The 56,734-nt window shown below is 36.9% G+C and carries 57 protein-coding genes; 19 read left to right on the top strand and 38 right to left on the bottom strand.

Going from position 1 to position 56,734, the window contains the following annotated elements:
• Positions 1-696: 696 nt before the first annotated feature.
• The 9 genes from VB118_12845 to VB118_12805 all read right to left on the bottom strand — a co-directional run bounded on the left by VB118_12845 (position 697) and on the right by VB118_12805 (position 9,441).
• Entirely contained in the window at positions 697-852 is a 156-nt protein-coding gene (locus VB118_12845; GenBank protein ID MEA4833490.1) for a hypothetical protein, read from the bottom strand.
• A gap of 67 nt (positions 853-919) precedes the next feature.
• A complete protein-coding gene (locus tag VB118_12840) occupies positions 920-1,117 on the bottom strand; it encodes a hypothetical protein (GenBank protein MEA4833489.1) in 198 nt (65 codons plus the stop codon).
• Positions 1,118-1,137: 20 nt separating this feature from the next.
• Positions 1,138-2,427: a GGDEF domain-containing protein gene (locus tag VB118_12835; GenBank protein ID MEA4833488.1), complete on the bottom strand. Its 1,290-nt coding sequence runs from the start codon at positions 2,425-2,427 to the stop codon at positions 1,138-1,140.
• Positions 2,428-2,533: 106 nt separating this feature from the next.
• A complete protein-coding gene (locus VB118_12830) occupies positions 2,534-2,782 on the bottom strand; it encodes a hypothetical protein (protein ID MEA4833487.1) in 249 nt (82 codons plus the stop codon).
• Positions 2,748-3,026, bottom strand: coding sequence for a hypothetical protein (locus tag VB118_12825; protein ID MEA4833486.1), 279 nt, complete (start codon positions 3,024-3,026; stop codon positions 2,748-2,750). The genes VB118_12830 and VB118_12825 overlap by 35 nt, the downstream gene beginning before the upstream one ends.
• Before the next feature lie 468 nt (positions 3,027-3,494).
• On the bottom strand, positions 3,495-5,165 hold the full coding sequence (locus VB118_12820) for an ABC transporter ATP-binding protein (protein MEA4833485.1): 1,671 nt from the start codon (positions 5,163-5,165) through the stop codon (positions 3,495-3,497).
• Positions 5,165-6,901, bottom strand: a complete 1,737-nt coding sequence (locus tag VB118_12815; GenBank protein ID MEA4833484.1) for an ABC transporter ATP-binding protein — start codon at positions 6,899-6,901, stop codon at positions 5,165-5,167. Before VB118_12815 ends, VB118_12820 begins: the two co-directional genes overlap by 1 nt.
• Before the next feature lie 384 nt (positions 6,902-7,285).
• Positions 7,286-8,413 (bottom strand): helix-turn-helix transcriptional regulator, encoded by a 1,128-nt coding sequence (locus VB118_12810; GenBank protein ID MEA4833483.1) that lies wholly within the window; start codon positions 8,411-8,413, stop codon positions 7,286-7,288.
• A gap of 248 nt (positions 8,414-8,661) precedes the next feature.
• Complete coding sequence (locus tag VB118_12805; protein ID MEA4833482.1) at positions 8,662-9,441, bottom strand: DeoR/GlpR family DNA-binding transcription regulator; 780 nt, start codon at positions 9,439-9,441, stop codon at positions 8,662-8,664.
• Positions 9,442-9,751: 310 nt separating this feature from the next.
• On the opposite strand from VB118_12805, the gene VB118_12800 reads away from it, so the two are divergent.
• The 3 genes from VB118_12800 (at position 9,752) to VB118_12790 (ending at position 10,995) form a co-directional block, all read left to right on the top strand.
• Complete coding sequence (locus VB118_12800) at positions 9,752-10,063, top strand: DUF3892 domain-containing protein (GenBank protein MEA4833481.1); 312 nt, start codon at positions 9,752-9,754, stop codon at positions 10,061-10,063.
• A gap of 156 nt (positions 10,064-10,219) precedes the next feature.
• Entirely contained in the window at positions 10,220-10,369 is a 150-nt protein-coding gene (locus tag VB118_12795) for a CPC_1213 family protein (protein MEA4833480.1), read from the top strand.
• Positions 10,366-10,995, top strand: a complete 630-nt coding sequence (locus VB118_12790; GenBank protein ID MEA4833479.1) for an HDIG domain-containing protein — start codon at positions 10,366-10,368, stop codon at positions 10,993-10,995. The genes VB118_12795 and VB118_12790 overlap by 4 nt, the downstream gene beginning before the upstream one ends.
• Positions 10,996-11,102: 107 nt before the next feature.
• Here VB118_12790 and VB118_12785 read toward each other — a convergent pair whose 3' ends face one another.
• Both VB118_12785 and VB118_12780 read right to left on the bottom strand, forming a co-directional pair.
• Complete coding sequence (locus tag VB118_12785; GenBank protein MEA4833478.1) at positions 11,103-12,389, bottom strand: RNA polymerase sigma factor; 1,287 nt, start codon at positions 12,387-12,389, stop codon at positions 11,103-11,105.
• A gap of 399 nt (positions 12,390-12,788) precedes the next feature.
• Entirely contained in the window at positions 12,789-14,189 is a 1,401-nt protein-coding gene (locus VB118_12780; protein MEA4833477.1) for a helix-turn-helix domain-containing protein, read from the bottom strand.
• Between the two features lie 266 nt (positions 14,190-14,455).
• Between VB118_12780 and VB118_12775 the strand changes: the two genes are divergently transcribed.
• Both VB118_12775 and VB118_12770 read left to right on the top strand, forming a co-directional pair.
• The gene (locus VB118_12775) at positions 14,456-15,100 is read left to right on the top strand and encodes an NAD(P)H-dependent oxidoreductase (protein MEA4833476.1); all 645 of its coding nucleotides are present in this window, start codon (positions 14,456-14,458) and stop codon (positions 15,098-15,100) included.
• A 189-nt stretch (positions 15,101-15,289) separates the two neighbouring features.
• Entirely contained in the window at positions 15,290-15,895 is a 606-nt protein-coding gene (locus VB118_12770; protein MEA4833475.1) for a DUF4397 domain-containing protein, read from the top strand.
• Positions 15,896-16,033: 138 nt separating this feature from the next.
• Here VB118_12770 and thpR read toward each other — a convergent pair whose 3' ends face one another.
• The 7 genes from thpR to VB118_12735 form a co-directional block, all read right to left on the bottom strand.
• Complete coding sequence (thpR, locus tag VB118_12765) at positions 16,034-16,564, bottom strand: RNA 2',3'-cyclic phosphodiesterase (protein MEA4833474.1); 531 nt, start codon at positions 16,562-16,564, stop codon at positions 16,034-16,036.
• A 93-nt stretch (positions 16,565-16,657) separates the two neighbouring features.
• Positions 16,658-17,890, bottom strand: a complete 1,233-nt coding sequence (locus tag VB118_12760) for a class I SAM-dependent rRNA methyltransferase (protein MEA4833473.1) — start codon at positions 17,888-17,890, stop codon at positions 16,658-16,660.
• A gap of 718 nt (positions 17,891-18,608) precedes the next feature.
• Positions 18,609-20,186 (bottom strand): DUF3794 domain-containing protein, encoded by a 1,578-nt coding sequence (locus VB118_12755; protein MEA4833472.1) that lies wholly within the window; start codon positions 20,184-20,186, stop codon positions 18,609-18,611.
• Between the two features lie 168 nt (positions 20,187-20,354).
• Complete coding sequence (locus VB118_12750; protein MEA4833471.1) at positions 20,355-22,322, bottom strand: DHHW family protein; 1,968 nt, start codon at positions 22,320-22,322, stop codon at positions 20,355-20,357.
• 14 nt (positions 22,323-22,336) lie between these two features.
• Complete coding sequence (locus VB118_12745; GenBank protein ID MEA4833470.1) at positions 22,337-24,361, bottom strand: DHHW family protein; 2,025 nt, start codon at positions 24,359-24,361, stop codon at positions 22,337-22,339.
• Entirely contained in the window at positions 24,297-25,244 is a 948-nt protein-coding gene (gene prmA / locus VB118_12740; protein ID MEA4833469.1) for a 50S ribosomal protein L11 methyltransferase, read from the bottom strand. The genes VB118_12745 and prmA overlap by 65 nt, the downstream gene beginning before the upstream one ends.
• Positions 25,245-25,655: a hypothetical protein gene (locus tag VB118_12735; GenBank protein MEA4833468.1), complete on the bottom strand. Its 411-nt coding sequence runs from the start codon at positions 25,653-25,655 to the stop codon at positions 25,245-25,247.
• A gap of 311 nt (positions 25,656-25,966) precedes the next feature.
• On the opposite strand from VB118_12735, the gene VB118_12730 reads away from it, so the two are divergent.
• The 3 genes from VB118_12730 to VB118_12720 are packed head-to-tail and all read left to right on the top strand — an operon-like array spanning position 25,967 to position 27,790.
• Positions 25,967-26,290 carry a PadR family transcriptional regulator gene (locus VB118_12730; protein MEA4833467.1) on the top strand — a complete coding sequence of 108 codons (324 nt, stop codon included), beginning with the start codon at positions 25,967-25,969 and terminating at the stop codon, positions 26,288-26,290.
• Positions 26,271-26,861 (top strand): DUF1700 domain-containing protein, encoded by a 591-nt coding sequence (locus VB118_12725; protein ID MEA4833466.1) that lies wholly within the window; start codon positions 26,271-26,273, stop codon positions 26,859-26,861. Before VB118_12730 ends, VB118_12725 begins: the two co-directional genes overlap by 20 nt.
• Complete coding sequence (locus tag VB118_12720) at positions 26,858-27,790, top strand: DUF4097 family beta strand repeat-containing protein (protein MEA4833465.1); 933 nt, start codon at positions 26,858-26,860, stop codon at positions 27,788-27,790. The genes VB118_12725 and VB118_12720 overlap by 4 nt, the downstream gene beginning before the upstream one ends.
• 117 nt (positions 27,791-27,907) lie before the next feature.
• Here the strand turns inward: VB118_12720 and VB118_12715 are convergent, their stop codons facing one another.
• Positions 27,908-29,224, bottom strand: coding sequence for a glucose-6-phosphate isomerase (locus VB118_12715; GenBank protein ID MEA4833464.1), 1,317 nt, complete (start codon positions 29,222-29,224; stop codon positions 27,908-27,910).
• A gap of 304 nt (positions 29,225-29,528) precedes the next feature.
• Between VB118_12715 and VB118_12710 the strand changes: the two genes are divergently transcribed.
• A complete protein-coding gene (locus VB118_12710) occupies positions 29,529-30,080 on the top strand; it encodes a class I SAM-dependent methyltransferase (GenBank protein ID MEA4833463.1) in 552 nt (183 codons plus the stop codon).
• A 1-nt stretch (position 30,081) separates the two neighbouring features.
• On the opposite strand, the gene VB118_12705 is transcribed toward VB118_12710, so the two are convergent.
• Positions 30,082-30,828 (bottom strand): hypothetical protein, encoded by a 747-nt coding sequence (locus VB118_12705; GenBank protein ID MEA4833462.1) that lies wholly within the window; start codon positions 30,826-30,828, stop codon positions 30,082-30,084.
• A gap of 224 nt (positions 30,829-31,052) precedes the next feature.
• Between VB118_12705 and VB118_12700 the strand changes: the two genes are divergently transcribed.
• Together VB118_12700 and VB118_12695 are read left to right on the top strand one after the other, a co-directional pair.
• The gene (locus VB118_12700) at positions 31,053-32,315 is read left to right on the top strand and encodes a diaminopimelate decarboxylase (protein MEA4833461.1); all 1,263 of its coding nucleotides are present in this window, start codon (positions 31,053-31,055) and stop codon (positions 32,313-32,315) included.
• Positions 32,316-32,400: 85 nt separating this feature from the next.
• The gene (locus tag VB118_12695; protein MEA4833460.1) at positions 32,401-33,468 is read left to right on the top strand and encodes a peptidylprolyl isomerase; all 1,068 of its coding nucleotides are present in this window, start codon (positions 32,401-32,403) and stop codon (positions 33,466-33,468) included.
• Positions 33,469-33,479: 11 nt separating this feature from the next.
• Here the strand turns inward: VB118_12695 and VB118_12690 are convergent, their stop codons facing one another.
• Complete coding sequence (locus VB118_12690; protein MEA4833459.1) at positions 33,480-34,583, bottom strand: hypothetical protein; 1,104 nt, start codon at positions 34,581-34,583, stop codon at positions 33,480-33,482.
• A 138-nt stretch (positions 34,584-34,721) separates the two neighbouring features.
• Between VB118_12690 and VB118_12685 the strand changes: the two genes are divergently transcribed.
• Together VB118_12685 and VB118_12680 are read left to right on the top strand one after the other, a co-directional pair.
• Positions 34,722-35,474, top strand: coding sequence for an NTP transferase domain-containing protein (locus VB118_12685; GenBank protein ID MEA4833458.1), 753 nt, complete (start codon positions 34,722-34,724; stop codon positions 35,472-35,474).
• Positions 35,475-35,482: 8 nt separating this feature from the next.
• Positions 35,483-36,394: a YegS/Rv2252/BmrU family lipid kinase gene (locus tag VB118_12680; GenBank protein ID MEA4833457.1), complete on the top strand. Its 912-nt coding sequence runs from the start codon at positions 35,483-35,485 to the stop codon at positions 36,392-36,394.
• A gap of 46 nt (positions 36,395-36,440) precedes the next feature.
• Here the strand turns inward: VB118_12680 and VB118_12675 are convergent, their stop codons facing one another.
• The 4 genes from VB118_12675 to sigK form a co-directional block, all read right to left on the bottom strand.
• Positions 36,441-37,037 (bottom strand): manganese catalase family protein, encoded by a 597-nt coding sequence (locus VB118_12675; protein ID MEA4833456.1) that lies wholly within the window; start codon positions 37,035-37,037, stop codon positions 36,441-36,443.
• 9 nt (positions 37,038-37,046) lie between these two features.
• Complete coding sequence (locus tag VB118_12670; GenBank protein ID MEA4833455.1) at positions 37,047-37,319, bottom strand: spore coat protein CotJB; 273 nt, start codon at positions 37,317-37,319, stop codon at positions 37,047-37,049.
• A gap of 4 nt (positions 37,320-37,323) precedes the next feature.
• Positions 37,324-37,689: a spore coat associated protein CotJA gene (locus tag VB118_12665; GenBank protein MEA4833454.1), complete on the bottom strand. Its 366-nt coding sequence runs from the start codon at positions 37,687-37,689 to the stop codon at positions 37,324-37,326.
• An 84-nt stretch (positions 37,690-37,773) separates the two neighbouring features.
• Positions 37,774-38,460: an RNA polymerase sporulation sigma factor SigK gene (gene sigK, locus VB118_12660; protein MEA4833453.1), complete on the bottom strand. Its 687-nt coding sequence runs from the start codon at positions 38,458-38,460 to the stop codon at positions 37,774-37,776.
• Positions 38,461-39,023: 563 nt separating this feature from the next.
• Here sigK and VB118_12655 point away from each other — a divergent pair.
• A complete protein-coding gene (locus VB118_12655) occupies positions 39,024-39,224 on the top strand; it encodes an alpha/beta-type small acid-soluble spore protein (GenBank protein MEA4833452.1) in 201 nt (66 codons plus the stop codon).
• Between the two features lie 188 nt (positions 39,225-39,412).
• Here the strand turns inward: VB118_12655 and VB118_12650 are convergent, their stop codons facing one another.
• Genes VB118_12650 through VB118_12615 form a run of 8 tightly spaced genes read right to left on the bottom strand, consistent with a single transcriptional unit; the run spans position 39,413 to position 44,638 of the window.
• Entirely contained in the window at positions 39,413-39,958 is a 546-nt protein-coding gene (locus VB118_12650) for a hypothetical protein (GenBank protein ID MEA4833451.1), read from the bottom strand.
• 35 nt (positions 39,959-39,993) lie between these two features.
• Complete coding sequence (locus VB118_12645; protein MEA4833450.1) at positions 39,994-40,488, bottom strand: flavin reductase family protein; 495 nt, start codon at positions 40,486-40,488, stop codon at positions 39,994-39,996.
• A gap of 38 nt (positions 40,489-40,526) precedes the next feature.
• Positions 40,527-41,033, bottom strand: coding sequence for a TIGR04002 family protein (locus tag VB118_12640; protein MEA4833449.1), 507 nt, complete (start codon positions 41,031-41,033; stop codon positions 40,527-40,529).
• Between the two features lie 6 nt (positions 41,034-41,039).
• A complete protein-coding gene (locus VB118_12635; protein MEA4833448.1) occupies positions 41,040-41,927 on the bottom strand; it encodes a pyridoxamine kinase in 888 nt (295 codons plus the stop codon).
• Positions 41,924-42,691, bottom strand: a complete 768-nt coding sequence (locus VB118_12630; protein MEA4833447.1) for an AAC(3) family N-acetyltransferase — start codon at positions 42,689-42,691, stop codon at positions 41,924-41,926. The genes VB118_12635 and VB118_12630 overlap by 4 nt, the downstream gene beginning before the upstream one ends.
• Positions 42,688-43,425 (bottom strand): glucose 1-dehydrogenase, encoded by a 738-nt coding sequence (locus tag VB118_12625; protein ID MEA4833446.1) that lies wholly within the window; start codon positions 43,423-43,425, stop codon positions 42,688-42,690. Before VB118_12625 ends, VB118_12630 begins: the two co-directional genes overlap by 4 nt.
• A complete protein-coding gene (locus VB118_12620; GenBank protein MEA4833445.1) occupies positions 43,422-43,970 on the bottom strand; it encodes a FumA C-terminus/TtdB family hydratase beta subunit in 549 nt (182 codons plus the stop codon). Before VB118_12620 ends, VB118_12625 begins: the two co-directional genes overlap by 4 nt.
• A gap of 5 nt (positions 43,971-43,975) precedes the next feature.
• A complete protein-coding gene (locus VB118_12615; GenBank protein ID MEA4833444.1) occupies positions 43,976-44,638 on the bottom strand; it encodes a hypothetical protein in 663 nt (220 codons plus the stop codon).
• A 208-nt stretch (positions 44,639-44,846) separates the two neighbouring features.
• Between VB118_12615 and VB118_12610 the strand changes: the two genes are divergently transcribed.
• Complete coding sequence (locus tag VB118_12610; protein MEA4833443.1) at positions 44,847-45,674, top strand: threonine/serine exporter family protein; 828 nt, start codon at positions 44,847-44,849, stop codon at positions 45,672-45,674.
• Positions 45,675-45,687: 13 nt separating this feature from the next.
• On the top strand, positions 45,688-46,137 hold the full coding sequence (locus VB118_12605) for a threonine/serine exporter family protein (GenBank protein MEA4833442.1): 450 nt from the start codon (positions 45,688-45,690) through the stop codon (positions 46,135-46,137).
• A 416-nt stretch (positions 46,138-46,553) separates the two neighbouring features.
• Here VB118_12605 and VB118_12600 read toward each other — a convergent pair whose 3' ends face one another.
• Positions 46,554-47,348, bottom strand: coding sequence for an SDR family NAD(P)-dependent oxidoreductase (locus tag VB118_12600; GenBank protein ID MEA4833441.1), 795 nt, complete (start codon positions 47,346-47,348; stop codon positions 46,554-46,556).
• A complete protein-coding gene (locus VB118_12595; GenBank protein ID MEA4833440.1) occupies positions 47,345-48,520 on the bottom strand; it encodes a pyridoxal phosphate-dependent aminotransferase family protein in 1,176 nt (391 codons plus the stop codon). The genes VB118_12600 and VB118_12595 overlap by 4 nt, the downstream gene beginning before the upstream one ends.
• A gap of 381 nt (positions 48,521-48,901) precedes the next feature.
• Here VB118_12595 and VB118_12590 point away from each other — a divergent pair, with 381 nt between their 5' ends.
• The gene (locus tag VB118_12590; protein ID MEA4833439.1) at positions 48,902-50,035 is read left to right on the top strand and encodes a glycosyltransferase; all 1,134 of its coding nucleotides are present in this window, start codon (positions 48,902-48,904) and stop codon (positions 50,033-50,035) included.
• A 445-nt stretch (positions 50,036-50,480) separates the two neighbouring features.
• On the opposite strand, the gene VB118_12585 is transcribed toward VB118_12590, so the two are convergent.
• From VB118_12585 to VB118_12575, 3 genes are all read right to left on the bottom strand, one after another.
• The gene (locus VB118_12585; GenBank protein ID MEA4833438.1) at positions 50,481-52,400 is read right to left on the bottom strand and encodes a PepSY domain-containing protein; all 1,920 of its coding nucleotides are present in this window, start codon (positions 52,398-52,400) and stop codon (positions 50,481-50,483) included.
• On the bottom strand, positions 52,381-52,995 hold the full coding sequence (locus VB118_12580) for an RNA polymerase sigma factor (protein MEA4833437.1): 615 nt from the start codon (positions 52,993-52,995) through the stop codon (positions 52,381-52,383). Before VB118_12580 ends, VB118_12585 begins: the two co-directional genes overlap by 20 nt.
• Positions 52,996-53,069: 74 nt before the next feature.
• Positions 53,070-54,152 (bottom strand): acyltransferase family protein, encoded by a 1,083-nt coding sequence (locus tag VB118_12575; GenBank protein ID MEA4833436.1) that lies wholly within the window; start codon positions 54,150-54,152, stop codon positions 53,070-53,072.
• A gap of 162 nt (positions 54,153-54,314) precedes the next feature.
• Here VB118_12575 and VB118_12570 point away from each other — a divergent pair, with 162 nt between their 5' ends.
• Together VB118_12570 and VB118_12565 are read left to right on the top strand one after the other, a co-directional pair.
• Positions 54,315-55,817 (top strand): carboxypeptidase M32, encoded by a 1,503-nt coding sequence (locus tag VB118_12570; GenBank protein ID MEA4833435.1) that lies wholly within the window; start codon positions 54,315-54,317, stop codon positions 55,815-55,817.
• A 277-nt stretch (positions 55,818-56,094) separates the two neighbouring features.
• The coding region (locus tag VB118_12565; protein ID MEA4833434.1) for an S-layer homology domain-containing protein at positions 56,095-56,734 on the top strand (640 nt) is incomplete at its 3' end.

Here is a 56,734-nt window from a genome sequence, read left to right as displayed (position 1 = left end):
GTATCGCTATGTCTGTTATTGTCCTGAACCTGAAAAAGGTTCTTTGCGCCTTTTTTGTGTTCCTATATTGTTTGCTAATAACACATCATCTACCGCAGCGAAATTTGAAATTCGTATTTGTTCAGTAGACATTATTTAAATCCAGCGTGATAAAATATGTATAAGGATAATATTAAAAAATATTTTTATTACCCCAAATACAACCATATATATCATAAAGAATAGGCAAAGATATACGAAGTCTCTTTAATTCATCATTAGTATATTTTTTCCTACATGCAGTATTGAGAAGCCAAACCGAAATCAAACTTTGCATTTCTAGCAGGAATTCCAAATCTTTTATGTGGGTTTTCCCGAGAATAGGTCCGCTTATAACTAATTGCTCCAGCTTATCCAATGCAGACAATGAAGAATAATCTTCAATTCTTTTAAAATTCTGGACATAAAGAACAATAAGATTCTTCATATTTGCAATTGTTGATATGTTTTGAACTCCCGCTCCAGAACCAATGTATAAATATTTAATTTTTTGTAGGCTTTTTAGTGCAGATAAATCTTTGTAGGCTCCCCCATTTAAACCGTAACTCTTCTAAATTTTCCTGACAACATGCTGCATGAAAGAGTTGCTGCGGTACCCTGGAGTTAAAATGCAATGCTTTGAAAGATTTCGTATTTGTCCGTAAAAATTCGATCCATTCATTGTATACAGGATATACACAATTTATCCTGCCCCTTGTAATTTTTGACTTCCTTTGCGTAGTTGGTTCTATCATCAGTTTGATTCAGCGGCGGGAACCCACCAATACCATTAAAATAACCTTCATTTATCTGTTTTTCAGTCAAAGAGGACATTATTGGCTCCTTCCATAATTTAAAAATAATTTTATTTATAAGTGTTTCATATTAATTTTCATTCTTCCTATACTTCAAATGATTTTGTAATTTTAATTTTCCCTATTATGTGAGTATTAAATTCACATAGCTTCTCTGAGGGTATCCAAAATTCCTGATGATATGAAGCTCCAACCGTATGAACAGTATAATTTGATATATAATTATCTTGAATTTCAAATTCAACAACAAAACCTTTAAATCCTGACATTCTATCTTTTGTCACTTATTTCTTTTTCATTCGCCTTAAATACTATTGATTTTGCATAGTTCAGAAATCTCTTTTTCAAAATCTGATTCGTTATATTCCAAAGTAACAACACAATTTCGTCCGTTCTTTTTTGCCAGATACATTGCTTGATCAGCCTTATCAATTATTTTACAAATATTCCTCTCACTTGTTATTTTCGCAGTGCATGTTCCTAAACTGACAGTGAGATAAGAATCTTTAAATGATTCTTGATTTTGAATTTTCAATTCCAATATCTTAAGCCTAATGTCATTAGCTATCTCAATTATCTCTTTCTGGTTTAAATTAAAAGCGACAAAGATAAACTCCTCGCCACCCCATCTGATTGCAATTTGATCTGTATTATCAGGTATATTGTTGAGCCGGTTGGCAACCGCAATCAAGGCTGAATCTCCTTTTTCGTGGCCGTATAAATCATTATATCGCTTAAAATCATCAATATCAATCATTATAACAGAAACCGTCTGTTCGCTGCTGTTGTTTTCAAACTTCTTCTCAATAAATTCACGAAAACTTCTACGGTTAGGGAGTCCTGTCAATTCATCCAGCAGCGCTAATTTTTTAAGCTGTTCGTTCGCCAGCTCCAGCTTTTTATTAATAACTGTGTTCTCTTTCATTTCTTCCGCAAGTAACAAGCTTGACTTCTTCATTAGTTCTTTTATTACATAATTATCAGTATAATTTCGGTACATGATTCTCGATACTGTCCATGAGATAGTAACAAAGACAATCAAATTTACATAATGACCGATAAGAATATCACTTGATTTCTGATAAAAAGGCAAACCGACCGCCATAAATATTATCGAAATTAGATAAGGAATACACATTCGCTTAGAATCTAAATAATATATTACCGAGCATGTAATCATATTAATTACAAATGTCATCAATTGCCCGTATAATCTCTGATCCATCAAAGAAATAATACTTCCCCATACCATAATCATAGTAACAAAAATAACGGTTGCTATATTCATGGTATTTATATAAATGCTCTTTTTTTCATAACCGTTTATTATTAACAGATAAATTAAGTTAATAACAATCATAATTGAATACATCGTCAGATAAGAATAAAAGGAAAATGATTTATTAACCTGAAATATGCAAGAAAGAATATCTATCGATATAAAAACCGCTTCAAAGGTTATGACAATGACCGCTAATAATTTTCCTCTTTGTATATTCTGAGAAATTAAATCTTCCTTAAATTCATTGCTTTTTATATATTGATTTTTAATGTTTTGCTGGATATCTGATTTAAAAAAACGAAGTTTTTTCATGCATTTATAATCTCATTTATTGTTATTATGAATCTGATTTTCATATGAGAACCTTGAAGCAGCCGTCTACCATTTCCATCTTCGGCAGCCTCTGTGACAGTTTTGGTTATACATGCTCCGCGAGCCATAAGTCAACGGGATCAAGCGCCGCGGACGTCACATGGTCGCCTCCGTTGCGGAGGAGATCAAGAGAATCTTGTTCCGCCGGTGTCAGATGATCTTTTTTGGAGAGCTGTTTTTGGATAAAAGACATCATCACTCTGCATATTCCGCGTAGTTTTTCTTTATCAAAACCGCCTTGCAGTACGAATACGGGTGCGTTACGCCACGGCGCAGGCTGTTCTCGCAGAAGCAATTTGTTCCTCGCTTGGATCGATCATACCCACCGAGCATACAACGCATACATGAAAGCGTCGGACAGCAGTTTTTAATCCCATAACATTACCGGCCATCACCCAGCCGAGAAACACGATGTCCGTTCCCTGCGGCAAACGGCGGGCTTCTTCTAAGGGCATCACCGGCAAGCCGGTACGCTCGCCCAGTAGCCGGGCGTATTTTTCTGTAAAGCCGGTGTTGGATTTATATACGACAGCATTCATTGAAAATTCCTACTTTTTGATTATTGTTGTCTAATTATAACATTTATCGTTATCAGAAGCAAGACGAATATTCCGGCACAATAACATTACCGAATATTGCGACCGCTGTCCGGCGGGTGAATGAAAAAATCACTGTTTGGAGCAATTCGTCTTTCCTATATCCTATTCATGTAATTAACAGAAAAATTTTTTATAACGAATATTAGAGATACCTCATTTATTGTTTATATTATATCAGAAGTATAAAACCTTTACAATATCGGGAGAAACGAATTCTGTACCCGCTAAAGTGAATAAGTGAAAAATACCCGGACTGGAAAAATCCAATCCGGGTATTATTAAAACAGCATTTAAATAAGCTTTGTTTTATAAAAGAGAAAAGCCCATATTCCATAGTCCTTTCTCTCTAAAACGGTAATTATTTAAATGCCGAATTAATAAATACAGGTAAATATGTCGTGATCATATTCATTTTACACTACCTAAGCTCACTAATGCATTGCTTTCAACACTAATAACCTCATCAAATTTAATATGCAAGGCAGGTTTATGAGAGATAACAATTAAAGTCTTGTTGTCAAATATTTTATTAAGATTGCTCAAAATTTTCGTTTCGCTAACAGCATCAAGCGAACTTGTAGCTTCATCTAAAATGGCGATTTTCGGGTTGTGCAGTATCAGTCTTGCTATTGCCAGTCGCTGTTTTTGACCTCCAGACAATTTTATGCCGCGTTCCCCGATGATGGTATCATATCCATTGGGCAAGGTCTGAATGTAGTCATATATATCCGCAGTTTGACAGGCAAAATTAATTTGATCCTCGGTCGCTTCGGGCGCAATCATTAGCAGATTCTCGCGAATTGAGAGGTTGAAAAATTTATTTTCCTGCATCACAGCGGTCATCTTCTTAAACAAGCTATGCTGCTCAATATCAGCTAACTCCTTGCTGCCTAGTCTGATAACACCCTCATTCGGTTGTATCATACACAAAATGAGTTTGATCAGTGTGGATTTTCCTTCGCCGCTTTTGCCTATAATAAGATATTTTTTGCCTCTTGAAAATGTATAAGAAACATCAGTCAATACACTTGGCAACATCTTACTATACGCAAATGTTACGGCATTAATGTTAATATCAAAATTATCAACGGCAAATTTATCTTTTGATTGTTTATTAAACTCAAGTGCGTCAAACAGTCTGTCGTAGACCGCTTTGTTGCCTGAAAAATCGGTAATGGACTTGATAATTGAGTCGATATTTCCGCTGAAATTTGACATATAGCTAATAAACATAAGTAGCGAGCCAATAGTCAACTGCCCGTTTATAATCAGTAATCCACCTATAAAGTACATCAGTATGTTATTCACAAACATACTCTTTATATCGTAAAACACATCGTTCAAGGCATAATACAGCATCCAATCTAGTAGCGTCTTGCGCTCCGGCCGAAGTCTTTCATTATACTCATTTATCAAATGCTTTTCCAAGTTCTGTGCTTTTACTTCACGCCATTTTTGTATGGTGTCAAAAAGAAAATTGTTGTTTTTTGAGCCAATCAGCCATAACGCATTTTGCATAGCGTTAAATTTTTTACCTGTATATTTACCGAATAGTATTGTCAATGGAATAAAAACAACAGCAGCCAATGAGAGCCAAGGATTTATAATAAACATTAGCGCAAGGTATATTGCAGTATAAAAGAACGAGGTTAAAAACCCACCGATTTGCTCCGAAAAGAACACGGACACAACACCGCTGTCCTGCTCTATAACCTTTTGCTCTGAACCAACGTTAATGTTCATGACATCGGCAATATCTTTATACATCATTCGGTCAAAAATCTTTGTTTTAACTTCTAGATTGACTTCGTTGTTATACTTCACGGATAAAAACGTGGAAAGTGCGGAAAGCCCAACACCAACTGCGAATGCTCCGATCATGGAAGGAATGATAATGTACAATAATAGCGCTTTCCCGTTCGTCATAACCTCGTCCACCAACAAAGAATAAAGATAAGGCGATATAAGCGACACAAGCATAGAAACGACAGCTATTGCTTGCGTAAGGACGATGAGTCGTACGGGAATTTTGATCTGTTTTGTCAGCCGTTTTAATACAGAAAATCGGTTAAACTTCATTAGCCAATCGCCTCCAATTTTTTCGCCTGTGCAGCAAACAGCTCGCTAAATGTTGTATCTGTGCGGATTAAATCTTCGTACTTGCCGGTTGCCGCCACTTCACCATCTTTTAATACGATTATCTCATCAGCGTGTAAAATGTTGTTAAGCCTATGTGAGATGACAATACTTGTCCGACCCGCGGTCAACTCATCCAATGCATTTTGCACGATTTGTTCCGCAGCCTCATCAAGTGCGCTGGTCGCTTCATCGAGTATCACAATTTTTGGATTTTTAAAAAGTATTCGTGCTATAGCTAGCCTCTGATTTTGTCCACCGGAAAGACTTTGTCCATCCTTACCAAGCATAGTATGTAAACCTTCAGGCAACTTCTCTATTTCGTTTTTCAAATATGCCTTTTTAAGTACTCCCCAAATCGCTTCATCGGGAACATCTGCGCCAAAACATATATTATCCTTGACTGTGGCATCAAATATTACGGTTTCTTGCCCCACAAGCCCGATATTCTCGCGTACGGAGGAATAAGTACAAGCATTTAGGTCTTGACCGTCAATCATAATTTTACCTTTCGTCGGAGTGAAAAAACGAATCATCATATGCGCGAAAGTACTTTTGCCGACACCCGATGCTCCCACAATGCCGATTCGTTTTCCGGGCGTAATTGTATATGTGAGGTTTTTGAGAACGTCCACATCTTCTTGATAGGCAAAAGATAAATCCTCAATTTCAATTTTGCCTTGAGATACCGTCAGAGATGACAAGCCTGCGTTATCCTCGTACTCCTTATCAAGTAACATGAAAACGCGCTCAATCGCAACCTGTCGTGCCTGAAACGCCATATTATCACGCAGTATTCGTTGAAAATTGCTTGAAACAAGTGTGTAATAGGCAGCGATAGTTATATATTCAGCAACATTTATTGAACCATTTACCACAAACAAAGCTGACACGATATAAAAGATAAGCTGCGCCACAAAGTAAATCAAGCCAATAGTTTTATCAGAAGCAAAACCGATTTTTATTGATTTCACGCTCGACTTAATCAGGTCATTATTTTTATCTGTGAATTTATGCTGCGTGTTATCCTCGGCAGCAAACAGCTTGATTTCGCGGATTCCCTTGAGAATTTCCATCAGCCATGAGTTATACTGCCCCTGCTTCTCGCGGATTTCATTGAAGATTTCATTCGTCTTGTTCTTAATTCTTTCGGTGAGCAGAATGGATGTCGGTATTAAAATAGCGATAATCAAGGCAATTTCCCATTTTAAATAAGCAACGATAGCTAATGAAACAACCGTGCCGATTCCGGCGTTGACGACACGCATAGCGTAACGCTGAATGATATGATGAAATTCCATGGTGTCGCCGTTAATCGTTTGAAGCATATCGCCAGTTTTGATATCGGTGAGCGTTCGTGCTTTTAAGCGCAGTATTTTTTCGTAGCATCGAACACGTAGTCCGTAAACATATTTATTATTAAGTTTTTGCCAAAATTGCAGTTGTAAAAAGCCGCATAGAACACTACCTAGAAATACTGTTGCGTAAATACCAGCCGATGTCATAAAAAGCCTTATATTTGTCTTGTATACAGCAGCATCAACAAGGTTACCTAATAACAGTGGAAGGATCTGATTAAAGGCAAGTTCTATGAGCAGGATGATATAACTTAAGAAAAAATACCATCTATGCTGTTTGGCAATACTCCAAACCTTTTTCAAGAATTTAAACTTATTCATTGCCATTACCTACATTCATTAGCTTGAAAATATACCAACTTATCGTATTGATTTATTTTAACAATATTATTTAAATACACCGTAATTATTATTAGCTATATTTTATAAACTTATTGATATAATCTCAAATAGTGGTGATAATTCGTTATAATAACGAATCCGGACGAAAATGGGAATACTTTATAATGTAAATCTAAAGAACCTATTTCTAAAAAAGAAACAACATTTTTCACGAAGGAAGTTATTAAAACGGCATTTAAATAAGTCGTGTTTTATTAGAGAGAAAAGCCCATATACCAGAGTCTTTTCTCTCTTTAAGCGGTAATTATTTAAATGCCGATTTAATAAATAGCAGTATATGACTTGATAAGCTTGACCAGAACATTATTTCATATTTAATGCTTCATAAAGAGCAGTTTCATTTGAAAACTGCGGTATGCTTTTTAAATTGTTTATTGCGGTAGATACATAGCTTTCAATGCTTTCCCGTGTTGCATGCCAATCGCCGTCACGATCACCCTCAATAAACATTAAGCAATGCTTGTTCTCCGGGTTATCAAGACAGTCAAAAAATCGGTTTTTGGTTTCAATGAGCTGTCTTGTACAATTGACAGCTTTTTCTGCATTTCCCAGCTCTGAATACTGCCATGTCATATGACATAACAGAGATGCTTTCTGGTAAATTTGCCGATATGGCATATAGTCACCGCATGAAAGAAACGCGTTTATGATATTCAACATATATTCGTTCAATTCTGCTTGATACTGCAATGCGTCTTCTCCGCCTTCAATTTCACTTATCATTCTTGCCAAGCGAATGCATCTTGAAATAAACCGTGCCTTTGCAGCAAAGCTTTCTTTGCATTTTTGCAGGGCAAGCGGCATATTACGGTCTGCAAAAGCGAACTCCGCTTCCCAATATGTTCTGTCACCGAATACGACAGGCAGACGATCCAGCATATCAGCAGATTTTTTGCTTTCGCCAAGCAGATTATAAACACGTGACATCACATAATAAGTTTTGCATATTTGATCTGCATCTGCTTCATATCGGAAGATACAGTTTGCGTATCTCTCACATTCCATGAGAATCTGTGGCTGCTTTGCTTTTTCATTATCAAACGCAATCAGCTCTGCTAAGCTTTCGACACACCAAAAAGCAACCTCAGAATTAGTTGGGTGTGTGGAAAAATAGGGCACGGCGAGATCATAAATTCGCTGAGCTTCATTACACCCGAAGGATATTGTGTGATGTCCGATTTGTTTACGGAGATTTGCTAATTCTTCACTTGCTTCATGCTCGCTAAGTCCAAGCAGCTTATCAGAAGATACTTCCAGTACTTTGGCAAGAGGAACAATCTGCGAGATATCTGGCATTCCGGTATCTGTTTCCCATTTGGAAACTGCCTGCATGGATACACCGATCAGCTCTGCTAATTCACTTTGCGTAAACCCTTTTTCTTTTCTGCATAGTTTAATCATTTGTCCGAATGACATATGTCCGAGTGACATAAATTTCACCTCTCTGAATTGACTTGTTGCGGTACCGTAGCTATATAATAGCTTTTTTATAAGCAATAATCTATAATCCAATTCGTGAGTATAACTCAACGCACCGTGGAATATTAAAACGGCAATTAAATAATCATTGTTTATAAGAAAGAAAAGCCCATATTCCATAGTCTTTTCTTTCTTTAACGGTATTTATTTACCGAGTTAATAACGTAAAAAGAATTCTGTTTTCCTCTTCTCCTGTATTTTTATGATTTCTCTACTACTATCACTTGAACGCCCGATTCTTTAATTTTAATAAGCTCATCTTCAACTGTATCCCAATCTGTGATTAAAACGTTAAATTTATCCGCATCACAAACTTTAATAAAAGCGTTGAATGAAACTTTTTGATTCGGCATCAATAAAAATTTCTGTCTGGAATTTTCAATAACGGCTCTTTGAAAAGTCGCAGTTTCATCTGTACCATTTGAAAATCCGAAGCTTGCGCTGTAACCGGCACCGGTCATAAAGCATTTATCAAAATGCATATTCTTCACAAAAGCCGTCGCCAAGCTGTCAACAAGCGACGTTGTTCCGTGCATTCTCATTTTTCCCCCGGTAATATATACCGTTACATTGTCCCAATATTTGAGTTCATCTGCTAATGTGACCGAATTTACAACAATAGTGTAATTAACGTCTTTAGGCAGGTATTTCAGCATAATAAATCCGACAGAACCGCTGGTGAGATATATAATATCGTTTTCTCTGATAAATTCAGCCGCTCTTTTTGCAATAGCAGCATAATTATCATAAATCACCATATTTTTCATATCTCTTACTCTCGGAGGACAAACACCAATCTGTTGAATTGATATTGCGCCTCCGTGTGTTCTTTTCAATAATCCCTTTTCTTCAAGAATACGCAGATCCCGCCTTGCGGAATCAACCGATACATCGAATTGCTCAGATATTTCCGAAATTGATATTCTTCCCTTTTCAGAAATGGTCTTTAATATTGCAGTATGTCTTTCCTCAATAAACATAAAATATCCTCCAATAAATTAATGATAAATCCGTGTCATTACAAATTCATCTTTGTTAACATTATATCATCATTGTTCATGCTTGTCAACATATATTATGAACATACATTAATTATCGTGAATCAATTTTTAATAAACGTAGCAAAACCGGCGGGTTGAGTATTATTTATATCCAGATAAAACGGTTTAATAAAAACAAAAAAATTTGATGCTTTTAATATATAAGCTGGAATATATATAACTTTCTTTGGAATAATACTATCAGATTGTATTATAACATTGATTTTAATTAATCGGAGGATTACATTTAATGAATAAAAATAAAAATGAAAATGAAATAAAAAATGATGCGTCAAATTTACCGTTAAGGACTTTTGACGACATTCCCGAACCAAATAAGGACGCAAAACAGATTGTCGCATTGGTAAAGGACAGCGGACGTGTCACAGGATATAAATTATCCGATGGCACAATTGTAAATAAAACCGACGGCATAAAGCTCGCAAAACAAGGTGGTATCACCGGTGTAGGAGTCGCTTCGAGAAACGGAAACGAATATCTGAAGGCTCTTCCGGACGGAGACGATAACAACAATTTAAGCAATTTACCATCAGTAAATTAATATAAATTTTATGTCAGAAAATCAAAACGAACAAAACAAACAAAACAAGAAGTCTGAAAAATTAAATAAAATTATCAAGAAGGATAATAAGCAAAGTGATTCCCATAATATAAAAAAGGAATCATTAGGCCCTAATACCAAAAGATAAGGATTATTATGGGTTCAGATAATAAGCAAAAGAGCACAAAAAACAATAAAAAAAGCGATGGGAAATTCCATTCCAAGAATATAAAGCATGATCCGAACGCCGAAAGCGCAAGAAAAGTCAATACCCCGGATAACAAAAATGCAGAAATCAAAAAATGAACTTGTTCGAGCTGTATACTGATATAAATATCCATCTTTTGCAAGACAATAAGCCGTCTGATTATTTAAACAGGATATATAGTAACCCTTTATTTCAGCAATATCCTTTTGATATGCTGTACAAGCTGAAAAGTACCGAACAGTCTCGAAAGCATCATCCCGAAGGGAATGTATGGAATCACACAGTGCTTGTCGTGGATGAAGCCGCAAAATTGAAATCAAAAAGCAGCGATATTTCAATATTAATGTGGGCGGCTCTTCTTCACGATATAGGCAAGCCTTTGACTACAAAAGTCAAAAATAATAAGATAACCTCATATGACCATGACAAACTCGGCGCAAAACTTTCAAAAGAATTTTTACAGATATTCACCGATGATGAAAAGTTCATTAACGGGGTTTCCGGACTTGTCAGATATCATATGCAGATACTTTTTGTGGTAAATGATCTGCCGTTTGCCGATATACAGGGTATGAAAGAATATACGGACATCAATGAGGTCGCTTTACTAGGTTTATGCGACAGGTTGGGCAGAACAAATTGCGACAGAGTCAAAGAAGAAAATAACATTGAATTGTTTCTGAATATAGTAAACCGTAAATTATATTTAAAGCATCCATCATGAGCGGATGCTTTAAATATAATAAGGTTTATTATTAAAAACGTGAATTTCAGAAATAACATGAAATAAATTCCGCTTCCGAAGCAACAAAGCAACGGAAGCGGAATTTTTTATAGAATATAATCAGTTATACAGTCGTACCAGTGAACATAAGTTTCGCCGTTGATGGTAATACGTTCATTTTCAGGCAGCTTTTCTGTCCATTTTTGCTTGTAGTGATCAAAAGCCCAGTCATCACGGTTAAATCGACGCCAGAGAATAGTACGGCCATTTTTATTGATAAATTGCTCTGAAGCAACACCGGGATTATAGGTTTCTATATCCATCAAACATATGGTATCGTATGTTTGATTATTTATAGATACAATATAACGTCCCACTATATCAAGCAAAAAGCTTTTATCAGCGGTTTTGATTTCGCTTCCGATACGTATTATGTCACCTTTCGGTTCGATATTGGTTTCATTGCCGCAATTATCTTCTCCGAAACCCCAATTATTATTAAAAATATCACCATCGAGAAAAGTATAATATTTTTTAATACCGTTTTCAGAATGGCTTTCGGCAAGCAGCCTGCTGTGTGTATCTGTGAGCTGTGCAACAAATCGACGTTCTGCTTGTTTGCTGCCGTCTATCGCATTAAAACCCATTGGTTCATGCTCGATTGAAATTATTTCAACACCTTCAACACCGTGAACTTCTGCTTTTCCGACAACTTCCATATCGGTATATTCCGTTCGTTTTTTTTCAGGATAATCATACATCGCCCATGATACCTTTTCTCCGAGCTTCGGAACAAGAAACCATCCCATAAGCTCTTCCCATTTTATTGAAAACGGCTCTTTGTCGTACTTTTCCAACTTGTATTCCGGCATATATTCCGGTAACTTTTTCATATGTTTTTCTCCTTTCAATACTCTTGGCGGATACGGATATTTGTCTTTGAAATTCACTTTTGCGTTATGCAGGCGGCTTTTGACTGTACCGAGCGGAATACCGAGCCGCTTTGCAATCTCAGACTGCGGCAGCTCCTTGAAATAATATAGATACAGTATCTGTTTATCATTGTTTCCGAGAAGCTCAAGTGTTTCTTGTACTGTGCTCGTTTCGATTATTCCACAGCGTCCGCTGACAAGTACCGACCCGGACATTGCTTCGAGCGGAATTTCAAAATTTTTTGCACGTTCGCGGAAATAATCGTTGCACTTGTTTCGAGCAATACCGATAATCCATGCTCTGAAGCAGGTTTTGTCTTTGAGTGTATCAATATTTTGATATGCCGAAAGATATACCTCCTGCAAGATATCGTCCGCATCGGCTTTTGACGATATCTTGAAATTCACATATCGCTCTACTGCATTTCTGCATTCCGAAAGTATTTTTTCAAAGTCATCCATGATCTCACCTCCTCAATTTTTAATACTGAAACCGGTTTCACTTATAAAGACGTATTTTTTATATGAAAAGTTCACTTGTTTATAAATATACAATAGCTTGATAGCGTTTAAATGTTATAAATTTAAATATTATAAAAACCGCCGGCATACAAACGAAACCGGCGGTGTGTATTATTAAACAGTAATCATATTATGAATCAATATATGAGAAAGCCTTTACATTAAAGCTATTTCTTTCATATAACGCGTAACGCGATTTAAATTGCTGGTTATAAAACGGTAATTAAATAATCCTTTTCTTTTAAGAGAAACCCATTTACAATAAACTTTTCTCTCTTAAAAAGCATTATTTAATTAAAACGCTAAATTTCTGCAGGATTGTCGCAAGATAGTGGATTTTTATTTTATTGATACACAGACATAATTACACATCCACTGCATGATTTCATTTTCGAATGGAAACACATCGGTATCCGGCGCGGGAAGCTCGCCATAAAGCTTTTCAACTTCTGTTTTTTTGTATCCGTATTTTTCACAGGTTGCAATCCATTCGCCGATTTCCACGTACTGCTCAGAGAATTCTTTTTCGTCACTCCATCCTAATGAATGCGTCAATGACAGCCATTTCTTCGAATTTAATGAACTCTTATCTTCAACAATACTCATATTGTATATGGTTTCGCCTTCTTTTTTAAGAATCCTGTAACCTTCTGAAAAGCCGTTCATCCGTTTGTACTGCATGCTTTCAAATCCGCCATTTGAGAGTACTGTATCAATTGATTCCGGTTTAATCGGCAATTTTGCGCAATCACAGGCAATGTAAACAAGCTCTACATACGGATTTACCTTTACAGTTTCAAAAAAGCGTTTATCCCATGATAAAATTCGATATGAAAGATCAGTCATGATTATCATACATTGCCAATCGATTCTTTCAATTATGTCCTTGATTCCTCCTCCCATACCTGAAGCAATATCTAAAATTACCTTAGGCTTTCTCTCTGACAGCTTATCCCAAACCACATCACCTGACAATTTACCCCGCTTATAATTCGGATTTCTAGGAGAATTCTGCCATTCAAGGTAATGCTCGTAGTTGCGAAGTGAAAGCGACCATTGTTCGCCTGGAATTTCACGCGTATTGAAACATATCACTCCATCAACAATTTTTGCATTATGACCATTTTTACATGCGAATATTATGTTATCTCCCGATTTTACAAGCTCTAATTTTTCATTGCATTCCGGGCATACAAGATAATCAGAAATTCGCTTTATTTCTCTCGGTATATCTCCGACCGCAATATTCGCCGCTTCGGAAATATACGGAGCGAGTTCACGTAAAGTATTTTCCGAAAGCTGTAACAGATCGATGGCGATCGATTTTTTCTTTTCACTTGAACAAACGGAAACAATACATTCCGATTTAAAATCACCTACCGCAATCTGACGCGCAAGCTCGGATATTTCGATATCTGTGAAATATGGAGCGACAGACTTTAAAAGCTTTTTCTGCTCTTTGGTTTTCAGCATACATCCCGCTTGTTCAGGCAGAACAACAGGTTTTACGGCGACAGATGATACGAATGTTTCTCCGCCTTCAAGTAAACCATTGATAGATACTCCGAAAAGCCATGATAATTCTGTAAGCAGCTCCACATCCGGCAGCGCCTGACCGCATTCCCATTTTGAGACAGCCTGTGTTGTTATATTCAATTTTTCAGCTAATGCCGATTGAGATAACCCGATCTTTTTACGCATGACGGATATTCTTTTTCCCGTCTGAAGTTTATCGATCATTAATAAACACCTCATTCAAAATTCATCCGGCCTGATGTTGACTTCATTATATCAAATGAAAACAGCTAAAGAAAGATAGCATTCGTTTAATACCATGATGCTTGTATCAACTGCCGGTTGTAATAGCACCGGGTCATAATTCACAAATACATCTATTTAAATTTTGCACCTCACGTTTCTTTTTACGAATTAAAACTACATTTGCACGAATAAATCACGTTTAATTACACAAAATATCAACAAATATTATTTATGAAGGTTAATATATGAAAACTTTGCTTTATATCATAGCAAATTCAAAAACAGAAGATATGTCATCAAGCAGAACAGTGAGCAGAAGATTAGTCAACGCAATTTTAGAAAAAGATCCTGATATAAAACTGGAGGAAATAGATCTGTATAAAGATCATATTCCTCAATTAAAAGGTTGTTATTTTGAAAACAGGAGTGCAATAATAAATTTAGAAGCGAGAAGTAAGCTTTCTGCCGATGAACAAAGTGAGGTTGCCAAGATCGAACAGCTATGTGACCAATTTAAAAATGCTGATATTTATGTTTTATCAGCACCGATGTGGAGTCTTTCGTTCCCTGCTCCCGTGAAGGAATATATAGATTGTGTTATTCAATCAGGCAAATCAATATCATTTGAAAATAATAAGCCTCATGGGCTTCTGGATGACAAAAACAGAATTTTTATTTATGTTCAATCCTCCGGAGCAAATATTCCATGGATACTAAAGCCTGCTCTTTCCAAAGGATTAAATTATGTTCACGATATTATGAAATTCATTGGTATAAACACATTTGAGGAGTTACTTGTTGACGGCACCGGAACCACAGAAGAAGAACGTCAAACTTCGATAAAAAATGCGACTGATAGAATTCAACCGTTGGTTCAGAAATTATTTTAATAGCAAGTATAAATAGTTATATTCTATGAGAGAAAAGCCCTCAATACGGGCTTTTCTCTCAACTGTCTTCATCAATTCCTGTATAAAAAATGTAACGTAATTTAAATAATACCATATAATGCACTAATATCTTTTTTACGAGGTGAAACTAAATTGAAAGCTTGTAATGATTGGCCATGTTATACAGATATGCCATTACCACCGGATTCATATGTCAGAATACTGCATGCCTCGCCTGATGCGCCTGCTGTTGATATTTACGCAAACGGTAATTTGATTGCCAAAAACCTTGTTTATAAGCAATTGACAGACTATGTTGCAGTCAAGCCAAATGAGTACACAATTCAAGTTTATCCTGCCGGTCAAAAAAATAATCCTGTAATTGATACAAAATTAACCATACCGCCAATGAGCAGTATTACAGTAGCAGCGATAAACAAACTGGCAAATATCAGCCTGTTACCCATAATGGAATTATATATGCCAATGTATGACAAACGTATCTCATACATAAAATTCGCGCATTTATCTCCGAATGCTCCTGCAGTTGACATTGCTTTGCCCGACGGAACAAAGCTCTTTACAAATATAAAATATAAACAATATACCGATTATATCAATGCAGCCCCAGGTAATTATACGTTGTTGGTCAAGCCAACCGGAACTGATCAGGTCGCGCTTACCGTACCCAATGTTAATTTACTTCCAGGCAAAATTTACACGGTTTACGCTGTAGGTCTTTTAGGTGAAACACCGCCGCTTGATGCAATAATATCTATAGATAATGAATATTAGTTATTAAAGCCCATATACCAGAGCCTTTTCTCTCTTGAGCGGTAATTATAAAATGCAAAATTAATCAATAGTTGTCATAAATTGCTCATTATGTGAGAGGAAGCCATCATAAAGCTTTCTCTCACATAATTTATAATTTTATATTTTTCCGGTTTTAAATTCATAAATAGAATTATAAATAAGCTTTCCGTTTACTCTCTCCGATTTCATAAGAAAGAACGAATTAACTTTCATTGAAGTGTTATCATTTAAAGTAAAAGAAGAAATATCTTTGCATTTTATGGGAAAATATGTTTCCCTTGATAGAGTTATATGTGAAACAAATTTCTTATCGTCAAAAGGTATTTTGGCAGTTAATAATAAGCTTCTTATTTTTAACGCAAGCTTTTCGAGTTCTCCCCCGCTCTCCGTACCTATCCAGTATATACTGCCAAAACATCCGTTCCCTTTCAAAGACAGTGAAAACTCATTAAAGCTTGTGTTTTTGAATGCATTTTCTATATTTTTTGCTTGCTCTGCGTCTGATTCCCCAATAAAGGAGAGCGTGATATGCATATTTTCGGGACGAGTGTAATTTGCTTTAACTCCGGAACATCTCATACGAATTTGCGTTTTCACAAGCTCATCAACAAGCTCCGGCGAAAGCTTTACCGCGATAAACAAACGCATATAATCATCAATCCTCATATTAACATATAAAGAACTTCAGTTATTTATATGTTTTTTATTTATTTGAACAGCACAGGATTTTTATTATAAAACTCAAACAACCTGAAACAGGTAAAACTTCAGATAATCGGTTTCCGGAACATTAAGCAATACAGGATGATCAGGAGACTGTCTTCTTGATTCGATAAGCTTGAGTTTGACATTGGCATCGCAAGCGGCGTCTAAAAGCATTTTAATAAACATTTCATTCTCCATAAAATGCGAGCATGAGCATGTGGCAAGATAACCGCCGCGCGGAAGCAATTTCATGGCACGGTAGTTTATCTCCTTATAACCCCGTTCCGCGCTTCCGATTGTTTTTCGGCTTTTTGTAAAAGCGGGCGGATCCAATATTATAAAATCATAATCGGACTTCTTTTCGGCAAGCTCCGGAAGCAGATCAAAAACATCTGCGCATACAAAATCGATTTTTGTGTTTATTTCATATGAGTTCAAAGTTGCGTTTGCCTTTGCAATATCTATTGCCGCGGAGGAAACATCCACGGCTGTGACATGCTCTGCTCCTCCCCGAAGCGCGTTAAAGGCAAAAGATCCCGTATGAGTGAAACAGTCAAGCACTTTTTTACCGGATGAGATTTTTGCCACGGCAAGACGGTTATATTTCTGATCCAGAAAAAAACCTGTTTTCTGTCCGTTTTCAACATTAACGTAATAATTTACGCCATTTTCACATATTGTCACAACCGGCGATTCAGGATGTTGAAAGCTCGGCCCAAAATCATACCAGCCTTTGTTCTGTTCAAGACCTTCAAGTTCTCTGATAGCGACATCATTACGTTCAAATATCCCTTTTGGCTCAATTCCGAATTCTTTTACCCGGTTGATTAACAAGCCGTAAAGCATTTCCTTGCGCTTTTCCATACCGAAGGACAGCATCTGAGTCACAATGATTCCGTCATATAGGTCGGCCGTAAATCCAGGAAGCCCATCAGCTTCTCCGAATATAAGCCTACAGCATTTATAATCATCCGCCATAACTGTACGGCGGTAATCAAGCGCATATTTTATCCTGCGTGAAAAAAATTCATCTGTAAAGGCTTCATTCGTATTGTCGGAAAGTAGTCTGATTCTGATTTTACTCTTCACGCTTATAAGACCTGTTCCGAGATACGTTCTTTTTTGAGAAAAAACATCAATTAATTCACCATTTCCACATTCGTCCGAAGAAATAATTTCTGTATCATAAACCCACGGATGCCCGGATTTAATTGATATTTCTGCTTTTTTTGTCACAATTGCCGAAGGGAATATTCTCTGTTTTTTCATTTATTATAATTCTTTCTGATCATATTTTAAGTATAATTTTATGTATTGATCTCATTATGGGTATCTCTGCTGAAATAAAAAAGCTCGCATATAATTAAAACGGCAATTAAAAAAGTTGTTTTATATAAAAGCTCATATTCCAGAGCCTTTTCTCATATTTGAGTATTTATTACCACATAAATAAAGCTTTTATACTTGTAATTATTCAATTTTTATTGTCGCTATAATTCGATTTTATATTATCATTAAAAAATAGCCGTGTCAAGAAATATTATATAAAGAGATGTATAATAAAAATTGCAAGTTTAATTGTCGCAGTTTTTTATCAGTTAAGATTAAGTTAATATTATTTCATTAGCACCATATTATATATAAAATAGTCACCGCATAAAGAGAGAAAAGCTCTGCAATATAAGCTTTTCTCTTTGTTATAATATATTTGTCATACCTATGCAATAATGTAATGGTAAAATGGACTGACATTTTTTCTTAGAATACTCATGTCTGTAAACACAGTCAGCAATCCTTCCATTACATCGTTCGGTTTAAACAAGTCGAGACACCACAAACTCCATGCGTGCTTGTGTTACTAAACGGATTGCGCAGGTATGAGCATGCTGACTGTTCCGGTGTTGTGGTGGCTTCGACTTATAAAACAATTAATTTTAAGTGGTATTTTTGTTTCCGCGTTACAAATATACAGAAATATTGAATTTGATTAATTTATTCTGATTACCTGAGGGAGCAGCTTTGCATCAAAATGGTTCATTTCTGTAATAACTGCTTGAGAAACAGAATATTTTTTTGCTATATCCCATAATGTTTCACCGCGTTCAGGATAGCAAAACACCATTTCATTTTTTTCCGGTTGATGTGCGTTTTCCTGAATAGAGCTCACGTTATCTATTATTTCTTCATCGACCTGTTCATAAACAATAGCTAATGTTGAAATATCGCACCTTACCTTAACAGTTCCGGATACGAGTGTACAGTCTGAAGATGTAACGCCTCCAATTAATTCGATTCGCATCGCACCGTTCGTTTTATCGGTTTTTGGCTCTTCTCCGATAAAGAATTTTATATCCTGTTCTGATTCCACCGGAGACATCTGACCGTTGTCACCTGATACGAGAAGCTTTGTATAAAGCTTTGCGTTAACCGATATTTTACCGTTTTCGGTTGTGCTTTCTTTATATACACATCTTGCTCTTACCGCATCGGCGGATGTTGTTCCTTCCGGCGCGCTTATATCAATTGTGGTCTGAGCATTTTCTATAAATGATCCGATAATTTTCTCACCGAGAATATGTCCCGCTTTTGTATCGCATGATTTTCCTGGATAATACATATCACTCACGCACTCAAGCATCATAGATCTCATGATGCTTGTGTCTGCTTTATAGCCTATCTCAAGTTTGATTACTTTTGTATCTCCGTAATTATCCGCCTCTGCCGTATATTTCACATATGTACACATCATCGGTACAATGACCGAGTCATCAGCCGTACATTCCAGAATATCACGTGTGAAGCTGAACTCTATCGGCTGGACAAAACTAATGGGCTTTTTGTCCTCTGATGAATCAGGTGAATACATTACATATATATCAGCACATGCTATAACAGAAATTTTACCGTCTGAAGCCTTTATTTCTTTTGGGTATACGATGGCGTCACAATCCAGAATATCTCTTATTTGAAGATATTCAGCCGGAAGGTTTAATGTTTCTGTGATTGAGCTTTCATATTCACTCGAATACTCCAAAGCTGTCATACTTGCTTTCTTTGAAATGGTTTCAGCTTCAGGAAGCGAGACAGAGCTGTAATATTCGATTCTCTTATTTGCCTTAAGAGAAACTGATACAATACATTCTGTTTTTAATACGATTTTTCTCGGCCCAAGCAATCTGCCACCGGTTTCAGAAGGAAGCGCCTCTGCAACAAGCGAGATAGTTTCAAAATCATGAGAATTAACGTCTGACAGCGTCGATTTAAAATCCTGTCGGAAGTCTTTGAAAAAAGTGAAAGAATAATATCCGTCTTCCTTTTCTGTTGAATATATCACATTGAAAACACAAACACCATCTATTTCAGCGTTTACTATTCCTGATTTTTCATATGCGCCTTTGTGTGATATTCTCGGACGTGCTTCAACGCTGAGAATTCTGTTTATGTCCGGTTTATAATCAGGCAGCACAGCTTCCGATTCAATTCTGCATCTTGCATCAGATGAAAATACGGTATCTAATATACCTGCCTCAGTTTTTGAAGGCGCGGATGTCAGTTGTTTATTCATGTCAATATCCTTTCAAGAATTCTTTTTTATAAATCTTATTCGGATATAAGCAAAAAAATTCCGCCTTATCGGCGGAATTTATAAATTGTGTATACTGGCATTCCTAAAGTGCAATGGTAAACAACAATAATAAGATTTTTCAAATCATTATTGTGGTATCCAAGTAAACTATTTGAACTTATACTGACGCGGAAGCACAAAACATATATCCGGATTATAAATCATAAGCATCATATCGAAACTTTTCTTTTCCAAAAGCTGATAAAGAGTGAATTGTGTATTCTGCGCGGCATCATACACAGTTATATGTTTATAATTAAGAGACAGCCACGCAATTACCGGAAGAGAAAACGAATCCTTTACAATCAATAAATTTATATCGCACGGAGCAGATTCATTAGTTATTTCCACATACGGACATGACGCATTTATATATGTATGATATCTTGTAGACGTTACGGGCTCTTCGTTATAATTCATAGTTGAAGAATCTAAAATTGCATCAAAAAAGCTGCCGCTGCGATTTATGATTTTGCCATTTTGATTATTCATATAGGTATATTTTGTTTCGAATTTTGGATAGATTAACGTTATGTCGTCCAATCCGACGAACAACTTATTATAATATGTTCCAAAATGAGCGAAATAGCAGTTTTTTATATCTTTAACGACGAAATTGTCGAGATTAGTATAATACCCATCAGGATTTACATTGTGACCCCAATCATCCCGAAGAGCATTTACTATTTGTGTATACCCCCAAAAAGCGCTTCTATGCGTCCAGTGATGATCTGTTTTAAAGAAAAAGTCAGACGTGTCCATTCCGCTTTCTTTAAGATTTTGTCTCAGATCAAGAATATTTACACCAATTTTATCAAGCTCTGCAAGAAATCTGTCCGCTGTCTCGTTTGTTTCATCTGTTATTCCTTCGGGTAAAACCGTTTCATTCTCGAGAACCTTAAATGGCGTTTGGACAAAAAACAGATCAGTTCCCTTCTCTTTAAGAACCTTAACGAGATCCTTCATGTATCCGAGCGCTGTATTAATTTCGGATGTTTTATACGCGACCTGAAGCATTCTGTTGTTATCTTTAAAAGGATAAGCGCTGCTGTTTTCTTTAAGAGCGTTATTTGATATCGTTTCTGAACTTTTATAGTATGGTTTATGATATGCTCTGTTTTCATCCACGAGAGAAATATATACATCGGCGTCTAGAGAATCAAGCAGCGTAATCAGGTTATCATTGCTTATGTTTCTCACATCTATTGCAGTGATTTTTCCGAAGCATTGAGACATAAGTGAAATAATTGATAGATCGTCTAGATTATGCAATATGATCGCGGAGTTTGTTTTAGCAGCGTTCGAAACTGTAAAATAATCGTAATGGCGTTCAAACATGAGCTTTTCTCCCGTAAGAGAAGCATCATAACTTTCGCTTTCGGTATGAAATTTTATCTCAAGTGCGATTGATTTTGTAAAAATTCCGCTTATTTTTGAAGTTTGATTCCGATCATTATAATATGATACAGATAAATTATTTGATCCCTTGGGAACGTAATAGGAATAATCTTCTCTTTCTGCTTCTTTCGGAGCCGGAGCGGCAGAAGATAGAGTCTTTAGATTATATCCGTCCGTTATAAGTGATTTATCTTTTATGTCCGTAAGAATGCTGTAATATGATCCGATCTTTTCAGCTATTTTCTGATATATAAGGAAATTTCCGTTTGCCGTATACAAGCAATTATTTTTATAGTAATAATCACCGGGAGATGTATCAAACGAATGTGAAAGATCAAGATAATCAATAAAAAGTGAATCGATAAGATTTTTCATTTCGGCTTTATTAACCGCTGTCGCGTCGTTAAGCCCATAGCTCTGGGATTTGACAGGAATGCTGACATATAAAAGAGGCTTCTTAATATTATATAAATAATTATATAAATTAGCTACATCGATTTTATATTGCTTAAGATCCGCCGCGCAATTCAATGTAAATACACCGTTTTCATTAATACAAACCGTGTTTTCATTACTGGTTGTCGTATTTGTTTCCGATGAATGTGGGGTTTCAGATATACATGAACTGAAGGAGAAAGCGATACAGACGATAAGTATAAACGAAATGGCTTTTTTCATATTACAATATCCTCTCAGAATTTAAACATAGCAGGAGCAATTTTAAATAATGAAGCATTGTATAATACTATAACAATGTCAAAATCATTGTCTTTTAAGAAATTTGTCGCGGTTGTTTTCATAAACCTTGTGTCAAACAAAGTTACTTTTTTGAAATTCTGTGACAGCCATGCACCAACCGGCAAAGCAAATGAATCCTTAATAACAAGTATACTCTGATCAGTTTCCGCATTATCATTTTCTAAAACTACCATATCCGTATCATTACCCAGATAGCATTGATATCTCTTTTGTATTACGGTATCCAGATTGTTCAAATAGGACTGATCGAAAATTGCTTTTCTAAAATTGCCTTCTCTGACGGTATTATAACTGTATGTAAGTTTTATATCAGTTTCCTGCTTGGGATAAATAAGCGTTATGGTATCCGCACCAGTAAAGCTCATTTTTAATCCGTCTGCATAATAAGAATACATTGAATTTTTGTATTGTTCAATATTATAATTTGATAAATCGGAATAATATCCGTTTTTATTGATGTCAATTGAAAAAGAGTCCTTTAAATAATCAAGAAGAACCGAATAACCGAAAAATGCTCCTGTATGAGACCAATGATGTTCGGTTTTCAAAAAGAATTTCGATGTATCGACTTTGGGATCAAGAAATGCCTGTCTGATATCGAGATAATTTATATTGTTTTGCGTAAGCTTTGATATAAAATCATCGGCAGTTTTATTTGTGTAATCCTTGAAATATTTCGGAAGGACGGTTTTGCCTTCGAGTATTTTAAAAGGAGCAATTACAAATGAAAACTTAATACCTTTTTTCTCACATAAGTCTGATAGCTTTTTAACATTCGGCAGATATATCGAAGGATCGATATAATCGTATCTTACCTGTAATACCTTGTCATAATCTCTGATTGTTGAAGCATTGCCGTTATCTTTGTAATCGTTCATTACATAAGTTATATCTGAAAATGCGGGATATTCGCTGTTAACATCTATAATTGATATGCAAAGGTCGGTTTTCGAAGCATTTATATATGATTTAACTGTATTAAGCACCGACTCCTTTAATAAATTTATATTTATTATGTACATATCTGCGAAATAGAGAGCCATTAATGAAAGAGTTGAATAGTCGTTGCCGTTGTGAATAACGGTTATATTACCTATCCCGTTGGGATTTGATACATGAATCAATGCGGCGTCTCCGCAAAAGAATAGATTTGATAAATTGTTTTCATTGGTCTTATCTGTTGAAATTATCACTTCGTCAAATAAACCGGAAGCTGTTGATGATTCACTGATTTTTTTTTCGACTTTGAAGTTATATCCTTTTCTGAAATGAAGGTTCATGAAATTAAAATTTTCGCCCATTTCGTTTTTAAGCATGACACTGTTTTCAACAATAGAATCAGCAAGCTTTTTATCAGTATATCCTCTCATTAAAACATATTCATCAAAAAGCATTAATGAAATCCTGCCGAGTAAAAGCCTTGATGCTTCATATGTCGTAATATTTGTTCCGTGATAATACTGTTGAACATCAGATGAATCGAAAATATCAGAAAGGTCAAGTGTGTCAGCGTGTTCTCTTTTTAACAAAGTTTCAACAGCTTTATTATTGGCTCTTGCTTCGCTTCCCTTTTTAGAAGGAGGAGTTATAAATAAACAAGGAGTTTTATAATTATAGAAATAATTATTCAGGTTTAAAAAATCCGCGGCTTTTGCCGATAGCTTATCATCGCTCATCGATGGCGATGCGTCCTCGGTTTTGGAAAAATTGATATCTGTGAGCGAAACTGATTCAATGTCAGCTGTTTTATCATTTTCGGTATTATGTGAAAATTCGCATGAAGTAAATCCTGCTGTAAGCAAAACTACAAGCGACAACGCAAACGCTGTCGCTTGTTTTGCTATTTTATAATTTAAAGGTTTTAAGTTATAATTAGAACCGGACAGCGATATGTCAAAGTGAGAAAACAATGCACTCCCAGCCCTCGAGCGAAAGACCGTCTTCTTTTTCAAAGCCATATGCTTTCATCGCTTCCACGACCTCATTCATTCTTTCGGTAATGATTCCGGAAGCAATAAGTTTCCCCTTTTTATTTAATTTATTTGCAAAGAAGGAGCCAAGTTCGATTATAACTCCGGCGACAATATTCGCGAATATCAAGTCATATTTTTCACTCAGCTTTATTGCGGAAGCGTCGTCCTCTGTCGCATCTCCGCAGAAAATCCGGTAACGATCGGATTTAATGTGATTTTGTATGAAATTCTCTTTGCATATCTTTACGGCAACAGGATCGATATCAACTGCGTCAATCTGAGCATTATCTGAAACCAAAGCCGCGCCTATTCCGAGAATTCCGCTTCCGCATCCTATATCAAGGATTTTTTTGGCGTTCGGTGCGAATTTTTCACATAACTCAAGGCAGAGTCGTGTAGTGGCATGTGTTCCGCTTCCGAAGGCTCCGCCGGGATCAATCTCTATCAAAGCTCTCCCCACGGGAACAGCAGGCTTTTCCCATGTAGGCGAAACCGTAAAGCAATTTCCCACATTAAATGGATGAAAAAATTCCTTCCAGTTATTTTCCCAGTCGGCAGTATCGATATTTTCAGAGGTAAGAACAGTTTTAGACGCTCCGGAAGAAGAAGGTATCACGATATCTTTTATCAAATCAAACGCTTTCTGCCCTTCTTCATCAAGAGAAAGATAGATTTTTATAACCGCAGAAGCGTTTTTTGTTTTAATCAGCTTGTCGTCTATGTAATCATAAAACATACGTCCGGCCACAGCATCAAGATCGGCAAAGTCATGTGTTTCAAAATATGAAAAGCCGTTAACGACAAGAAGATTTTCAGTTTCTTCCACAAATTCATGCGGAAGTGTTATAACAGCTGTGAGATATTTCACTTATATCAAATAACCCTTCAATTTTTCAGGAAGATTGTCAAGCGCAATTGAAGATGTTATGACGAAATTTATCTCAAAATTTCCTGCTATTGCATCAAGTTTTGCAATAAGCTCTGTAAATTCATCAAGCTTTTCATCGCATATCTTTAAAGCGGAATCAATAAAAACATCCTTTATGTCATAATTAGCCGCAAGCACTCCGCAGACAAGTCCATAGAGCGAATCGGCGCTGTCGACAGAATAAACTTCGGTATCAATAAGACGAACCTGGTGACGAATATCAAATATCAGCTTGTTGCCTTTTTCGATACATACTACATTCCCCGGAGAGGTTTCCACGGAACGATTCACAAGCTCAATAAGGTGCTTCGTTTTTCCGGTGCCTTTAAGTCCGACAATTAATTTGATCATGTCGTTTATTACCTTTCTTCGCGAGCTTACACCCGCCTTGATAATATTCTACATTGTTTTTACGAATATTTCAATAGCTTTTAGATGATTTTTATAAATTACGGCAAAAAGAGGATTGATATGTTATATTGAGTATTTTGCTTTATATTTGTGAAGATATTATGTTTTTCGCTTCCGTCTATTAATTTGAAAAGCAATAACTGCTATAAATCATATAATAAATTTTATAAAATATTAATAAAAGTTTTGATACCACTTGACACACATTACTATGCGTGATATAGTATTATGCGTCGGAGGTGATTGGTTAAATGGATATTCAACTCAAACGCGGAGTCGTGGAGATATGCGTGTTAGCTGCAATGCTTAAAGGCGAAACATACGGCTATCAATTGATCAAAGATATTGAACCTCATATCGAAATTTCGGAGTCAACTCTTTATCCTATATTAAAAAGGCTTGAAACCTCAGGATGTCTGACCGTGCGTTCCGCCGAGCATAATGGCAGATTAAGAAAGTATTATTCGATTTCATATGAAGGAATGGAAAAAATCAAGGAATTTCTATGCAACTGGGACAGTATTATGAAAACCTATAAATTTATTAAAGGAGAATATGAAGATGCGAAAAGATGAATTTATTAAAGCACTTAAACGAGCTTTATTTAGATTAAAAAAAACGGAACGTGATCGGTACTTAGCATATTATAGCGAGTTAATTGACGATAAAATCGAATCTGGTATGAATGAAGCAGAGGCTATCGGAGAATTCGCATCTATTTCTAATATAAAAGAATCAATTATGTCAGACGCCTTGGAACGCGGAATGATAAAACCCAAACACAACCCGCTGACTATAATTTTGTTGATACTCGGATCACCGCTTTGGCTTGCGTTCGTTCTTGCGCTTTTTTCATTAATAATTGCTTTATATGTAGTCGTATGGGCAGTCATAATTTCAATATGCGCAATTGAACTGTCATTCATTGCTGTCTGCATAGGATCAGTAGTTTTCTTTATTGTAAATATGGCTTCAAACAGCGCTTTTGCTCTTTTAATTCTCGGAAGCGGTTTAATATGTGCTGCCATATCTGTCCTGATATTCGTTCCAATAATAAAGCTTATAAAACACATGGTCATATATTCTTTTGAATTATGTAAAAGTATATGGCAAAAAATCAATATAAAAGGCAGAGAGCTAATATGAAATATAACAACAAAGTAATAATTACTGTTTTTTCTATTTTAATGACATTAGGAGTTATCTGCGTAATTGGAGCTTTTATTTCAACTAATTTTAATTTTAAATTTCTGAACACAGATAAAGAATACACAGAAATTATCAAGGATTTTGATGTCTCCGAAGGATGTTCTCTCCAAATCATAACCGATATAGAAGATATACGAATAGGTATTTCTGAAGATAACCTTGTTCATTTGAAATACTATGACTCCGATAATCAAACCCATTCATTCGAGTATACAGAGGACATTGTCTCATTACACCTTAACAGAGTATACCGTAAATGGTATGATTATATTCGATTCAATTTTTATTATAAAAATAATTGTATAAATGTGCTTATTCCTGATAAAATGAATGGAGATATAACACTAAAAGCTGCAACCGGTACTATAACAGTTAGCAATATTTCTTCTGACGGCAATATTATGATAAAGAATTCCACAGGAGAGATCAACATTGAAAATTTGCACGCAGTTGAAATAAATATGAATTCCGCAACCGGAAGTATCATGGCTCAGAAAATCGTCTCGTCAAAGTTCAATGCAGAGTGCTCAATCGGAAATATTGACACAAAAAATATTATCGTAGATTCATTTACTGCAATTTCATCGACGGGTAATGTTTCGTTGAATTCTGTTTCCTCTGATTCTGTTAAAGTAAAATGTTCAACTGGTAATGTTGTATTCACTGATCTTGACGGAAAAGATATTGACTTTAAAACATCAACCGGTAAAATTAAAGGAAATATAAACCGTCACATAACAGAATATCAAATTACAAGCAAAACATCGACTGGTAAAAATAATCTTACCGGTATAAATTTCAACGGCCAATATACACTATCGGCTGAAACTTCTACAGGTAATATTGAGATATTATTTGCAAAATAAGAATATATACTAAAATAATTATAACTACACGTAAATAATCCGGGCATAAAACGGAGTAACTTCATTAAAGTTTCAACCATCAATGCCCGGATTAATTATTTTACTGTTATTTAAACATTATTTATGCTCGTAACCCGGTTTTCCGAGATGAATAAACATATTACGTTTATATTCTTCAACACCAGGCTGATTGAATGGATTAATACCGAGTATATAACCTGATATTGCGCATGCTTTTTCGAAAAAGTATGTCATATATCCGAAATTCATTTCATCGGCGCAATCAAGCTCCATTATTATATTGGGGACGCCTCCGCTGCAATGCGCCTGTACGGTTCCTAAAAACGCTTTACTGTTTACATAGCTGAGAGAACGCCCGGAAATGTAATCAAGTCCGTCAATATCGTTTTCGGCTTTTGGTATTGAAATATCATGACGAGGCTTATTTGTGAGAATTACAGTCTCAAATAGTATTCTTTTGCCATCCTGTACATATTGTCCGAGCGAATGAAGATCTGTTGTGTATATCAAGCTTGCTGGGAAAATACCTTTATTGTCTTTTCCTTCGCTTTCGGCGAAAAGCTGTTTGAGCCATTCCGCAATATATCTGAAGCTCATTGAATATGCACAATAAATTTCTATGCTCTTTCCTTTTGAATACAATATATTTCTTATTGCCGCATATTTGAGGCAATCATTCGATGCGTAATCAAAGTTATCAAAGTCTTTGCATGCATCAAGAGCGCCTCTCATTATTTGATCAATATCACAGCCGGCGACGGCAATCGGCAACAGACCGACTGCGCTCAACACGCTGTATCTTCCTCCGATATCGTCCGGTACAATAAAGGTTTCATATCCCGCGTTCTCGGCGAATTCTTTCAAGGTGCCGGGAACAACCTTTTTATCTGTTGTTATATAAATACGTTCTTTGGCGCCGTCCTTACCGTATTTATTTTCAAGAAGTTCTCTGAATATGCGAAACGCAATTGCAGGCTCTGTAGTTGTTCCTGATTTTGATATAACATTTATGGCTATTTCTTTATTTTTGCATATTTCGAGCAACTCATATATGCTGTCGGAATCAATAGAATTACCTGTGAAATAAATTTCAGGTGACTCGCCGCTGAAAACATTATGGTTTTCGCCTTTTATAAATTCAATTGCCGCTCTTGCCCCGAGATATGATCCGCCTATACCAATTACAACGAAAACTTCGCATATTTTTTTAATTTTTTCCGCAGCTGATTTTATACGTGCAAATTCCTCACGATCGAAAGTTTTTGGAAGATCAACCCAGCCGACTGGCTGCGAACACTTCTCAGTGTCTTCTTGGAGACGTTTTGCTGCTGTTATTGTGGGACTCTCAAAATTTTCATATTCTGATTCGGTTATAAACTGTCTTAAATATTCTGCGTTTAACTTCAATGACATTTTTAATTATTCTCTTTCCTTAAATAGATTATAAATTACATTGTACATCGTTTTTATCTTTAATTCAAGAATATATTATACAAAATATGATATATTATGCGTTTATTTTTACTATATTGAATGCTGTGCACAGTTATTATACAGCATTTTAAATAAGTCGTGTTTTATAAGAGAGAAAAGCCCATATACCAGAGTCTTTTCTCTCTTTAAGCGGTAATTATTTAAATGCCGAGTTAATAATATACAATTTTATTGAAAGATTATAATTATGAGTGTATAATGTAAGTCAAAGAAAGGTGATAAAATGATTGATTTGATATCTCTTGAAAAAAGCTTTGTTGCTCCTCATCTTAAAAAAGGAGGCGTAGCTGTAGATTTTACGATGGGAAACGGACATGATACATTATATCTTTCCGACTCAATAGGCATTGAAGGAAAGGTATACGCGTTTGATATACAAAAGATCGCAGTTGATTCAACCCGCGCTCTTCTTCAAAAGGAAGCATTATATAATAATTATACACTTATTTGTGATTCACACGCAAATATTGAGCAATATGTAAAAGAACCGATTTGCGTGGGAATATTTAACCTGGGATATCTACCAGGAGGAGACAAGAGCATCACAACCATGCGTGCGTCAACACTGGCTGCCGTTAATGCCGGAATCAATTTGTTGGGAAATGACGCCATATTGCTTATTGCGGTATATCCCGGTCATGCGGAAGGAACCGCGGAAGGCGAAATGCTCATTTCGCATCTGCAGACATTGGACAGAAAGATATACTGCGTCGGATGCTTTAAAATAATCAATTCACCGTCTTCACCGTTTTTCATTTCGATAGAAAAAAAATAAATCAGCTCTCGTAAGATGCGTAGAAATCACAGATTTTTTTGGCGTCTTCCTCAAAGCCTTCCGGAATCAAGGCAGTTACATATACAGGTTTTTTCTCACTGAGAAATTTATTAATATATGAAATTACAATAAGGTTGTTTTTTTCGGAGAAAAATCCATTTACTTTGCCAATTCCTATGTCTGTAAGTGAATAATATGTACCGTTTGCATAAATACCGTAATCTCCGAAAAGGAAGACGCCGCTGTTTTCCTTTTTACGTCCGGTGCGAATAGTCCGAATTATTATACATGACGCCATTGCAATTACTGCATAAGTAAACATTATCCAGAATGTAATTGGGCTGCTGCCTAAGATCCAAAATCCCGATCCTATAATAATACAGAAGACGCAAAACAAGGAAATGGTTCTGATATCGTCGTTCCCTTGCTTCTTAATCGCGATTTTTCCAGAAAAAGAAGCATTTTTACCGGATAATCTGAACGCTGCGAGCCTTGAACTCTTTAATACAATCAACCTTTGAAAATCAATTGTTCTCCTTGCCAAAAGAATCGTATAAATAAGACCTATTACGAATAATGCGAGGAGAATCATCGCATAACCTATTTTTCCTTTTGAAAATAAAATGTATGATGCGATAGCCCAGGCGGCGCAAACCGATATGCAGAATATTAAATATCCCCAAAGATAATTGTTCACTTTAAAACGTGATTTTTCGCCATTGGCGTGAAAGTTTACTGTTTTCTCCATTTTATCTGAATGCTCCGGTTTTTATTTAAATAATATATGTTTATAAAATTCAGTAGCTATTGCAAACAATTGCCAAAGTTAATTATAACACCGTCGGTATTCAATGTCAATCCCACCCTATTGTATTGAATATATTTTTATATAATTTTTCTATATTGACAATAATAAAAAAACAGTATAAAATATTTACTCATGTTTGATACTTTATGAAAGGCGTTATCCTAATAATGAAAAAACCGTTTATTACAAAAGACGAAGCAGAAAAAATCGCATCAAAATATCCGACTCCCTTTCACATATATGACGAAAAAGGCATACTTGATAATCTTGCGCGTTTAAGAAAAGCTTTTTCTTGGAATCCAGGATTTAAAGAATATTTTGCCGTAAAAGCAACACCGAATCCTATCATTATAAAGCTCCTTACAGATTCCGGATGCGGAGTAGACTGTTCCTCGTATACAGAATTGCTTATGGCAAAAGCACTGGGGCTTTCCGGTAATGATATTATGTTTTCATCAAATATGACTCCGGAAAAAGATTATATTCTTGCTCATGAGCTTGGCGGTACAATCAATTTGGATGATATATCTCATATAGACTTTGTTTCAAATCTTTTTAAGCTGCCGGAAAAAATGTCCTGCAGATACAATCCGGGCGGATATTTCGAAATATCCAATAATATAATGGATAATCCGGGAGACGCGAAATACGGATTCACCCGTCCGCAGATTTTCGAAGGCTTTAAAAAGATGATAAAACTGGGAGTTAAGGAATTCGGAATTCACGCGTTTTTGGCAAGCAATACAAAAACAAACGAATACTACCCTGCTCTTGCTTCAAAGCTTTTTAACCTCGCGGTCGAGCTTAAGCGTGAAACAGGAGCGAATATTACGTTCATAAATTTATCGGGCGGAATCGGAATTCCGTATAGACCAGAAGATCCGGAAAATGATATAATGAAAATCGGAGAGGGCGTAAGAAAAGAATTTGAATCAATTCTTGTACCCGCAGGTATGGGTAATATTTCAATATACACTGAGCTTGGCAGATTTATGCTCGGACCCTACGGTGCTCTTGTGGCGCGTGCCATACATTATAAAAATACGTATAAGCATTATATCGGGCTTGACGCGTGTGCCGCTAATCTCATGAGACCTGCTATGTACGGAGCTTACCATCATATCACGGTGCTTGGCAAAGAAAACGCCGAATGTGATCATGTCTATGATGTTGTCGGAGGATTATGTGAAAACAACGATAAATTTGCCATAGATCGTGCTCTTCCGATAATAAATATAGGAGATATCATATATATACATGATACCGGTGCGCACGGTTTTTCGATGGGGTATAATTATAACGGAAAGCTCCGTTCAGCTGAAATACTGTATCGTTCCGATAAATCCTTTACTCTTATTCGACGCGCGGAAACTCCAGAAGACTATTTCTCCACTCTCGATGTGACAGGAATTTTTAAAAATCAATAATGTTCACCTTTGGTTTTCTTTTGCTTCATATGACTTTCACAGTTTAATTATATCATGATATTAAAATTTAAAGGCAGGTAACGCTTTGAAGATTACAATAAAAAAATTATTTACATTTTTGCTGACCGCTCTTATGATATCGGCACCGGCATTATCACTGCTCTCTTGCTCCGAAAAAGTTGATGGCGGATATGTTCTTGTAAACGGCGAAAAGGTCGTTCCCGAATATGTTATGCAAATCGGAGATAAAAAGGTTTCATTTGATGAATATAGATATTATTATCTGTATTCACGTGACAACAATGATCAGGGAGATCGTACTTATTGGGATGGCGATGGCAGTAAAGCGGCAGATCTCCTTTCATATGTTGAAAATAACATCGTGAGTCAATATGTTATGCAGATTATGGCCGATGAGTTGAAAATTACACTTGACGAGACGGACAATAAGGATATTACTGACAATTACGCCAGCGCCGTCGAATATTACGGCGGAGAAGATGCTTTCAATAAAAAGCTTGCTGAAAATTATCTCACTCCAGAGCTGTATAATGATTTATCGAAGACGTCTGCATTGACATATAAAGCATATCAGTATTATTACGGTGACAACGGGACAATGAAATTCACCGATGAAGAATATGCGGATTATTTTGAAAAAAATTATTATGCCGCATATAATATCCTTTTCCTTTATGCAGAGGGCGAGGATGCAACCAATTGCCCTGAGACAATAAAAAAAATAAATGAAATCAGTGAACGTATAAAGAACGGTGAAGATTTCATTACTCTTTCAACTACAGTGGGCGATGATATCGAAGGTATGAAAGCAAATCCTAACGGCTATCATTTTACTGAGGGAGATATGGTCGGCGAATTTTATAACACTGTGAAATCACTTGAAATCAACGGTATCAGCGAACCATTTACAACAAGTTATGGTTGCCATATTGTCATGCGTGTTCCTTTAAATGCTGATACGCGCGAATCAATGAAGGAAAAGGTTCTTTACGGATATACTGACAGCTATAATAATTGGGTTTCCGGATATTATGAAACACTTTATCAGGAATTGGTGAATGATAAAAAAGAAAGCATAACAGTAAAATATTCCGATATATATGATAAAATATCTCCGACCACAGTGTATTAAATTAAATTTTATCAAGTGTTGAGAAGCTTACGGATGATTTCGTCCGTGAGCTTTTCTTTCTTTTGAAAATCCATCGCAGATATGTATATTTTTTCGGTTTGTGTGTGTAGCTCGGAGGCAATTTTGAAATTTTTAGCTGCTTCCGCGATTGCAGACGATTCCAGCTTTGTAATGAAACTGATCATATTTTTATGTTTTTTACGTTCTCTGGCATCTGTAAATCTTTTCATATTGATTGTTTTATACGGGATGCCGTGGTATTTTTCCCATGACTTTTGATCATCACGTATAGTTACGGACAAAGCCGCCGATGGAAATAAAATTCCGTCCGTTCTTTCCGGGCAGAGCGAATCATATGAAATAATATAATCTGTATTTTCGCAATTTGCCAATTTGCATAATTCGGTTAAAAAAAGATGACCGCATCCGGAACCATTGATTATTATGCATTTTTTTTGCGCTTTAGATTCATATGAGCCCGTTCGGATATATCCATGATCGTTTATTGCAGAAATAAGTCTAATTTTACAGCTTTTTGTAATATTATTGTTTTTATCAAATATATCGTTGTAAAAAAAACGTTTTGCGGCAGCAGACATCTTGTCAAAAGATAACTTGTGTGATATAATGTCCGAGACAGCACCTTCGGCTTCGCCTGCTAACGTAAGCATTTTATATGCACGTTTTATATATAACTGTTTTTCCGCCGCTAGAGCTTTTATTTTTTCTGTATTTTTAACTAAGCTTTCTGTATCCCAATATTCACCAAGATTTATTATGCTGTCCACAGCGCCGGGATATATGGGATCCACCATATGAGGTGAAGTACCGTCAATAATAGCCGATTTTATTTCTGGTATTATCAAAGCATCAAACGAGCGGATATCTGATGAACAAAGAAATTCTTCTGTCACATATCCTTTTGCTCTCATAATATTCGATACATCCTTCATCAGCTTGGATTTGCCTGTTCCGGGGCCTCCTTTTAATATTAATATTCTGTCAAACTCTCCGTTGAAAAAAATGCTGTCAAATCTGCTGACGAATCCGTTTTTTGTGTTTGAGGATGCGAAATATTCTCCGCCGCCCTTTACTTCAACACAAATAGCTCTCATACTTATTCCTGTTCCCGGAAGTTATGTCGTTTTCTACGTTTGCTTCCGTATGGTTTATATGTTTTAACCGTTTTCTACTTTATTTTATGTAAGACTAGGTTTTTATGTTACTTTTTTTTATTTCGAAAGGAAAATCAAATGAAAGCAATAATTCTTGCTGCCGGCAAGGGAAAAAGACTTAACTCAGAAATCACACATATACCAAAAGCAATGAGAACCGCTCTCGGACGTCCTCTTATAGAATATGTTTTAGACACAATCGGCTTTATTGATATAAATGATATAGTTATTGTTGTGGGATTTGAAAAGGATCAGATCATAAATTCGCTGCCGGATTATTCTTTTGCCGTCCAATCAGAGCAGCTTGGGACCGGGCACGCGGCTTTATGCGCGAAGGATTTTTTTGCTGATTATGACGGAGACATTCTTGTCATTGCCGGTGACACTCCTTTGATTCTGCGAAGCACAGCCGAAAAGCTGTTGGAATTTCATCAGGAAAACAACAACGCTTGTACGGTACTGTCATGTATGGGTGAAAAGGGGCTCTCGCTCGGAAGAATAATGCGTGATAAAAACGGTAATCTTTCAGAAATCGTCGAAAATCGCGACTGCACTTCTGAGCAGCTTGAAATATGTGAATATAATACCGCGACATACATATTCAAAAGCAAGCTTTTATTTCCCGCTCTTGAAAAAATAATGAGAAATAATCAGAAGCATGAAGTCTATCTCACTGATGTTCCGGCTGTTTTACTAAACGAAGGCGAGAAAGTCGGCGCTGTTACCTGTGAACACGAATTTGAGATATTCGGAGTAAATACCGAAGCTGATCTTTATAGAGTAGAAGGAGTCTTGAAGTCTCGATTGAGCACTAATTCATATAAGAATTGAGTATAATTATGGCCGAAAGAAAAACCTTGCTTATTGTTAATCCGCGTTCAGGCAAGATGAAATCTAAACGAAAGTTATATGAGATCCTTAATATTCTTACACGAGGCGGCTACGCTGTAAATGTGTTTACTACTGCTGCCCCTAAAGATGCCACCCAAATTGTTGTAAATCAAGCGGCGAATTATGATTTAATCGTATGCTGCGGCGGTGACGGAACACTGAACGAGGTGCTTAGCGGACTTATATCCGCCGGACATGAAAACATTCCTGTCGGATATATTCCCTGCGGGACGACCAACGATTTTGCCAGGACACTTCATCTGCCCAAGGACATTCCCGCTGCGACCCGCCATATTCTTAAAGGCAGGTCGGAAATTCATGATGTTGGATATATAAAGGAACGCGGCTCCGGTCCGGCAAAAATATTTTTTAATTATATTGCATCTTTCGGTGCCTTTACAGAAGTATCATATGCGACTCCTCAAAAGCTCAAGAATAAATTCGGATATCTTGCATATACGATCAACGGAGTTAAAAGCGTAGGAAAAATTAAGCCTATACATGCAAAAGTTGACTGCTGTGAACTGAAAATTGAAGATAATTTTATTTTCGGGGGAATATCGAATTCATTGTCTGTCGGCGGAATTATCAAAATGATGCCGGATGAGGTTTCGCTTAATGACGGTAAATTTGAAGTTCTTCTTGTTAAAAATCCTCAAAGCATTTCAGACTGGAAAAGTATTCTGAACGCGATAGATTCGCAAACTTTTGATGGTAATGGTGTGTTTTTCTTTAAAACAAGTCATATTGAGCTTGAATTTGATTATCCTGTTCCGTTTACTAACGACGGTGAATTTGCCGGCGAATATAAACACGCGGTATTAGGTATTTGCGATAAAAAAATAACCTTTATTACATGACATAAAAAAGGCTCGTGGCAAATACCACGGGCCTTTTTGTTAATTTCTATCTGTCAAACTCAGGGTTTATAGCGTAAAAATTATTACAGTCAAGATTGTCTTGAGCTATTCTTAATGATTCACCGAAGCGCTGGAAGTGTACGACTTCTCTTTCTCTCAGAAAACGTATAGGATCTATAACATCCGGATCATCCACAAGTCTTAATATGTTGTCATATGTTGTTCTTGCCTTTTGCTCAGCAGCCATGTCTTCATGAAGATCAGTTATCGTATCGCCTGCTGATTGAAAAGTCGCAGACGAAAACGGAGTTCCTGAAGCAGCCTGTGGCCATAATGCTGTTGTGTGATCCACAAAATATGTATCAAAGCCTTGGGCGACTATCTGTTCGGGAGATAGGTTTCTTGTAAGTTGATATACTATCGCGCAAATCATTTCCATATGACCGAGTTCTTCTGTCGCTATATCGGTCAAGGAAGCAATGATTCTGCCATCCGGCATAGTATATCTTTGCGAAAGGTATCTCAAAGCGGCTCCGGATTCACCGTCCGGACCTCCATATTGTGTTAAAATAACTTTAGCAAAAGCAGCATTCGGAGTTTTTATATTTACAGGGTATTGTAACTTTTTTTCATATATCCACATATTAACACCTCATCCTTTCGACATCTGCCATGGCCATGGTTCATTTACCCATTTCCACTCATCATGTATACATGCATCGTCGGCAGTAATCGGCATGCCGCTCGCTTCTTCATATGCTTTTTTTACTGTTCTTGCACGTTCGCTTAAAAGACAGTATTCCTGCAATGCTTCTTTGGAATCCGGATGCGTATCAAGGAAAAGCATTATGTCAAACATGGCAAATGAAACCGAACAAAGTTCTTTTTTCAAGTCGTTCATATTTTGATTCATGTTTCTGATCATTTAATCATCTCCCTATCTGGTACCCTTTAAACGGCTTTACCAGCTCGTAAAATATGGTTCCATTCATTAAACCTTCCTGCGGATCCATTATTTCACTCCATTGCTGCCATGGCACATATGAAATAGCCGGAACGAACTCCAGATCAAATTCGCTGTTCTTGTTTCTGTTCATACATTCGCTGTTCATTTGTGCGGCGACACGTGTATGTTCACGTTTTGCCTGATATCCCGACATTTTAGGCGCTATATGAGCATACGTCATCTCAGTGTCTTTTTTTATTTCATCGCGCAGTTCATCACTTAAATATGGTCGTCTTGAAGGATCCGCTTCGATGCCACCCGCTGCGCGCGATTTATAATTATTTATCAAATTTGATTCTCCTTATATGCTTTTTTAAAAGCGCGTGAGATAATCTCACGCGCTTTTAATATCAGTATATGCTGATGATGTATTTTATGATTTTATCTTTCTTCGGATCTTTTCCAATGCGGCTTTTTCAATTCTTGAAACATAAGAACGCGATATATGAAGCTTTTCCGCGGCTTCTCTTTGTGTAACCGGTCTGCATCCTGATAAACCATATCTCATTATTATTATATTTTTTTCTCTCTCATCAAGGTCGGATACTATTATTTTTTTCACCTGATCAACTTTTGTTTTCATATCAACAAGCTCGGCATAATCGTCTTCTACATACATTATGTCGAGATATGTCAATGGGTTTCCATCTTTGTCGAATTCAATAGCATCATTTATTGATGTTTCCGCAGAAAGCCTCTTTTGAGAGCGGAAATACATCAATATTTCATTCTGCAGACATTTGCCGGCATATGTTGCAAATTTTGTACCGTTTTCAGGATCGTATGTATCGATTGCTTTTATCAGTCCGATCGTACCTATAGAGATTAAATCCTCCTGATCCTTGTAGCTTGTATAATATTTTTTTATTATATGAGCGACAAGCCGGAGATTGTGTTCAATCAATTTTCCTCTTGCTTTCTCGTCTCCGTTTTTACATAATCGAAAACATTCTTTTTCTTCTTCGGAGCTTAGGACCGGCGGAAATGCGCCGTTTCCCATTACCCTTAAATATATTAAATAAAAGCATTTTAAAACGGAAAACAGCGTGGATAACAGCATCTCTTCCCTCGCTTCATCAAATAATATAATCAATACTTCATAATATTATATGTTGTTCTCTGGCGGTTGTTTCTGATTTTTCCATTATTTTATAATAATCTCTTATATAGATTTAAATTATGCTTATATACCGTAAAGTATGAAAAAGCAATATAAAAAATGAAAAAAACGAGAGTGACAGTAATAAAAGATAATTGAGTTTAATAAAATGTTTAGAAAAGTCTTAATCATATTTTGTAATAGGAATACATATTAAAAATGCGGTGGTTTACTCTATTGTTTTATTTTACATGCTGTTAATACTTTTTTCGACTTATCATTGTATATTTCGATCATAAATTATATCAATTTTTATACCCGGATGTTAATTACGTAATTTCGTACCTCATTTATGCGATTTTACCCATTGTACCACTTCGATTTTATACATTGTACCACGGAAAAATAAATGGTATTATATATTCCAAAATGAAAAAAATACCTCTCATAAATCATGATTATTTGCGCAGAATATAAGCGGAGCCGAAAAGCTCACAAAACAAATAATTACTACGGAGTTTAATATGGCAAGCAATAAGTCTCTTGTTCCCGAAGCAAAGGATGCACTCAACAAGTTTAAGATGGAAGCAGCGTCCGAAGTCGGCGTTAACCTGAAACAGGGTTACAATGGCGATCTTACTTCCAAACAGGCAGGAAGCATCGGCGGTCAGATGGTTAAGAAGATGATCCAAACAGCCGAAAACTCCCTCAGATCTAGCAAATAACAAAAATCAATTAATAAAAATTCCGCCTTTGGGCGGAATTTTTATTTTGACTCGAATCGCTAATTAAGTTGTATAATAAGCTCCGTGCCATATCAATACGCAAAAGAGGCAGAGTGAACTTTCAGTCACACCGCCTCATATATAATTATTAGCAGCTTTTCAATTTGATGAAGCTCGTTTTTACATATTTATAATGTCTTTATATATTCTGATATTTTTCTATCAAATTCTTCCCGAGATCCGTTATTTGTTATATATACATCTGCAAATCCGATCGGACCGCCTTTTTCAAGATTTTCTATTTCGGAATAATCTCTTTTTCTTGCCTCTTCAGGAGAAAGAGGACGAACTGATCTGACAGAAAGCCTTTCATATCTTTTTTCTCTGTCGGTCACAACAGCAAGAAGCTTTATGTCTTCCGGAAATTCATCTAGTAGAATTTTATACTCGCTCCAGGAATACAGACCGTCGAGAACAATATTCGAACTTAAGAGCTTCTCTTTTATTATGGGGCGAAGCAGAATGGCAAAAGCAGCCGAACCGTATTCACGCCTGAGTTGTTCCCTGATTAACTTTTCGTTTGTCTCGTTTTTATCAAGACCTTGTTTTAAAAGCTCATTCATAGTAACTCCGCCAAAATACACTGTTTCCCATCCTGCCCGTTGAAATGCTTCTGCAGCTACCGATTTCCCTGCTCCGCACATTCCGACAAGCGCGACAATCATGAATTTCATATATACTCCGAATATACAGTAATTATTATGTCTGGTTATTTTTCAAACGCTTCTAGAATCTCACAAATATATGTTCTGTGATAATCCGAACGGGTATAATGCGAGGTTATTGCCGGGTCAATAATACATTCAGGTGAAATATCAAACGCATATATTTTCTTTCCGATAAAAATATATTTTGCGTCGGGAAAGAAAAGCTTTTTATCATCACATATATAATTCAATCCGCCGTTTGCCAGCTTATCTTCATCCTTACCACTTACGCTTCCGAAATATGACAGCTGCTTTTTATATGCACCGTCAAAAACTGATAATGTCAAAATATCAGTATTTTCTACTATGGTGTATGTGTATCTTTGGGGACGGATGTGACAGTAGAACACATTTTTACCCCACATTACACCGACAGCACCCCAGCTTGCGGTCATCGCATTTTTCCGTTCTCCGTCGCATGCGCCTATGATCATCCAATTATTGCCTATTGAATTAAACGCGTTGAATTGAGCTTTCGTCAAATCAATTTTATTCATATAAAATATCTCCGATAAATTTTATTTACGGTATAATATTATAACATGAATATCTTTTTTATACCGATTTTATCAAGAATTCCTGCAACCACCACAAAAACCACACCGCTTACAACAGCTTGAAGCAGGTTGAATATCACAGCTCCCAACGCAGCCGCCGTACCGAACAACAATGTATCAGTAAGAAAATAACCTCCGGTTGTAATAATAAGGCAAATAAGGCATCCGATTATATTTCTGCCGCTGAGAATTCTTACTGTTGCTGACGTAAAAGCAAGGCACAGAAGCGCCTTTATTACAAAGGTAAAAACAGAATATACCGCGTATCCCGCTATTATATCTGCTACCGCTCCGCCGATTGCCGCCGCGCACATGGCATAAGGCAGAGGGAGTAAACAAGCGAGAAGATATATGAACATATCACCTATATGAACATATCCGGTGCTTGTAAGCGGTATTTTAACAAAGGCCGTTGTGAGAGCGATTATTGCCGCAAAAAGCGAGGAATAAGTCAGAAGCTTAATTTTATTGTTATTGTTTTTCATTATAAATCACCTTAATTGTGTCGGATTATTTGTATTGTCTTCTATAAGTCGGAAAAGCCTTGGTTCGAGTAAAACGCCTTCTCTAAGCGGATAATTAAAACCGGCTGAATATTCGACAGTGTCATGTACAAAATCGCATGCATCCTCAACAGAACATATAAGATTTCGTCCTTTTAAAATGCTGCCGAGCAAAACAGATGCAAATATATCGCCTGTTCCCGGATAACTTTTTGGTATGTATTCATTTTCAAATATTTCTGTATTGCCGTTTAATGCTTCCTTAAGTCCTGTACATACGGAATTCTTTCTGTGAATACCCGTGATTACAGTATCGGCACCATATTCTGAAAGTCTTAATAACATTTGCCGTATTTCATAATCAGTAGGTGAATCAACATAAGGAATATCAAGTAAAAAACAAGCCTCCGTGAGATTAGGCGTAATGATTGTCGCTTTTTTCACAAGCTCCTTCATTCCTATCTTCAACGGATCTGTATATGTTGAATATAATATTCCGTCATCGCCCATTACAGGATCAATCAGCACGGTTTTTGCTTCGGGAAAAGTGTTTATAATATCGCCGACAAGGTTAATCTGTTCTGCGCTGCCTAAGAATCCGCTGTATATTGCGTCAAACTTAACTCCGAGAGAACTCCAATGAGAATAATAATCCCTTATATAAGGTGTGTAATCAAAAAAAGTAAAATTATTGAAACCGCCTGTATGAGTCGATAAAATAGCGGTTGGAACCGGGCACGGCTGTATTCCCATTGCAGCAAGCACCGGAATTATAACCGATAAAGAACATCTTCCGAATCCGGAAAGATCGTGAATTGCGCATACCCGGGATGGCACTTTATTTGTATTTATATGTGATATTTCTGGGGATGTCATTTTTCACTTTCCTTTTGAACAAAAAATTCTTCTTCGATACGCATTTTGTCAGCAGCTTTTTTCCACATCGGTACAGTCTGAATCAACCAACTGTCGGCATTCAGAATTTTTCCGCTGCTGTAATCGTCATTTGATAATACATCAATCAGTCTGTCATATCTCTGCAGCAGACTGTGCCCGCTGAAATTGTGGCGCAGATTTGTTATATCAATCTGTTTGCCGTTTTCATCCGTGCAATGATATGTAATACGCGGGCCGAAAAGATAATACGGCATTACGGTTTCTTCCACGGCATGCATGGAGGTGTTCGGCTTCGTCCCACAGCCGCAAAGTAATATTTTTCCTTCGGTTTCCATCAGCTTTTTAAACGGAGAATGCGAGCCGCAGGGAGTATCATCAAGTTGATGTTCGCTGAGCATTTCAAATGTCAGCCGTCCGATGCCGCATACGGAATGAGTGGGAGACAGGCTGCGTTTTACGCCTGGAAGCTGTCTGAAAAATTCGGGTATAGCTCCGACGCAGCATGGCGTGGAACGTATGTCAAAGAACGGCCGGGCACGGTTTACTGTTGAATAAGAAAGAGACGGAAGCAAAAGAGTACCGTCTTTCCCGAGAACATCGCGAAGCGCGTCAATAAAAGTCTTTATACCGTCGCTGCCTTCATAGCCGAGAGCCTTATATGATGAATGTACAAGCACCGAATCCCCGTAATGCAGTCCCAATGCTTCAAGATCCGAGCAAATTTTTATATATTGATTGTTCATATAGTGTATCCTCCATCCGCTGATAATATCTGACCTGTGATGTATGAAGAACGTTCTGAGGCCAGAAATAATATTGCTTCGGCAATTTCATCCGGAGAGCCAAAGCGTTCCATGGGAATATTGTATGCGATTTCAGATTTCTCCGTATCAGAAAACCTATCGTTCATTTTTGTGTTTATTACTCCGGGGCAAACGCAGTTAACTCTGATCATACTCGGAGCAAGTTCTTTTGCACATGCTTTTGTAAAGCCGATCAATGCAGATTTTGACGCTGAATATGCCGATTCACATGACGCTCCGGTGATGCCCCACATAGATGAAACATTTACGATAGTTCCGGATTTTCTGTTTATCATACCGGGCAGAAACGCTTTTGTGAGGATGAAGGGCGCTTTAATGTTGATATCAAATACCTCATCCCATTTTTCGTCCGAGGTGAACTGAACAAGATCAAAATGCGATATGCCTGCAATATTCACTAAAGTATCTATATTTTCAAATTCAGAAAATACCTTTTCGGTAAAAATATATACCTCATTCTGCTTTGTAAAATCGGCTTTTATTGAAATTATCTTTACTTTTGCATGTAATTCGTCAACGAGAGATTGCGCGCCTTCGGCATTTGAATTATATGAAAAAGCGACATTATATCCGTTGTTTCCAAAAAGCTTTACAGCAGCAGAACCGATTCCGCCGCTGCCTCCCGTAATTACGGCTGTTTTATTTGAATTCATCTTTTAAATATATCACCGCCGTGAAGATCATATGCGCAATATACCGGAAAATCCTTGACATGAAGCTTTTTTACCGATTCGCAGCCGAGATCATCAAAAGCAATTATTTCACATGAAGTGATACATTCGGAATATAACGCTCCGCATCCACCGATTGCACAAAAATATAAAGCATTATTATTTAAAAATGATTTTTTTGTCTCTATCGAACGTTCCCCTTTTCCTATTATGCCCGAAATTCCCAAAGACAACATTAAAGGTGTGAATTGATCCATCCTTGACGAAGTGGTAGGGCCGCAGCTGCCTATTATTTTACCCGGCCGTGATTCGGTCGGTCCTGCATAATAAATAAATGCGCCCTTCGGATCAAAAGGCAGAGGACGGGAAGCTTCAGCGAGTTCTTTTATACGTTTATGTGCGGCATCACGTGCTGTATATACGGTGCCTGTAAGAAATACTTCATCGCCGGCAACAATTTTGGCACTCCATGTATCATATTCTGAAATCAGAAAATGTTTTGTTGATTCTGTTGTATATATTGACATGTTAATTATTTCTCTTGATTCTGATTATAATCATCGCACGCTTCTTTTATAGATGTAATCTGTAATTTTAACTGTGCGACCAATTCCCCTATAACCTTTATTTCGGTAACGATTTGATCAGCCGTAACTTTTAATGCCGGTATATTATCTCCCACAACACAAGAATTACTTATATTATCTTTCCCGTCTTCGGTTTTGAACGTTTTATCAGACATAATTGCGTTCAAAGCATCGGCAAGCTTGTTCAATTTTTCGATCTTTTCGGATTGCGCTGTAATTAATGAGATATCTTCAAATACTTTATTTGATATTGAGTACAGCTTTTCAGCAAAACCTTGAGCCGAGGTACTGCGTGAGTAAAGCAAAGCCGTCGTATCTACGGCGGGTAAAACCAATGAGTTAATGCATTCAATAGCTGATTTTGTTTTGCTTTCGTTAAACTCGTTTTTAATAGCTTCAATTTGTTGCTGTAACGCTTGTTTATCGGACAATGCTGTGTTTGTTATCTCCGCAAGTCTTGTTTCATATTCAGCTTTTGCTGTTTCAAGTTCTCTTTGCTTTTGCTGAATATCAGAGATATATTCATTATTTTTTTTCAGAATATAATCGTTGACATCCTTTTTATTGTATCCGCCGACAGTGTTTCTGAACAATACATTTTCGGGCATTTTTATCCCTCCGTATGTTTTCGTTGCTATGATTATATCATATAAATCAACAAAAGTTAAGTCCCTTCGTGATATTTTCAGATTGATTTTTAAAAAGGAAAGCGTCATTTATATCTCTCGTATATTTTCATTCCCATGATTGACAGAAAAGTAAAATTGTATTATGATTATATCGTCATTATGCTGTTATTTATAGAGGATTATTTAAATGCAGAATATGCAGAATCCCGCTTCCGGTCTTATAACAACGGAACGAAAAAACCTTATTATTGAAGTCGCAAAAAAATCAGCTCAGTTGATTCTTCAAAACGGCGGCGAGACATACAGAGCCGAGGATACTTGTTCGCGAATTTGTCTATACTGCGGCGCAAAGGAAGTAGATGTGCTTGCGATTACGACTGGAATCGTATTGACAGTCGAATTTCAAACATCGGCAAGAACAGTTGTTGCCAGAATATCAAACAGATCAATAAATCTTCAAATCGTAAATAAAGTAAATACAATATCACGCAATATAATAAGCGGTGAGCTGTCTCTTGAATCCGCAAACGATATTTTAGACGAAATTATACAAAGAATTGAATCCGGTGAGAGCAACAAACCGATAAATCGATTTTTAACAGCTGTATATGCCGCTTTTGCTTCTTCGTTTTTCACCCTGGTCTTTAAAGGGAGTTTTGTCGAATTTCTTATTACCATACTCACCGCCTTTTCAATGACTATTATATCAGGCTATATCGGAACGCTTAAGCTATATTCTTTTATAAATACTCTTATATCGAGCGTTGCCTGTGCAGTATTTGCCGTATCATCTTCATTACTTATACCGGGACTCAGATACGATCTCGTTATTATCGGATCAATAATGCCTCTTGTGCCTGGTCTGGCAATTACAACGGCTGTCAGAGATACCATTAGCGGAGATCTTGTGTCAGGTACAGCAAGACTTACAGAGGCTTTTCTGATAGCAGTCGGAATAGCCGCCGGCGTTGGTATCGTAATTGGTATTGCAATCGCCGCCGGAGTAATAGCATGAAGGAGGCATATTAATGAATTTTTCGGATGTGTTTCTTGGATTTATATATAACTTTTTTGCTTGTCTCTTTTTTGCTCTCCTTCTTCACACACCAAAAAGGTCAATGTTTTGGGCTTCGTTTCTGGGTGCAGCAGGTTATGTGGTTTATCTGTTTACACAGCGTTATATCAATATTGCCGCCGGCTTTTTCTTTGGAACGCTTCTCATGTCAATCGGAGCTGAAATTTTATCAAGGCATAAAAAAATGCCTGTCACCGTTTTTATCACTCCGGCAATTATTTCTCTTGTTCCCGGAACCGGATTATACCAATCCATGGTTTATTTTGTATCAAATGATACAGCCAATGGCGTAAATGTTGCCGTAGAGACTATTATTAACGCCGGAGCTATGGCGATAGCAATTGCATGTACGGGAGTATTGTTTCGTATGAAGACTAATACACACAAATTTCATATAAAGTGATTTCAATTGACCGTTAGATAATTAGATTGTATTTAAAAATCGATTGTGCGACAGCAACAACAACAGCGACAAAGACATCGACAGCACTTCTCATTTAGTCGTAAGTTATAGTTATTAAAAGTCATATGTCAGAGTCTTTTCTCTCTTTAAGTGGGTCATTATTTAATTGCCGAGTTAATAAAAAGGCGCAGTCTATTATACATTTAGACTGCGTCTTTATTTACGTATTTAACATTACATCAACAATGTGATGATGTCGGTAATCATATAATTTAAAGCAATTTCTAAAACATGATATTTCGCAATATTATATTTAAAAAACGATTGTGTAACTGCAACGACTGTTTCTCATTATGATGTTAGTTTTAGTTATTGGAGATTACCTTAATTAATGCCAATATTATAATTATTCTTAATTATTTTGAATTTCCAGAATATAAAGAATACACAATTCGGTTTATAGCCGAAACTGGCAGGAAACGAGATATAAATACTAAAAGCTTATATTTGTTTCCTATTGTATACAGCGGAGCCACATTGCGCTTTTGAGATATATCAAATATTTTACGTGCAGCATATTCCGCGCTCATACCGTTTTTTTCATCATGCTCCATTACCGAAACAGAACGTCCGATACGGCTCTCATACACTTCGTTTCCCTTACTTGATTTTATTCTGGCATCGGTAAAGCCGGTACATACATCACCTGGCATTACCGCGCAAACGGAAATCCCGAAGTCACGGACTTCGTTTCTTAAAGCTAGGGAAAAAGCATTGATCGCGCCTTTGGAAGCCGAATAAAAGGATTGAAAAGGTATTGGAAGAACCGCGGCAACAGAGCTTAGGTTGATTATTCTGCCTTTATTATTTCTAAGCAAAGGCATTGCGAAAGAACAGCAAAGATACATGCCGATGAAATTAACTTTAATTTGTTTCATTGCGTCAGTGTATTCGGTATTTTCAGCAGAACCAGATATGCCAATTCCGGCATTGTTGATCAAAAGATCAATTCCTCGTTCTTCAGATGATATTTTTTCAAATGCGCTTTTTAAAGACATTTGATCGGAAACATCCGCTGTGATATGAATTATACCGGCACTATCTTCGCCATGTCTGCTCAATTCATAAATCTTATAACCGGCATTTGCACAGAGTGCGCAGAGCTCTTTGCCGATTCCGCTTGAGCCGCCGGTGATTACCGCGATTTTCATTTTCTTTTATCCATTACTGTCTTAATTATATCCTGAGCCTCGTCGATGAGGGGTTTCGTAAGCGTAGCCATATAGCTTGTTCTCAGCAGGCACGAATTCGGAGCTGTTGCAGGCGGAAGCACCGGATTCACATATACTCCCGCGTCATATATTGCTTTTGCGCATTCCAGCGTATTGAGAGCTTCATATGTATAAATCGGTATTATCGGTGTTTCGGACATAATTATAGATATACCGCGTTTTATGAAGCCTTCCCGTGCGTATTTTGATAGCTCGCGCAGACGCGTTACGATCTCCGGATGAGCTTCAAGATACCTCAGCGACGCAAGCGCCGCGGCACAACTCACAGGAGTGATCGAAGCGGCAAAAATGAACGGACGGGAGGTGTGTTTAACAAAGTCGACAACCTTCTTGTCGGCAGCCATATATCCGCCGAGGCTCGCGAGGGATTTACTGAAGGTGCCCATATATATATCGACATCCTTTGCCAGCCCGAAGTAATCTGCAGTGCCTCTTCCTCCTTCACCGAGGATTCCGAGACCGTGAGCGTCGTCGACCATGACTCTGGCTCCGTATTTTTTTGCCAGAGATACAATTCCGGGAATATTAGCTATATCTCCGCCCATACTGAATACGCCGTCAGTCACAATCAGTATGCCGCGGTTTTCAGGAACCTTTTGGAGCTTGTCCTCAAGATCCTTCATATCGCTGTGTTCATAATACAGTATTTTTCCATGACTAAGACGGCATCCGTCGTAAATACTTGCATGGTTTTCTCTGTCGCATATAACATAATCATGAATGCCGACAAGAGCAGAAATTATTCCGAGATTTGTCTGAAATCCAGTTGAAAAAGCGACACAAGCCTCTTTTCTCAAGAAAGCGGCCAATTCAGTTTCCAGCTCAAGGTGCATTTGAAGCGTGCCGTTGAGAAATCTTGATCCGGAGCAGCCTGTTCCGTATTGTTCAAGCGCTTTACGTGAAGCTTCCATAACTTCGTTGCATGCAGTCAGTCCAAGATAATTATTGGAACCGAGCATAATCCGCCGTTTGCCTTCCATTATCACTTCAACATCCTGCCTCGACTGAAGAGCGTGGAAATAAGGATAAACACCTTTTTCCTTGATTTCGTCGGCAAGCTTATAATCATAACACTTTTGAAACAAATCCATATATTAGCCACCTTCTAAAAAAATAAGCGTGAAAGTATCGATATCAATATCAAATAAATATTCACTATTTCGTAATATTTATATTATGCCATAAAAGAAGCAAAATGTCAATATGTAGTCTGATAAAAGTTGATTGACGATATCTATAACTTTATTTGCTGATTTTTATATACCTGGTTTTAAACCCGGAACTGCAACTTAATATTGTTTTTGAATATTATTATAGAAACATTATATTATATGTATAATGATTTATATTATTATTTTCCCAACATTATATTGCGATACCGAAAACGTTTATATTGAATTATTCACAATTTAGTGTTATACTGGAAATACTGATAAAAACCAATAAATATAAAGGATTCGGCAGAATTAATTATGATAATAGGACAATTTTGCGATGTATATCCGCCTCACTTGGACGGTGTAGGCACAGTAGTCAAGAATTATGCTATTGAATTGACTTCTGCCGGAGATGAATGTTATTATATAGCGCCAAACGCTGAAAACGATGAAGGTCCGACAGCTTTTAAAACATTGCTGTATAAAAGCGTCAAGCTTGCGGGCGAAGCTTATCATATAGGTCTTCCGTTTACCGATATATCATTTCAAAAAGTACTTCTTGGCATAAATTTTGATATTTTACACGCACACAGCCCTTTTGGAGCGGGGCATCAGGCTCTTTGGCTTTCACAAATCAAGCATGTTCCCATTGTTGCTACATTTCACTCAAAATATTACGACGATTTTTACAAGAAAACAAAAAGCAAAAGAGTCGCCAGGCTTATGGTAAAATCTATTGTAGATTTCTACAACAAGTGTACAGAGGTTTGGACGGTCAACACAGCAACTGCCGATGTGCTTAGTTCCTACGGATATAAAAAGGAAATATATATAATGCCCAACGGCACAAATCCATGGAATCCGAAAAAAGATATTTCCCGGGAAATAAGAAACGAATATGGTGCGTCTGAAATGCCTCTATTCCTTTTTGTGGGACAGATGAATTGGAAAAAAAATATAAGATGCACACTTGACGCTTTAAAGCTTTACTCAATGGAACATGATTTTAAAATGCTTTTAATCGGTTCCGGTCCGGACTTTGACGAAATAGTCGGTTATGTTCAACAGCTCGGATTACAGGATAAATTTATTTTCCCAGGTCATATATCAGACCGTGAAAGGCTCATGTCTGTATATGCGTCATGCGATCTTTTCCTTTTTCCTTCAATATATGACAACGCGCCTATGGTAATGCGTGAAGCCGCCGCGGCAGGAACTCCATCCATACTGGTAAAAGGGTCCTGTGCATCCGAGGGAATAATGGATTCATACAACGGTTTTTTATGCGATGATTCTCCGGAAAGCCTATGCAATGCCATCATACATGCCCTTCCCAAAGCCAAAGATGTAGGCGCTGCGGCAAAAGAAACAATACCTGTTAAATGGGATGTTATAATCAAATCTGCACGAGAAAGATATGTAACATTGATTGAATCATCCGGTAAATAATTCGAAGAAAGCCAAATAGTGCTTTATAACTTAAAAATCATTATTTGATTTGATTACCGATTATTAATCATTTGGATCAGCCAATCAAGCAGGAGGCTAATCATTAGTTGGTTAACCGGCCACCGAACGTAACGTTTGGTACGGAGGTTAATTATTAACGGCATTTAAATAAGCCTTGTTTTACGGTAATTATTTAAATGCCGAGTTAATAAACAGAATACAAGTACTCGTAAATGTTGAGGATATTGAAGTATCCCGCCTTTGCGAGTTTTTATTTGTAATGACAAGCGTTAAGCCTCGCGATTGATGCCTTGTCTTCGACTAACAGTTCCTGCTGTCAAGTCTGCAGCGGACTTCACCGCCGAGTAAACACGCCTGCCTGGCGCACCGCAAAACAGCGCCGCAGCACATTATATGCTGCGGCGTTGTTTAATGAAAATATTTCTTAATTTCCTTTTCCTTTGCCGTTTCCGTTGCCGTTGCCGTTGTTTTCGCTAATATTATCATTTTCGCTACCGGTTGAACTCGGATTGCCGTTATCTTTCTTATCGAATTTCACAACCGATCCGGTAATAGCGTTTACTGTAACGCAATAATCGCAACCATTAGCTGTAAACTTTAATTCATAACGTCGGCAGGCGCCGGTTTCATCACATACATTAACACTGCATTCCGTATCGGTTTCTGATAAAATCCCTGCCATTTTAAATGCTATGTTTTTTGCGAGTTCAATATCGATGTATTTCCCCGATTGTTCATTTTCGCTGTTTTCATTGCCTTTGCCGTTATTATTCTTTTCATTTTCAGATCCTGTAACTAGCGCGGTTTCATTGCTATTTTTATTTCCGTTGTTACCATTGCTGTTGTCTTTGCCGTTATTATTTTTTTCTTCAGTTTCAGTAGCAATCGCGTTTGTATCTTTGTTTTCGCAATATTCATGTCTGAATTTTATGACAGCCCCGGATATAGCGTTTACGGTTATATCATATTCGATACCGTCGTATATAAAACTGATTTCATATCTTGATACTCCGTTTTCTGTATTAAAATCAGTTTTTAAATCGATATCCGCAGATGAATCAATTCCAGCTTTTTCGAAGGCTATCGCTTTTGCCTGCTCGATATCAATCAGTTCTTTCTTATTATCCTCGCTGTTTTGTTTTCCATTGCCGTTTCCGTTGCCGTTATTATTCTTTTCATTTTCAAAGCCAGTAGCGGGCACAGTTTGATCGTTATTTTTGTTTCCGTTGTTGCTTTTTCCGTTATTTCCGTTGCCGTTGTTTTGCTCATCTTCAGCCGGTGAATTAATGCTATTTAATATTTCTCCGTTAAGCGCATCAATTTCGTATTCATATTTTGTGCCGTTATATATGAGCTTTACATTATATACAATTTTGCCATCATTACAATTAAGTTTTGCTGAGAATGAATCAAGATCGTTTTGCCTATCAATTCCTGCATTCTCCATAGCAATTTTTCTTGCGTTGCCGGCTCCTATATAAGATAGCTCGCTGGGCGTGCCCAGAGAATACATATCATCGGTTTCTTCAGGCTCTTCGGTTTTTTCGATTTCACCGGTTTCGTCTGTTTCTTCCTCTGATGGCTGTATGAGAAGATTCAATTCATGGATTGAAAGCGTAGATAGCGTTTCAAAATCCAAATCAGGATTTTTAGCAATAATATTGGAGATAAAGGTTGCTTTCCCTACAGAAATTCCGTATTGCGATGCAGCATTCTTTGCCGTTTGGTTTCCGCATGCGGATTGGGCTATGATCGCTCCCTCAACGGAATTGCTCTTCAATACCGAGTCAATGGTTTCTACGACATGCTTCTCAATTGCATCACGCTGACCTTCGTCTCCGTTATCAACTGTAACAAGTATCGAATTATGAAGCTCGTTTATATATCCGTGTTCCACAAGAGAGCCTATAATTGCATAGATTGCGACATCAACCGTAGCTCCTTCAAAATCGAGACCCTCAAGGATTTTTTCCGCATCCGCGTTTTTTGCTATAACCGATATTATTTTATTATCACTGCTGACATTTATCTCTATGCTGGGATTGACGTCAAGCTCGATTGTTGAAGCAGCCGCGGAAACCTTATTGAATTCTCCGTATACGAACACTCCGCTTACAATCAATACAAACGCAGCGGCGATAGCTATGATTCGCTTTAATATTCCGTTATGTGCGTAATTCTTTGATTTTACAGCACACTTTTCGATGGTGTTTTTCTGATCATTCATATCTTTTTTCGTCCTCCCGTTACTGCATTCGGAGAGGATCTTTCCTATAATGTCAGGAACACTGTTGTCAACAGCGTTGGATAAACCATTTAGAATTTCATTCTCTGTTATTGCCATCGTATTTCCCCTCCATGGCATTTTTTAATTTTTTAATTGATCTGTTGTATTTTGACAGGACGGTTGATAGAGGTATTTTTAAAAACTCTGCTATTTCACGATGCAGAAATCCGCTTACAGCATGAAGCATGACGATTTGTCTCTCATCGTAATCAAGAATATTCATGGCAGCCTCTAAAAGCATTTTATCTTCGCTGTCTTCAAGGCTGGTATCCGTGAATAAAGCTTCCGCGGTATCTTCGTCGAAGTAAGCCAACTTTTTATATGCTCTGAATTTATCTGCTGCCAGATTCCTGGTAATCGTCAATATCCATGCGAGAGGCTTCCCTCCCGGATGGTATGAGTCGGACGATGTAAATACTTTTACATATGTGTCCTGCAGGACATCCTCCGCATCATGACGGTTCCTTAGAATCGATAGTGAATATCCGTAAACGGAGCTTTTAGTCAGACGATAAAGCTTTTCCAAAGCCTTTGCTTCACCACAAGCGATTCCGGCAATGCATAATTCAATCTCAACCTCAAATTGTGCTTTTTTGTCTGCTTGTAAAAGCATTACATCTTCATATGATTCAACACCGTTATTTGAATACACATCATATCGCCTCCTGTCATCATAATAACGCACAGTATTGCCCTTTTATTGCACGTTATTTCAACAAATTCAAATTAAACAATAAATTTATTTAATCCGGGGATAAGCTTTATGATGCTCACAGCAATAAAACTTATAATAAAAACAATAAAAGCAAATAACGGAACCATAAAAACAGGATTTACAGAAACAACAGTGAGCCCCATTTTGACAAGATTCATATTAATAAAATCATGAATAAGATACATACCGAACGAGCAGCCCGATATATATGAAATTATTTTTGTTGCTTTTTGTGAGAATTTTATTTTTCCAACTGTATCTCGGAAAAAGATAAATACGGAGAGAGCGGCAAGCATAGTCGTAGGCAATAAATACTCGTAAAAAAGTTCGCACTTGATATTCTTGAGTACCGAAGACAAATATGTAAGGTATACGGTGGCGATTACGCTGGCCGCTCCTCCCGAATATATAATAAGCTTTATCAATTTTGAAATTTTTAAATTTTTCAGATAATAACCTAAAACAAAATAAAACGAATAGCCTAAAAAAACGTCGAGACGAAGTTTTTCATTTATCTGCGCAGTAAAAGTACCGATTATCGGAACATATCTGAAGGCAGGCATGAATATAGCGGCAAAAAACGACACAGCGAGAAAGTATCGTGCTGTTTTCGGGTTTTCCGCGATCGGCTTTAAAACAGGAATTGCTATATATAATCCGACAAGCATAAATACGAACCATAAATGGAAATGTCCTACGATAATTGCATTGATGAAATCATATATACTTTCAAAAGGCTTTTGCCCCGCCGCAATCAAGTCGATTTTATCATAAAAAACGTAAGCGGCGGCCCAGAATATATAAGCGGTAACGAGTCTTAAAATACGCTTTCCGTAAAGCTCTCCGATTGAGCTTGTTCTTTTCGGGTCGAGCATATTCCATCCGGAAAGCATAATAAATACAGGCACGCAGAATCTTACCAGCGAATCGTATATATTCATAATCATCCAGTTATACGAATCCACGGGCTCGCTGTACCATTTCATAGCTGCCGTATGAACAATAATCATCGTATATATTGAGACTATTCGCAATAAATCAAGATTGACAAACCTTTTGTTTTCTTTTGCGGGCATTTGTTTTGCTTCGTTCATATTAATGACCTTTCGAATAATTAATTTTTTCTGGCACATGAGTTTATCTCTAATACGAGACAATTATTATTTTATTACCTTTTTAATAATTATGCAAGTCAGGTTGAAAAAAAATAGTGTTTGTGATATACTTCCAATATTATCAAAGAAAGGAAATATGTTATGAATAAAGAAAACGCTCTTGAAAAACTCAAAGCATACGAAAACACTTTGTTTGCGCTTAATCATGCCCAGGGGCTGATTTATTATGACGGTGCGACAACAGCACCGGAAACCTCCGCTTTAATTCGGGGAAATACACTTGGAGAGCTATCAAGAATTTCATACGAGCTTTCTACGGCTCCTGAAAATATCGAGATGCTGGAATACCTGCTTTCAATAAAAAGTGAGCTTCATCCGATAAACGCACGCGAAGCGGAGGAGCTGTATCGCGATTACGACATAATAAGAAAAATCCCGATAAAAGAATATGTTGATTACCAAAAATTGATTTCAGACGCGGATGCTGTGTGGCATAAAGCCAAAGAAAATAACGACTTTGCTTCCTTTGAACCTTATCTTCAAAAAATATTTGATTCTAATATCAGATTCTCCGCGTATATTGACAGCACTAAAAAGCCATATGATATTGCTCTCGATTTATACGAACGGGGACTCACGAGTGAAGTATGTGATGCATTTTTTACAAATTTACGTAAAAAGCTTGTTCCGCTTGTACATGCCGTCAGTGAAGCCGACCAAATAGATGATTCTCCTTTACTGCAGGATTTCCCGGTTGATAAACAGCGTGGATTTTCTTCATATTTAATAGATATTCTCGGAATAGACCGCCGTTCATGCATCATCTCCGAAACGGAACATCCGTTTACAATTCAATTTTCAAAGAAAGACGTGCGGATCACAACTCACTATTATGAAAACCAGCTATCCTCATCACTATATAGCGTTGTCCATGAAGGCGGGCACGCTCTTTACGAGTTGGGTATAGGGGACGAGCTTATGAATACCTGTCTCGAAAAAGGCGTATCAATGGCAATTCACGAAAGCCAATCGAGATTTTATGAAAACATCATCGGACGCAGCCGTGAATTCTGCGAATTAATACTGCAATATTTAAAACGCTGCTTTCCAAAGCAGCTAAAAGATATTGATACGGATAGATTTTATAAGATGATAAACAAATCCGAACCTTCACTTATAAGAACGGAAGCAGATGAGCTTACTTACTGTATGCACATTATGATAAGATACGAGCTTGAAAAAGCAATGTTCGACGGTGATATTAAAGCGCATGACCTCCCTTCGGAATGGAATCGACTTTACAAGGAATATCTCGGTGTTGTTGTTCCTGACGACAGACACGGTGTGCTTCAGGACAGTCATTGGTCAAACGGAAACATCGGATATTTTCCATCTTACGCATTCGGATCGGCATATGGAGCGCAGATACTTGATACAATGAATAAGGAAATAAATGTTTACAGCGAAGTGAAGAATAAAAACATCAAAGCAATAAACGAATGGAATCGTGAACATATCTGGAAATATGGCAGTATGTATAATCCCACCGAGCTTTTTAAAAAAGTCTGCGGAAAATTCAATCCGGATTTTTATATAAGATATCTGCAAAAAAAATACTCGGAAATATACGGTATTTCAATATAAGAAAAGACGCTGCTGTATATATATCGATATGCGGCAGCGTCACGCATTTTATTATGTTATTTTAGCATGATATCATGTTACGGATACCATTATAAAATACCATAAATAGTTTTTGAGACAATACTATATATAAGTATGTGCAGAAAATAATATATTAATATGATAATATATTTTTTTATGATACTTATTGACAAAATATGAAATATAGTGTAATATTATCCTGTATTTACAGAGATTTCATATTATTCAAGTATCTCTGTAATATAGGAAGGAAACCATGAAAAGAACCTTTATCAGTATCTTTCTTGTGGTCGCTTTTGTTTTTTCCGCGGCATGTATTCCGATATCTGCCACGGATAATTACAGTGATATAGTAGGTCACTGGGCCGAAGCGGCAATCAGAGAATGGGGAGACAACGGAATAATAACAACCTTCTCTGACGGATTTCATCCGGATGAGGCAATTACATACGGGGACTGGCTGAATATATATTTAAAGTTCTTCCCGGGCAACGGAAAGCCGACGGATTATGTGTATGCAAATACAGTATTAACCCGCGAGGCCGCTATTGTTGTGCTTGCCAATTCATTCAAGTATTCATCAGCAGACGCAACCTCGACCTTCAAAGACAATGACAGCATTTCCGCATGGGCAGTGGAATCGGTTGCGGCAATGCAGAATGCGGGCATTGTTTTAGGCGATGACGGTTATTTGAATCCAAAAGAAGCATTGACAAGAGCAGAGTTTATCGCAATGCTTGACAGATGCATAGTTCTGTATTGCGCAAGCGGTACATTTTCTACTGATGTCGACGGGAATGTAATAATCACCAAAACCGGAGTAACTCTCCACGATATGGTGATAGACGGAGACCTGTTCATAACCGCCGATAACAGCGATGACGCAATTACTCTTG

The organism is Oscillospiraceae bacterium (genome assembly GCA_034925865.1).
In the GTDB taxonomy this organism is placed as follows: domain Bacteria; phylum Bacillota; class Clostridia; order Oscillospirales; family SIG627; genus SIG704.
The sequence above is the reverse complement of the archived record's forward strand: the minus strand, read 5'-3'. Positions and strand labels throughout refer to the sequence as shown.

Coding starts and splice junctions, on each gene's coding strand:
- VB118_12845 (MEA4833490.1), bottom strand. CDS start 852: ATGTCCTCTTTGACTGAAAAACAGATAAATGAAGGTTATTTTAATGGT.
- VB118_12685 (MEA4833458.1), top strand. CDS start 34,722: ATGAAAGCAATAATTCTTGCTGCCGGCAAGGGAAAAAGACTTAACTCA.
- VB118_12650 (MEA4833451.1), bottom strand. CDS start 39,958: ATGAAATTCATGATTGTCGCGCTTGTCGGAATGTGCGGAGCAGGGAAA.
- VB118_12750 (MEA4833471.1), bottom strand. CDS start 22,322: ATGAAAAAAGCCATTTCGTTTATACTTATCGTCTGTATCGCTTTCTCC.
- VB118_12785 (MEA4833478.1), bottom strand. CDS start 12,389: ATGGATGACTTTGAAAAAATACTTTCGGAATGCAGAAATGCAGTAGAG.
- VB118_12670 (MEA4833455.1), bottom strand. CDS start 37,319: ATGATCAGAAACATGAATCAAAATATGAACGACTTGAAAAAAGAACTT.
- VB118_12645 (MEA4833450.1), bottom strand. CDS start 40,488: ATGAATAAAATTGATTTGACGAAAGCTCAATTCAACGCGTTTAATTCA.
- VB118_12760 (MEA4833473.1), bottom strand. CDS start 17,890: ATGAAAAAACAGAGAATATTCCCTTCGGCAATTGTGACAAAAAAAGCA.
- VB118_12735 (MEA4833468.1), bottom strand. CDS start 25,655: ATGATCAAATTAATTGTCGGACTTAAAGGCACCGGAAAAACGAAGCAC.
- VB118_12825 (MEA4833486.1), bottom strand. CDS start 3,026: ATGAATGCTGTCGTATATAAATCCAACACCGGCTTTACAGAAAAATAC.
- VB118_12745 (MEA4833470.1), bottom strand. CDS start 24,361: ATGGCTTTGAAAAAGAAGACGGTCTTTCGCTCGAGGGCTGGGAGTGCA.
- VB118_12590 (MEA4833439.1), top strand. CDS start 48,902: ATGATAATAGGACAATTTTGCGATGTATATCCGCCTCACTTGGACGGT.
- VB118_12635 (MEA4833448.1), bottom strand. CDS start 41,927: ATGACATCCCCAGAAATATCACATATAAATACAAATAAAGTGCCATCC.
- VB118_12810 (MEA4833483.1), bottom strand. CDS start 8,413: ATGTCACTCGGACATATGTCATTCGGACAAATGATTAAACTATGCAGA.
- VB118_12780 (MEA4833477.1), bottom strand. CDS start 14,189: ATGATCGATAAACTTCAGACGGGAAAAAGAATATCCGTCATGCGTAAA.
- VB118_12600 (MEA4833441.1), bottom strand. CDS start 47,348: ATGAAAATCGCGGTAATCACCGGCGGCTCAAGCGGAATCGGCAAAGAG.
- VB118_12630 (MEA4833447.1), bottom strand. CDS start 42,691: ATGAACAATCAATATATAAAAATTTGCTCGGATCTTGAAGCATTGGGA.
- VB118_12805 (MEA4833482.1), bottom strand. CDS start 9,441: ATGTTTATTGAGGAAAGACATACTGCAATATTAAAGACCATTTCTGAA.
- VB118_12800 (MEA4833481.1), top strand. CDS start 9,752: ATGAATAAAAATAAAAATGAAAATGAAATAAAAAATGATGCGTCAAAT.
- VB118_12620 (MEA4833445.1), bottom strand. CDS start 43,970: ATGTCAATATATACAACAGAATCAACAAAACATTTTCTGATTTCAGAA.
- VB118_12595 (MEA4833440.1), bottom strand. CDS start 48,520: ATGGATTTGTTTCAAAAGTGTTATGATTATAAGCTTGCCGACGAAATC.
- VB118_12585 (MEA4833438.1), bottom strand. CDS start 52,400: ATGGCAATAACAGAGAATGAAATTCTAAATGGTTTATCCAACGCTGTT.
- VB118_12720 (MEA4833465.1), top strand. CDS start 26,858: ATGAAATATAACAACAAAGTAATAATTACTGTTTTTTCTATTTTAATG.
- VB118_12625 (MEA4833446.1), bottom strand. CDS start 43,425: ATGAATTCAAATAAAACAGCCGTAATTACGGGAGGCAGCGGCGGAATC.
- VB118_12815 (MEA4833484.1), bottom strand. CDS start 6,901: ATGAATAAGTTTAAATTCTTGAAAAAGGTTTGGAGTATTGCCAAACAG.
- VB118_12675 (MEA4833456.1), bottom strand. CDS start 37,037: ATGTGGATATATGAAAAAAAGTTACAATACCCTGTAAATATAAAAACT.
- VB118_12610 (MEA4833443.1), top strand. CDS start 44,847: ATGCAGAATATGCAGAATCCCGCTTCCGGTCTTATAACAACGGAACGA.
- sigK (MEA4833453.1), bottom strand. CDS start 38,460: ATGCTGTTATCCACGCTGTTTTCCGTTTTAAAATGCTTTTATTTAATA.
- VB118_12795 (MEA4833480.1), top strand. CDS start 10,220: ATGGGTTCAGATAATAAGCAAAAGAGCACAAAAAACAATAAAAAAAGC.
- VB118_12575 (MEA4833436.1), bottom strand. CDS start 54,152: ATGAACGAAGCAAAACAAATGCCCGCAAAAGAAAACAAAAGGTTTGTC.
- VB118_12715 (MEA4833464.1), bottom strand. CDS start 29,224: ATGTCATTGAAGTTAAACGCAGAATATTTAAGACAGTTTATAACCGAA.
- VB118_12690 (MEA4833459.1), bottom strand. CDS start 34,583: ATGAGAGCTATTTGTGTTGAAGTAAAGGGCGGCGGAGAATATTTCGCA.
- VB118_12790 (MEA4833479.1), top strand. CDS start 10,366: ATGAACTTGTTCGAGCTGTATACTGATATAAATATCCATCTTTTGCAA.
- VB118_12730 (MEA4833467.1), top strand. CDS start 25,967: ATGGATATTCAACTCAAACGCGGAGTCGTGGAGATATGCGTGTTAGCT.
- VB118_12605 (MEA4833442.1), top strand. CDS start 45,688: ATGAATTTTTCGGATGTGTTTCTTGGATTTATATATAACTTTTTTGCT.
- thpR (MEA4833474.1), bottom strand. CDS start 16,564: ATGCGTTTGTTTATCGCGGTAAAGCTTTCGCCGGAGCTTGTTGATGAG.
- VB118_12770 (MEA4833475.1), top strand. CDS start 15,290: ATGCCATTACCACCGGATTCATATGTCAGAATACTGCATGCCTCGCCT.
- VB118_12710 (MEA4833463.1), top strand. CDS start 29,529: ATGATTGATTTGATATCTCTTGAAAAAAGCTTTGTTGCTCCTCATCTT.
- VB118_12680 (MEA4833457.1), top strand. CDS start 35,483: ATGGCCGAAAGAAAAACCTTGCTTATTGTTAATCCGCGTTCAGGCAAG.
- VB118_12820 (MEA4833485.1), bottom strand. CDS start 5,165: ATGAAGTTTAACCGATTTTCTGTATTAAAACGGCTGACAAAACAGATC.
- VB118_12725 (MEA4833466.1), top strand. CDS start 26,271: ATGAAGATGCGAAAAGATGAATTTATTAAAGCACTTAAACGAGCTTTA.
- VB118_12640 (MEA4833449.1), bottom strand. CDS start 41,033: ATGAAAAACAATAACAATAAAATTAAGCTTCTGACTTATTCCTCGCTT.
- VB118_12655 (MEA4833452.1), top strand. CDS start 39,024: ATGGCAAGCAATAAGTCTCTTGTTCCCGAAGCAAAGGATGCACTCAAC.
- VB118_12570 (MEA4833435.1), top strand. CDS start 54,315: ATGAATAAAGAAAACGCTCTTGAAAAACTCAAAGCATACGAAAACACT.
- VB118_12705 (MEA4833462.1), bottom strand. CDS start 30,828: ATGGAGAAAACAGTAAACTTTCACGCCAATGGCGAAAAATCACGTTTT.
- VB118_12755 (MEA4833472.1), bottom strand. CDS start 20,186: ATGAATAAACAACTGACATCCGCGCCTTCAAAAACTGAGGCAGGTATA.
- VB118_12835 (MEA4833488.1), bottom strand. CDS start 2,427: ATGAAAAAACTTCGTTTTTTTAAATCAGATATCCAGCAAAACATTAAA.
- VB118_12775 (MEA4833476.1), top strand. CDS start 14,456: ATGAAAACTTTGCTTTATATCATAGCAAATTCAAAAACAGAAGATATG.
- VB118_12615 (MEA4833444.1), bottom strand. CDS start 44,638: ATGCCCGAAAATGTATTGTTCAGAAACACTGTCGGCGGATACAATAAA.